The sequence below is a fragment of the Bacillus sp. RC251 genome (genome assembly GCF_044908765.1).
Classification (GTDB): Bacteria; Bacillota; Bacilli; order Bacillales; family Bacillaceae_G; genus Bacillus_A; species Bacillus_A wiedmannii.
This window is the reverse complement of the sequence record NZ_JBIYDP010000001.1, coordinates 1,672,257-1,729,927: the sequence shown is the minus strand read 5'-3', so window position 1 is coordinate 1,729,927 and position 57,671 is coordinate 1,672,257. Positions and strand designations below refer to the sequence as shown.

At 32.0% G+C, this 57,671-nt stretch carries 59 protein-coding genes and 3 pseudogenes (2 of these 62 cut by a window edge); 33 read left to right on the top strand and 29 right to left on the bottom strand.

The features are described from left to right. From ABH961_RS08690 to ABH961_RS08675, 4 genes and pseudogenes are all read left to right on the top strand, one after another. A protein-coding gene (locus ABH961_RS08690; RefSeq protein ID WP_404519237.1) for a M4 family metallopeptidase crosses the window boundary here: on the top strand, positions 1–1,313 show its 3' portion. 391 nt of this gene lie to the left of the window's left edge; only the last 1,313 of its 1,704 coding nucleotides appear in the window; its start codon lies beyond the left edge, outside the window; it ends in the stop codon at positions 1,311–1,313. 487 nt (positions 1,314–1,800) lie between these two features. Beyond that, entirely contained in the window at positions 1,801–4,359 is a 2,559-nt protein-coding gene (gene pulA, locus ABH961_RS08685) for a type I pullulanase (protein ID WP_098642429.1), read from the top strand. Positions 4,360–4,781: 422 nt separating this feature from the next. After that, positions 4,782–5,381, top strand: coding sequence for an undecaprenyl-diphosphatase (locus tag ABH961_RS08680; protein ID WP_098077468.1), 600 nt, complete (start codon positions 4,782–4,784; stop codon positions 5,379–5,381). Continuing rightward, positions 5,351–5,813 (top strand): annotated as a pseudogene (locus ABH961_RS08675) (MBL fold metallo-hydrolase); the annotation flags it as partial. The gene ABH961_RS08680 and the pseudogene ABH961_RS08675, both read left to right, overlap by 31 nt. Before the next feature lie 208 nt (positions 5,814–6,021). Here the strand turns inward: ABH961_RS08675 and ABH961_RS08670 are convergent. Both ABH961_RS08670 and ABH961_RS08665 read right to left on the bottom strand, forming a co-directional pair. Continuing rightward, the gene (locus tag ABH961_RS08670; RefSeq protein ID WP_098047671.1) at positions 6,022–7,023 is read right to left on the bottom strand and encodes an alpha/beta hydrolase; all 1,002 of its coding nucleotides are present in this window, start codon (positions 7,021–7,023) and stop codon (positions 6,022–6,024) included. A gap of 394 nt (positions 7,024–7,417) precedes the next feature. Continuing rightward, on the bottom strand, positions 7,418–7,879 hold the full coding sequence (locus ABH961_RS08665) for a GNAT family N-acetyltransferase (protein ID WP_098047670.1): 462 nt from the start codon (positions 7,877–7,879) through the stop codon (positions 7,418–7,420). A 513-nt stretch (positions 7,880–8,392) separates the two neighbouring features. Between ABH961_RS08665 and ABH961_RS08660 the strand changes: the two genes are divergently transcribed. The 5 genes from ABH961_RS08660 to gerXC all read left to right on the top strand — a co-directional run bounded on the left by ABH961_RS08660 (position 8,393) and on the right by gerXC (position 14,715). Continuing rightward, entirely contained in the window at positions 8,393–9,823 is a 1,431-nt protein-coding gene (locus ABH961_RS08660) for an ABC transporter permease (RefSeq protein ID WP_098077463.1), read from the top strand. A gap of 11 nt (positions 9,824–9,834) precedes the next feature. After that, the gene (locus tag ABH961_RS08655) at positions 9,835–10,512 is read left to right on the top strand and encodes an ABC transporter ATP-binding protein (RefSeq protein WP_098077460.1); all 678 of its coding nucleotides are present in this window, start codon (positions 9,835–9,837) and stop codon (positions 10,510–10,512) included. Positions 10,513–10,953: 441 nt separating this feature from the next. Continuing rightward, complete coding sequence (gene gerXB, locus ABH961_RS08650; protein ID WP_098642428.1) at positions 10,954–12,033, top strand: spore germination protein GerXB; 1,080 nt, start codon at positions 10,954–10,956, stop codon at positions 12,031–12,033. A gap of 56 nt (positions 12,034–12,089) precedes the next feature. Beyond that, positions 12,090–13,568 carry a spore germination protein GerXA gene (gene gerXA / locus ABH961_RS08645; RefSeq protein WP_098077454.1) on the top strand — a complete coding sequence of 493 codons (1,479 nt, stop codon included), beginning with the start codon at positions 12,090–12,092 and terminating at the stop codon, positions 13,566–13,568. Then, complete coding sequence (gerXC, locus tag ABH961_RS08640) at positions 13,555–14,715, top strand: spore germination protein GerXC (RefSeq protein ID WP_098077452.1); 1,161 nt, start codon at positions 13,555–13,557, stop codon at positions 14,713–14,715. Before gerXA ends, gerXC begins: the two co-directional genes overlap by 14 nt. A 239-nt stretch (positions 14,716–14,954) precedes the next feature. On the opposite strand, the gene bla is transcribed toward gerXC, so the two are convergent. From bla to ABH961_RS08625, 3 genes are all read right to left on the bottom strand, one after another. Further along, positions 14,955–15,887: a class A beta-lactamase gene (bla, locus tag ABH961_RS08635; RefSeq protein ID WP_098077449.1), complete on the bottom strand. Its 933-nt coding sequence runs from the start codon at positions 15,885–15,887 to the stop codon at positions 14,955–14,957. 343 nt (positions 15,888–16,230) lie between these two features. Further along, on the bottom strand, positions 16,231–17,703 hold the full coding sequence (locus ABH961_RS08630) for a sensor histidine kinase (RefSeq protein WP_098077579.1): 1,473 nt from the start codon (positions 17,701–17,703) through the stop codon (positions 16,231–16,233). Beyond that, a complete protein-coding gene (locus tag ABH961_RS08625; RefSeq protein ID WP_000800743.1) occupies positions 17,696–18,361 on the bottom strand; it encodes a response regulator transcription factor in 666 nt (221 codons plus the stop codon). Before ABH961_RS08625 ends, ABH961_RS08630 begins: the two co-directional genes overlap by 8 nt. Before the next feature lie 446 nt (positions 18,362–18,807). Between ABH961_RS08625 and ABH961_RS08620 the strand changes: the two genes are divergently transcribed. From ABH961_RS08620 to ABH961_RS08595, 6 genes are all read left to right on the top strand, one after another. Then, the gene (locus ABH961_RS08620; RefSeq protein WP_141519980.1) at positions 18,808–19,500 is read left to right on the top strand and encodes an HAD family hydrolase; all 693 of its coding nucleotides are present in this window, start codon (positions 18,808–18,810) and stop codon (positions 19,498–19,500) included. 202 nt (positions 19,501–19,702) lie between these two features. After that, positions 19,703–20,071, top strand: a complete 369-nt coding sequence (locus ABH961_RS08615; RefSeq protein ID WP_098077440.1) for a DUF4180 domain-containing protein — start codon at positions 19,703–19,705, stop codon at positions 20,069–20,071. A 108-nt stretch (positions 20,072–20,179) separates the two neighbouring features. Continuing rightward, entirely contained in the window at positions 20,180–20,683 is a 504-nt protein-coding gene (locus tag ABH961_RS08610) for a MepB family protein (protein WP_141545784.1), read from the top strand. A gap of 138 nt (positions 20,684–20,821) precedes the next feature. Then, positions 20,822–21,589, top strand: coding sequence for an arylamine N-acetyltransferase family protein (locus ABH961_RS08605; RefSeq protein ID WP_098642424.1), 768 nt, complete (start codon positions 20,822–20,824; stop codon positions 21,587–21,589). A gap of 152 nt (positions 21,590–21,741) precedes the next feature. Then, the gene (locus tag ABH961_RS08600; protein ID WP_098077432.1) at positions 21,742–22,395 is read left to right on the top strand and encodes a YdeI/OmpD-associated family protein; all 654 of its coding nucleotides are present in this window, start codon (positions 21,742–21,744) and stop codon (positions 22,393–22,395) included. 125 nt (positions 22,396–22,520) lie between these two features. Beyond that, positions 22,521–23,636 carry an NAD(P)/FAD-dependent oxidoreductase gene (locus ABH961_RS08595; RefSeq protein WP_098642423.1) on the top strand — a complete coding sequence of 372 codons (1,116 nt, stop codon included), beginning with the start codon at positions 22,521–22,523 and terminating at the stop codon, positions 23,634–23,636. A 42-nt stretch (positions 23,637–23,678) separates the two neighbouring features. On the opposite strand, the gene ABH961_RS08590 is transcribed toward ABH961_RS08595, so the two are convergent. Next, on the bottom strand, positions 23,679–24,128 hold the full coding sequence (locus tag ABH961_RS08590) for an NUDIX hydrolase (RefSeq protein WP_098077425.1): 450 nt from the start codon (positions 24,126–24,128) through the stop codon (positions 23,679–23,681). A gap of 48 nt (positions 24,129–24,176) precedes the next feature. Further along, positions 24,177–24,434: a hypothetical protein gene (locus ABH961_RS08585; RefSeq protein ID WP_087984460.1), complete on the bottom strand. Its 258-nt coding sequence runs from the start codon at positions 24,432–24,434 to the stop codon at positions 24,177–24,179. Positions 24,435–24,635: 201 nt separating this feature from the next. On the opposite strand from ABH961_RS08585, the gene ABH961_RS08580 reads away from it, so the two are divergent. The 4 genes from ABH961_RS08580 to ABH961_RS08565 all read left to right on the top strand — a co-directional run bounded on the left by ABH961_RS08580 (position 24,636) and on the right by ABH961_RS08565 (position 27,774). After that, complete coding sequence (locus ABH961_RS08580; RefSeq protein WP_098077422.1) at positions 24,636–26,066, top strand: PQQ-dependent sugar dehydrogenase; 1,431 nt, start codon at positions 24,636–24,638, stop codon at positions 26,064–26,066. A 74-nt stretch (positions 26,067–26,140) separates the two neighbouring features. Continuing rightward, a complete protein-coding gene (locus ABH961_RS08575) occupies positions 26,141–26,713 on the top strand; it encodes a YybS family protein (protein ID WP_098077420.1) in 573 nt (190 codons plus the stop codon). A gap of 39 nt (positions 26,714–26,752) precedes the next feature. Then, positions 26,753–27,316: a GNAT family N-acetyltransferase gene (locus ABH961_RS08570; RefSeq protein WP_098077418.1), complete on the top strand. Its 564-nt coding sequence runs from the start codon at positions 26,753–26,755 to the stop codon at positions 27,314–27,316. Between the two features lie 77 nt (positions 27,317–27,393). Then, positions 27,394–27,774 (top strand): nucleotide excision repair endonuclease, encoded by a 381-nt coding sequence (locus tag ABH961_RS08565; protein WP_001048941.1) that lies wholly within the window; start codon positions 27,394–27,396, stop codon positions 27,772–27,774. Between the two features lie 52 nt (positions 27,775–27,826). On the opposite strand, the gene ABH961_RS08560 is transcribed toward ABH961_RS08565, so the two are convergent. After that, positions 27,827–28,033, bottom strand: coding sequence for a hypothetical protein (locus ABH961_RS08560; RefSeq protein ID WP_000267713.1), 207 nt, complete (start codon positions 28,031–28,033; stop codon positions 27,827–27,829). A gap of 132 nt (positions 28,034–28,165) precedes the next feature. Between ABH961_RS08560 and ABH961_RS08555 the strand changes: the two genes are divergently transcribed. The 5 genes and pseudogenes from ABH961_RS08555 to ABH961_RS08535 form a co-directional block, all read left to right on the top strand. Next, positions 28,166–28,945, top strand: a complete 780-nt coding sequence (locus ABH961_RS08555) for an undecaprenyl-diphosphate phosphatase (protein ID WP_048547231.1) — start codon at positions 28,166–28,168, stop codon at positions 28,943–28,945. An 82-nt stretch (positions 28,946–29,027) separates the two neighbouring features. Beyond that, a complete protein-coding gene (locus ABH961_RS08550; RefSeq protein ID WP_098077415.1) occupies positions 29,028–30,350 on the top strand; it encodes an FAD-dependent oxidoreductase in 1,323 nt (440 codons plus the stop codon). A gap of 63 nt (positions 30,351–30,413) precedes the next feature. After that, on the top strand, positions 30,414–30,944 hold the full coding sequence (locus ABH961_RS08545) for a GNAT family N-acetyltransferase (protein WP_098642422.1): 531 nt from the start codon (positions 30,414–30,416) through the stop codon (positions 30,942–30,944). A 13-nt stretch (positions 30,945–30,957) separates the two neighbouring features. Continuing rightward, positions 30,958–31,479: a YfiT family bacillithiol transferase gene (locus tag ABH961_RS08540; protein ID WP_098077411.1), complete on the top strand. Its 522-nt coding sequence runs from the start codon at positions 30,958–30,960 to the stop codon at positions 31,477–31,479. A 1-nt stretch (position 31,480) separates the two neighbouring features. Beyond that, positions 31,481–31,954 (top strand): annotated as a pseudogene (locus tag ABH961_RS08535) (GNAT family N-acetyltransferase); the annotation flags it as partial. Positions 31,955–32,074: 120 nt separating this feature from the next. Here the strand turns inward: ABH961_RS08535 and ABH961_RS08530 are convergent. Further along, a complete protein-coding gene (locus ABH961_RS08530) occupies positions 32,075–32,452 on the bottom strand; it encodes a PH domain-containing protein (protein WP_000522465.1) in 378 nt (125 codons plus the stop codon). 179 nt (positions 32,453–32,631) lie between these two features. On the opposite strand from ABH961_RS08530, the gene ABH961_RS08525 reads away from it, so the two are divergent. From ABH961_RS08525 to ABH961_RS08500, 6 genes are all read left to right on the top strand, one after another. Beyond that, positions 32,632–33,483 (top strand): patatin-like phospholipase family protein, encoded by an 852-nt coding sequence (locus ABH961_RS08525; RefSeq protein ID WP_404519232.1) that lies wholly within the window; start codon positions 32,632–32,634, stop codon positions 33,481–33,483. 12 nt (positions 33,484–33,495) lie between these two features. Continuing rightward, positions 33,496–33,867, top strand: coding sequence for a YxiJ-like family protein (locus ABH961_RS08520; RefSeq protein WP_098633661.1), 372 nt, complete (start codon positions 33,496–33,498; stop codon positions 33,865–33,867). Positions 33,868–34,135: 268 nt separating this feature from the next. After that, entirely contained in the window at positions 34,136–34,501 is a 366-nt protein-coding gene (locus tag ABH961_RS08515; RefSeq protein ID WP_048547218.1) for a hypothetical protein, read from the top strand. Positions 34,502–34,595: 94 nt separating this feature from the next. Further along, complete coding sequence (locus ABH961_RS08510; RefSeq protein WP_404519230.1) at positions 34,596–35,792, top strand: alpha/beta hydrolase; 1,197 nt, start codon at positions 34,596–34,598, stop codon at positions 35,790–35,792. A 21-nt stretch (positions 35,793–35,813) separates the two neighbouring features. Next, entirely contained in the window at positions 35,814–36,221 is a 408-nt protein-coding gene (locus tag ABH961_RS08505) for a DnaJ family domain-containing protein (protein ID WP_048547215.1), read from the top strand. Positions 36,222–36,299: 78 nt separating this feature from the next. Beyond that, the gene (locus ABH961_RS08500) at positions 36,300–37,115 is read left to right on the top strand and encodes a YwqG family protein (RefSeq protein ID WP_098642420.1); all 816 of its coding nucleotides are present in this window, start codon (positions 36,300–36,302) and stop codon (positions 37,113–37,115) included. Between the two features lie 724 nt (positions 37,116–37,839). On the opposite strand, the gene ABH961_RS08495 is transcribed toward ABH961_RS08500, so the two are convergent. Beyond that, positions 37,840–38,235: a RidA family protein gene (locus ABH961_RS08495; RefSeq protein ID WP_404519228.1), complete on the bottom strand. Its 396-nt coding sequence runs from the start codon at positions 38,233–38,235 to the stop codon at positions 37,840–37,842. Between the two features lie 152 nt (positions 38,236–38,387). After that, positions 38,388–39,383: an LAGLIDADG family homing endonuclease gene (locus ABH961_RS08490; RefSeq protein WP_404519227.1), complete on the bottom strand. Its 996-nt coding sequence runs from the start codon at positions 39,381–39,383 to the stop codon at positions 38,388–38,390. A 296-nt stretch (positions 39,384–39,679) separates the two neighbouring features. Here ABH961_RS08490 and ABH961_RS08485 point away from each other — a divergent pair, with 296 nt between their 5' ends. After that, positions 39,680–40,642, top strand: a complete 963-nt coding sequence (locus ABH961_RS08485) for an MBL fold metallo-hydrolase (protein WP_098642418.1) — start codon at positions 39,680–39,682, stop codon at positions 40,640–40,642. A 122-nt stretch (positions 40,643–40,764) separates the two neighbouring features. Here the strand turns inward: ABH961_RS08485 and ABH961_RS08480 are convergent, their stop codons facing one another. From ABH961_RS08480 to ABH961_RS08410, 15 genes and pseudogenes are all read right to left on the bottom strand, one after another. Next, the gene (locus tag ABH961_RS08480) at positions 40,765–41,277 is read right to left on the bottom strand and encodes an NUDIX hydrolase (protein ID WP_098047648.1); all 513 of its coding nucleotides are present in this window, start codon (positions 41,275–41,277) and stop codon (positions 40,765–40,767) included. 22 nt (positions 41,278–41,299) lie between these two features. Next, positions 41,300–42,430 carry a DNA polymerase III subunit beta gene (gene dnaN, locus ABH961_RS08475; protein WP_404519225.1) on the bottom strand — a complete coding sequence of 377 codons (1,131 nt, stop codon included), beginning with the start codon at positions 42,428–42,430 and terminating at the stop codon, positions 41,300–41,302. Positions 42,431–42,460: 30 nt separating this feature from the next. Next, positions 42,461–42,904 carry an NUDIX hydrolase gene (locus tag ABH961_RS08470; RefSeq protein ID WP_000757634.1) on the bottom strand — a complete coding sequence of 148 codons (444 nt, stop codon included), beginning with the start codon at positions 42,902–42,904 and terminating at the stop codon, positions 42,461–42,463. Between the two features lie 281 nt (positions 42,905–43,185). Continuing rightward, positions 43,186–43,701 carry a DinB family protein gene (locus ABH961_RS08465; RefSeq protein ID WP_048547201.1) on the bottom strand — a complete coding sequence of 172 codons (516 nt, stop codon included), beginning with the start codon at positions 43,699–43,701 and terminating at the stop codon, positions 43,186–43,188. Between the two features lie 219 nt (positions 43,702–43,920). Further along, positions 43,921–44,337 carry a GNAT family N-acetyltransferase gene (locus ABH961_RS08460; RefSeq protein ID WP_048547199.1) on the bottom strand — a complete coding sequence of 139 codons (417 nt, stop codon included), beginning with the start codon at positions 44,335–44,337 and terminating at the stop codon, positions 43,921–43,923. A 131-nt stretch (positions 44,338–44,468) separates the two neighbouring features. Next, a pseudogene (locus ABH961_RS08455) lies at positions 44,469–44,870 on the bottom strand (cadmium resistance transporter); the annotation flags it as partial. Between the two features lie 288 nt (positions 44,871–45,158). After that, positions 45,159–46,367: an L-lactate MFS transporter gene (locus ABH961_RS08450; protein WP_404519224.1), complete on the bottom strand. Its 1,209-nt coding sequence runs from the start codon at positions 46,365–46,367 to the stop codon at positions 45,159–45,161. A gap of 465 nt (positions 46,368–46,832) precedes the next feature. Beyond that, complete coding sequence (locus tag ABH961_RS08445; protein WP_098067903.1) at positions 46,833–47,849, bottom strand: serine hydrolase domain-containing protein; 1,017 nt, start codon at positions 47,847–47,849, stop codon at positions 46,833–46,835. 101 nt (positions 47,850–47,950) lie between these two features. Continuing rightward, complete coding sequence (locus tag ABH961_RS08440) at positions 47,951–48,217, bottom strand: heterocycloanthracin/sonorensin family bacteriocin (protein ID WP_048547194.1); 267 nt, start codon at positions 48,215–48,217, stop codon at positions 47,951–47,953. Between the two features lie 199 nt (positions 48,218–48,416). Further along, positions 48,417–48,863, bottom strand: coding sequence for an NUDIX domain-containing protein (locus tag ABH961_RS08435; RefSeq protein WP_048547193.1), 447 nt, complete (start codon positions 48,861–48,863; stop codon positions 48,417–48,419). A gap of 25 nt (positions 48,864–48,888) precedes the next feature. Continuing rightward, positions 48,889–49,227, bottom strand: coding sequence for a divalent cation tolerance protein CutA (cutA, locus tag ABH961_RS08430; RefSeq protein ID WP_048547191.1), 339 nt, complete (start codon positions 49,225–49,227; stop codon positions 48,889–48,891). A 30-nt stretch (positions 49,228–49,257) separates the two neighbouring features. Beyond that, a complete protein-coding gene (locus ABH961_RS08425) occupies positions 49,258–49,716 on the bottom strand; it encodes a GNAT family N-acetyltransferase (protein ID WP_098047640.1) in 459 nt (152 codons plus the stop codon). Between the two features lie 76 nt (positions 49,717–49,792). Beyond that, entirely contained in the window at positions 49,793–50,716 is a 924-nt protein-coding gene (locus ABH961_RS08420) for a nucleoside hydrolase (RefSeq protein ID WP_098047639.1), read from the bottom strand. 161 nt (positions 50,717–50,877) lie between these two features. Beyond that, a complete protein-coding gene (locus ABH961_RS08415) occupies positions 50,878–52,239 on the bottom strand; it encodes a family 8 glycosyl hydrolase (RefSeq protein WP_098067900.1) in 1,362 nt (453 codons plus the stop codon). 122 nt (positions 52,240–52,361) lie between these two features. Continuing rightward, on the bottom strand, positions 52,362–53,276 hold the full coding sequence (locus ABH961_RS08410; protein WP_048547183.1) for a DMT family transporter: 915 nt from the start codon (positions 53,274–53,276) through the stop codon (positions 52,362–52,364). Positions 53,277–53,424: 148 nt separating this feature from the next. On the opposite strand from ABH961_RS08410, the gene pdxR reads away from it, so the two are divergent. Continuing rightward, positions 53,425–54,858: a MocR-like pyridoxine biosynthesis transcription factor PdxR gene (gene pdxR / locus ABH961_RS08405; RefSeq protein ID WP_098077388.1), complete on the top strand. Its 1,434-nt coding sequence runs from the start codon at positions 53,425–53,427 to the stop codon at positions 54,856–54,858. 45 nt (positions 54,859–54,903) lie between these two features. On the opposite strand, the gene ABH961_RS08400 is transcribed toward pdxR, so the two are convergent. Continuing rightward, positions 54,904–55,434, bottom strand: coding sequence for a DUF4269 domain-containing protein (locus ABH961_RS08400; RefSeq protein WP_098047636.1), 531 nt, complete (start codon positions 55,432–55,434; stop codon positions 54,904–54,906). 174 nt (positions 55,435–55,608) lie between these two features. On the opposite strand from ABH961_RS08400, the gene ABH961_RS08395 reads away from it, so the two are divergent. Next, positions 55,609–56,070 (top strand): DUF2306 domain-containing protein, encoded by a 462-nt coding sequence (locus ABH961_RS08395; RefSeq protein ID WP_048547178.1) that lies wholly within the window; start codon positions 55,609–55,611, stop codon positions 56,068–56,070. A 265-nt stretch (positions 56,071–56,335) separates the two neighbouring features. Here ABH961_RS08395 and ABH961_RS08390 read toward each other — a convergent pair whose 3' ends face one another. Together ABH961_RS08390 and ABH961_RS08385 are read right to left on the bottom strand one after the other, a co-directional pair. Then, a complete protein-coding gene (locus tag ABH961_RS08390; protein WP_404519222.1) occupies positions 56,336–57,199 on the bottom strand; it encodes a glycerophosphodiester phosphodiesterase in 864 nt (287 codons plus the stop codon). 45 nt (positions 57,200–57,244) lie between these two features. Continuing rightward, positions 57,245–57,671, bottom strand: the 3' portion of a protein-coding gene (locus ABH961_RS08385; protein WP_098721268.1) for a GNAT family N-acetyltransferase. It continues 374 nt past the right edge of the window; 427 of the gene's 801 nt are visible here — the last part of the coding sequence; its start codon lies beyond the right edge, outside the window; its stop codon occupies positions 57,245–57,247.

Sequence of the window (57,671 nt, the reverse complement as noted above, 5' to 3'; positions counted from 1 at the left end):
CAGGCGATAGTGCGCAAAATTTAAAACAAGAAGAATTGAAAAAAACTATTAATCTATCAAAAGATGAAGCAAAACAATATATTTATACGAAGTACGGGAACGATATCAATTTTATTTCTGAGCCAGAAGTTAAAGAAGTTATTTTTGTTGATGAAAATAATGGACAAGCTAGCAATGCATACCAGGTTACATTTGAAGCTGCAACACCAAAATATGTTTCCGGAACTTATTTAGTAAATGCACAAAATGGTGATATGTTAAAAAATATGGTACAAGAATCTAACTTAAAAGCAAGTGAAAAACTAGTTGGAGCATTAAAGAAAAGTAAAAAAAGCAATCTTACATCATTAACTGGAACAGGAAAAGATGATTTAGGTATATCACGTACATTTGGAATCTCTCAACAAAGTAATGGCAAATATGCTCTTGCTGATTATACAAGAGGGCAAGGAATCGAAACATATGATGTGAATTATAGAGACATTACTAAAGAAGAAAGCTATTATCCTGGTACATTAGCAACTAGTGCTTCGACAACATTTAACGATCCAAAAGCAGTAAGTGCTCATTACTTAGCAACAAAAGTATTTGATTTTTATAAAGATAAATACAAGCGTAATAGCTTTGATAATAAGGGACAAAAGGTAGTTTCAGTTGTACACGCTTGGGATTCCGGAGATACGAATGATCCGAAAAATTGGCAGAATGCTTTAAGTGCGAATAATGGAAGTATGCTTGTATATGGAGATCCTATCGTCAAAGCATATGACGTAGCTGGCCATGAATTTACACATGCTGTTACTTCTAGCGAATCTAATCTTGAATACTACGGTGAATCTGGTGCGATTAATGAGGCGCTATCTGATATTATGGGAACATCTATTGAGAAATACGTAAATAATGGAAGCTTTAACTGGACGATGGGAGAACAAACTGGATCTGTTTTCCGTGATATGGAAAACCCGGCTTCTGTTCCATCTTCACTTGGAGTACCTTATCCAGATGATTATAGTGAATTTAACGATTTTAATGGATGGGATCAAGGTGGCGTTCATTTTAATTCAAGTATTATTAATAAAGTTGCGTATCTCATTGCAAAAGGTGGAACTCATAACGGTGTAACTGTTAAAGGGATTGGTGAAGATAAAATGTTTGATATCTTTTATTATGCAAATACAGATGAGTTAAACATGACTTCTAATTTCAAAGAGTTGAGATCAGCATGTATTCGAGTTGCAACGAATAAATATGGAGCAAATACTGCTGAAGTTCAAGCAGTTCAAAAGGCATTTGATGCAGCAAAAATTAAGTAAGTTAGAAATATAGTTTTCATTCATATATTATTACATTATGAAAAATAGCTACTGTCATTTTAAAGATAGTAGCTGTTTTTTATACAGCAATGTATGATTGAAAATACACTTAATAAGCAATAATTAGGTTGTCCATCTTTATGAAGTTACGACACATATATAAGGATTAAAGTGTATAAAAACAGAAAATTAATAATATATTGACCTCTTAATAGAAAGTGCTATAAAATGAAAGCGATAACAAACGATTGCTTTAAAATGATTTCCTTGATCTTTTAGTATTTACAAACATATGCAGACATAAACAAATCTATTTTTTTGAACATTAATGCAAACGTTTTCGTAATAAAAGAAGATCATTGAAATCCATATGTGAAAATTGCCAATATGGGGGTGAAGTAAAAGAGATTTCTAGATTAATTTAAATAGTGTAATTTAGTACGAGCATAATAAATGGTACGTACTATTTAAAGAAAGGGTGTATGTGGTGCAAATGATAAAAAGATTAATTAACAAATCCGTTGTATTACTGACTATAATCGTTATGTTATCATCTGTTTTCTCTTTTCAAAGTGTAAAGGCAGTTTCAAATTCGAAAACAACTGAAGTTATCATTCATTACAAAGAGCAATCTGGAAATACAAAAGAATGGAACCTTTGGACATGGGGAGAAAATTCAAATGGTAAATCATATGAATTTACTGGTGAAGATGAATTTGGAAAGTACGCTAAGATTAATATAGATGGTGACTATAATCGTGTAGGATTTATCATTCGTACGAATGAGTGGGAAAAAGATGGTGGCGATCGTTGGGTTGAAAATATAAAGGATGGTCGTGCTGAAGTATGGATTCTTTCTGGTGATGATAAAGTATATAACTCTAAGCCATCTTCGGATCTATCAATTCAAAAAGCAACTATTGATAGTTTCAATGAAATTACTGTAACGACTAATGTCCCGTTTCATATTAAGGAACGGAATATTGAAATTGAAGGCATTAAAATTAAGGATATTAGTCCTTATGATATAAACAGTGGAAATGTTACTAATAAGGTTAAAATAATTACAGAGCAGAAAATTGATTTAAAACAATCATACAAAGTTAAAATCGAAAACGTAGCTGATATGTTTACCGAAATCGGTAAAGTCATTCGTAGTGAGGAATTTGATCATTCATTTTATTATGGTGGTAACGATTTAGGTAATATATATACGCCACAACACACTAAGTTCCGTGTATGGGCTCCTACTGCGAGTGAAGCGAAGTTAGTTACATATAAAAAATGGAACGATAAAATAGGTACTGAAATAAACATGCAACAAAGTGAAAAGGGCACTTGGAAAGCAGAACTTAAAGGGAACCAAAAAGGTCTCTTTTATACGTATAAGGTGAGAATTGGGGATAAGTGGACTGAGGCAGTTGATCCGTATGCGCGTGCTGCTTCTGTAAATGGAGATAAAGGTGCAGTTGTTGATTTAGAAGAAACAAATCCGAAAAAATGGAAGACAAACAAAAAGCCAAAATTTAAAAATCCGGAAGATGCTATTATTTATGAATTGCATGTACGTGATCTTTCTATTCAGCCCGAAAGCGGTATTAAACTGAAAGGAAAATATTTAGGGGTAACAGAAAAAGGAACAAGAGGTCCTGAAGGTGTGAAAACAGGACTTGATCATATGAAAGATCTTGGTGTTACGCACGTTCAGCTTTTACCGATATTTGATTATGCATCAGTAAATGAAGAGAATTTAAACGAACCACAATATAACTGGGGATATGATCCGAAAAACTTCAACGTTCCAGAGGGATCCTATTCTACAAATCCATATGAACCAACTGTTAGAATAACCGAATTAAAGCAAATGATTCAAACACTGCATGATAATAATCTTCGTGTTGTAATGGATGTAGTATATAACCATATGTATAACGCTGCTGAATCTAATTTTCATAAGTTAGTTCCAGGTTATTATTATCGTTATAATGAAGACGGAACATTTGCAAATGGAACCGGAGTAGGAAATGATACAGCTTCAGAGCGAAAAATGATGAGAAAATTTATGGTGGATTCGGTCACATACTGGGCAAAAGAATACAATTTAGACGGATTCCGTTTTGATTTAATGGGTATTCATGATTATGAAACGATGAATGAAATACGTAAAGCTGTTAATCAAATTGACCCTTCTATTATACTGCATGGGGAAGGTTGGGATTTAAATACACCTCTTGCTGCTGAATTGAAAGCAAATCAAAAAAATGCAAAGAAAATGAAAGGGATTGCTCATTTTAACGATAATATACGAGATGGATTGAAAGGTAGTGTATTTGAGGAGAAAGAAAATGGCTTTGTAAATGGGAAGGAAAACATGGAAGACCGTATTAAAAAAGGGATTACAGCAGGCATTGACTACGATACAAATTCGTCTACGTATAAAGATCCGGAGCAGGTGCTAACTTATGTGGAAGCGCATGATAATCATACATTATGGGACAAACTTGAGTTAACTAATCCAGGTGACAGTGAAGAAGTGCGAAAACAAATGCACAAATTGTCTTCTTCAATTTTATTAACATCACAAGGCATTCCATTCTTACATGCAGGACAAGAGTTTATGCGCACGAAATATGGTGATCATAACAGTTACAAATCTCCTGATTCAATTAACCAAATAGACTGGTTGCGCCGTGCAGCATTTAATAATGAGGTAGAATATATGAAGGGTTTAATAGATTTACGGAAGAAGTACGCAGCTTTTCGAATGACAACCGCAGAGCAAATAAAAACACATGTATTATTTATTGATGCCCCGAAAAATACTATAGCTTATACAATAGAGGGGAATAAAAACGAATACTTTACGGTGGTTCACAATGCAAATAGAGAAGCGGTTGAAATAACACTTCCATCGAAAGGTCCTTGGAAGGTACTAGTAGATGGGAAACAGTCGGGAAGTAAACCACTGTATGTTGTCCATGACAATAAAATTAAAGTTCCTGCGTTAAGTTCATTAGTTTTAAAAACAGAGACACCGATTAAATAACTTTAAAAGTGAAGTGAAAATTGTTTTCACTTCGCTTTTAAAGTTAAAGTAGTATAATTTCACGTACTGTAATTTTATTACAATTTAATAAACAAAAAGAGAAGAACTCACCAAGGTTCTTCTCTTTTTTATGTGTAATTAGCGTTTACATGATTGTAGATATAAGAGGTTTTGAAAATAGCTAAAGGCAAGACGATGAACCTATGTACAAAGTGACAAGAAAATGACAAAACTGTAAGAATGCATGAATGTTTGTAAGAAAGTTCGATGTTTTCCTTTTTCTTTTTTTATTAAAGTGAAAAAGAAGAAAGTGATTTCATGAGAGGTTGATATTTTTAGATGAGTACAATAACCAAAGCTATTTATGTAATGAAGGTGTATGGCAATCAGTAAAACACCTTACTAAAAAGGAGGGATTTGAAATGTCTTTTTCTCAATTCAATATTGATATTTTTCGAGCAATTAATGATTTAGGTAAACAATATTCATTCCTAAACTCAACCATGGTATTTTTGGCAGAATATATGGTATATATTTTTGCTTTAATTATTTTAGCTTATTGGTTTACCGGGTCCAGAAAAAGTAGAATGATGGTTATGCAAGCGATGGTTGCTTTTGTAATTGCTGAAATCATTGGAAAAATAGCAGGGAAATTTCATTTGAATTATCAACCGTTTGCAGTATTGCCGGATGTGAATAAACTTGTCGACCATACTGTAGATAATTCATTTCCTAGTGACCATACGATTCTCTTTTTTTCAATTTGTTTTTCGTTTTGGCTTGCTCGTAAAAAATCTGGATGGTTATGGCTTATACTTGCATTTAGTGTAACAATCTCTCGTATTTGGGTAGGGGTTCATTATCCTTTTGATGTTGCAATAGGGGCTTTAATAGGATGTATTGCAGCGTTATTTTCGTATTGGTTAGTACCGAAATTTTCTTTTATCAAGCAATTGCTTACTCTATATGAAAGAGTAGAGAAACATGTTTTACCATCCAAAAACAAATCAAAGGGATTTTGAGTATAGCCCTTTCTCATCCTTATTATTATTCTACACAAGTTGAATGGGTCGATACATTCAATGCACCTATTTACATCCACGAAGACGAAAAAGAATGGGTAGTACGTCCAAGTAACAAAATAATTTTTTGGTCGGGCGAGTCTTTTGAATTAACAAATGGCATTCTTTAAATCGTATTGGAGGTCATTTTAAAGGAGGAACTGTTTTACACTGGAAAGGTGGAAATCATAAAAAAGGTATTACAGTTATCCAAATCTGATTCTACTTCCTGCTAGTAAAGTAAGAGAGATGATGGATAAAGTAAAAGGGCTACCATTCAACCGTATTTATAATGCTTTTCATCGAGTCGTGTCAAAGCATGCGGACCTTGCTGTTCAGAAGTCAGCAGATCGATACATAAAAGCACTGCAGGAAACACTTTTTAATACATGAGATGTTTCAATATTACCTGTAGACATCTTTAAGAAATTAAAATAAATAGAGAAGTTTAGAGCATGTTATTATCATTTTTTAAAACATGCTCTTTGTATTTAAAGTAACACCAACATTACTGACACGTACAAGTTATCAACAATCTTTATGTTGAAAGAATCTTAGCGTACGAATGTTGGTACTACCCCCTACTTAGTAATCTCACAATTTAAGGCATATCATTGGGGAAGATTTGGGAGTTCAATCGATTCTGAATAAAATGGATAGTATCAGTTGCAATTTTTTTACGTTTAAGGACAATCCCGGCATGCCCACATGTATAAATATATCGCGTAGGTCTTTCCCAGGATTCCCACAAATAGTCCGTATCCTCAGAATGCACATAAAGATCATGCTTGCCCGAAATTAATAAAATATTTTCTTTTTTTACTTTTGGTAATGCTTGACTCGGTTCAGTGATTTTCCAATAAGCTATTAAATCATCATAAGTAACACCATGATGTTCCAAGTCTTCTCTAATAAATTTACCTGGATTTGTCTTCCAAATTGAATAAGAGAGTCGATTCGCGTAGAAAATGGATGCTAACACATCAATTTCTGGTTCAACAAGAGATGTTAAGTTAGTAATAACTCCACCTAAACTGATTCCTATTAAAATCAAGGGACCATTTTTATTTGCTTTAATCCATTTGATCAAAGTTCGTAAATCAGCTACCGCTTGTTTAGTTGCTTCTACAGTTCGTTCAACATTGGCACTTACCATGTACTCTCCACTGTATAGGGATTGGTTCGGTTTTCTGTCAAAATGATATGGTAAAGTGAAATAATACATATTCCACTTTAAGTTGGTCATATGATCGTGGAATATTTTTTTTACACGTTCGTTAGAATCCATTCTCCAACCGTGAACAAAGATGACATGAGGTGCATCTTCATTTTTATGTAAAAATAATTCTCCAGTGACAGAATCGTTGCGTGAATCACCAGATTGAACCGAGCTTTTATATTTGAATTGTCCAACCATGTAGTCCTTTTCCTGTTTTAAATGCTTAATGTTAAAATGAATATGAGATGGTTTTACTTTATAAAAAAATTCTATGTCCTTTATATATAGTGAGGTGTTAGAAAGAGAAGTATACTGAAACTTTACACTTCTTTTTTTGTGCAAATCATACAAGGCGTATCGATCAATGAGTTTTGAAAAAATCAAATTAACCTCCTCCAAAATACATATCGTCTAAAAGATGGACAAAATTTATGCTGTAAATTAATTGTAAAATATTCTCTTTTCCTAATAGTAGATGCTTGAATTATAAAACAGGTGGGAAATTTGTATATTATATTATAAAGCTATCAATAAAATAAAACTATAAATATCTTTTACAAAAACCTAAAAAGCAAGTTAATATTCTCATTCATAAAAGAGAACATTAACTTGCTTATTTTTGTATTAAAAGGTACACCTTTTGAAGTGACGTAATTTATATGAAAGACAATGTGTCAATTTGTATATTTAATACAGTGATAGTTATCATAATTTTCGAAGCCTATAGTTAATTAACCTTACAATATACGTCTTTTTGGTATATAAATAGCTATATTCATTAGAGAAAGAGTTTTAATCCTTCATGAGAATCTTTAAAACCTAATTTCTTATAAAAATGTAAAGCTTCTTGTCGTTCTTTATCTGTTGTTAACTGTACTAAATGACATCCCCGTAATTTAGCACGTTGAATAGCCCATTTAATAAGTTTACTTCCTATACCTTTACCACGTTTTGATGAGGCTGTCCGTACACCCTCAATTGTAGCTCTCCACCCCCCTTGACGTACAATGTAAGGCGTAAATGTAATTTGTTGAATACCGACAATCTCCGTCCCATCACACGCTACAATCAACTCGTTATTTGGATCACAATCAATAGCATAAAATGCTCTTATATAACTATCAGGGAGTGGTGTTTCATAGCGCTCTCTTTTATTTCCTAAAACATCATCAGCAAGCATTTTTACAATTTCATCTAAATCATCTGCCGTTGCAATCCTAAATGTTATAGTTTCTGTCACTATCAAAAAACCTCCTTAATGTATGCACTTGTTACTTTTATTTTACTTGTTTAAATACAATAGGTTAAATTATAAAATATTATGAGTCTCTATAACTTTTTCTTATAGATAGCATAAAAGCCTAACTTATAAAATTATAATTTAGGCTTTTTAACACAATATTATTATTAGAAAATCCGACCAACTTCAAAAAAACTCCATATTCTTTAATGAATTTTCATATTTAACAAGCACACATAGAACCATTCAAATAGGGTGGTTTTTATTTGTTGTATAGAAATTACGTAATAAGCATGGATTTGTATGCTCTCATTCAATGCTATCTAAAGCCATAACTTCCTTGCACATATTCAAAAACGATTACGTTTTTGAATATGTGTTCCGGTCTTTCTTGACCAGGTCAATGAATAACTACACATAAACTCCTTATATCTCTAGATAAACTACCGATTAGCTCCATATAGACTCTAGATAACCTATATAGAATACAAGTTATCAAGGAGGTAAGAAAAAATGAACTTTATGAAACGAGCAATTCTCAGTATGAAAAAAAGAGTAGGAACATCATTAATTTTGATGGCGGTTTTCCTAATTGTTACAAATTTGGTGTTGGCAGGATTCACAATCCAAAATGCATCAAAAAAAGCTGCTGATGCAGCAAGAAAAAAACTCGGTGCAGATGTTACTTTAAGTCTTGATTTTGACAAATTAGGTCAACAAGCTAGGGAAACTGGAGAGATGCCTAATCCACCGAAGCTTAATACAAAAGAAGCAGATCAATTAGCGAAGTCAAAGTATGTAAAAGACTATAATTACATAACAAGCACTTTCGGAATTTCTGACGGACTTAAACTAGTAGGAGCTTCAGAAGGAGAAGAAGAAGGAAAAGGTAAGGCGGGAATGGCAGCTGTACGAGGCGGTTCAGGCTCCGGTACAGAAATAGATATGAATTCTTCTTTTATGATTGAGGGAGTTCGCAAAACTGCATTACAAGAAAGCTTTAAGAATGGAAAAAGTAAAATCATTGATGGGAAACCAATTACAGAACAGATGAAAGATCAGAATGTAGCTTTAATGGAAAAACGATTAGCGGAATTAAACAACTTGAAAGTAGGAGACAAAGTTAAAGTGCAATCAGGGGATAAGAAGGAAACCCTGGAGGTTGAAATTATCGGTATTTACGAAACGAATGAGCAAGCAATGGGGCAACAAGCTCCTCCTATAATGGATCCAGCTAATAAACTATATATGCCGCATTCAACTATGAAAAAATTAGAAATAGATCAAGGTATAAGTAGCATTCAAGTCGTGTATTTCTTGAAAGATCCACAAAACATTGAAGCATTTAAAGAAGAAGCAAAAAAATCTGATATTGATTTTAATTATTATAAATTAGATGCACATGATTCGTTGTACAAACAAATGATTGGGCCTATCGAAAATATCTCATCTACTTCTCAAATGATTATTTATATTGTATCAATTGCAGGTGCGATTATTTTAGGGTTAATCATTATGTTATCGATTAAAGCACGTCGTAAGGAAATGGGGATTCTATTGTCCATTGGAGAGAAAAAGTGGAAACTGATGGCGCAGTTCGTAGTAGAAGTAGTATGTATCGCTATTTTAGCATTTGGATTATCTATAACAACAGGAGCAAAAATTTCTCAATTCATAGGGAATAATTTACTTTCGAGTGAAATTGCTACAGCAGGAGAAGAAACAAACACCTCACAAAATGGAACTGTAATGGTAGCTGGACCTGGTGGAACTGTACAAAATCAAAAAGAGGGTCCAATTGATAAAATTAATGTAAGTGTAACAGGTGAAGATGTAGGAAAAATGGGGGGGATTGGACTAGCTATTGCTATAATAGCAACGCTTCTTCCGGCATTATCTATTCTACGTTTAAATCCAAAACAAATTCTTTTAAAAGATGAATAAGGAGGCTTAATATGGAAACGATTTTACAATTTAAAAATTTGGATTATTATTATGAAAGTAATGGGAAAAATGTAGCAATACTAGACAATGTCAACTTTTCTTTTCAAAAAGGACATTTCTACACGATTCTAGGACCATCTGGATCTGGTAAAACTACAACTCTAAGCTTAGGTTGTGGACTGGATGTCCCTAAAAATGGTTATGTACTGTATAATGGCAAAGATATTCGAAAAATCGGTTTGGATAGATACCGTAATCAAAATGTATCTGTAATTTTCCAATCTTATAATTTGATTACTTATATGACGGCTCTTCAAAATGTCCTAACAGCGATGGAAATTACAGGTGTTAAAGTGCAAAATAAAACGGTAAGGGCGTTAGAATTATTAGAGAAAGTAGGACTTACAGAAGTAGAAGCGAAACGAAATGTTCTGCAACTAAGTGGCGGGCAACAGCAGCGTGTTGCAATCGCTCGAGCGTTATCTTGTAATGTTGATTTACTGATTGCGGATGAGCCGACAGGAAACCTCGACGAAGAAACGGCAATGGATATAATAGAACTGTTTCAAGAACTTGCACATAAAGAAAATAAATGTATTATTGTTGTGACGCACTCACAGGAAGTTGCTAAAAAATCAGACCGTGCAGTCTATTTAAGTAAGAAGAAGTTGGTAGTAAACGAAATTTAATATAAACACCCTAGTTTTTCAATTCACATAATTTTCGAAATTAGTTTCTTCAAATATTTATATTTGATATACAATATAACCAAGCCATAATTAAAATGGTCTCCCTGTATTGAATGTTAAGATAGTTTGTTATTCCCTTTTTAACAATTTTTGAAAAAGAACTTGTAGTATATTCTACAGGTTCTTTTTGTTATGATCGGTTTACTATATCATTGAAGAATTGCATATAAAAAACGGGACAGTATTTAGGTGTATGATCTAAATACTGTCCCGTTTAATTATTTATCTGTAAAAAGGAACTAGCTTACATCTCATGTGATAGATTTTATAAATAAGAGCGTTTAATTGGCCATGGATCTAAGCACTAACCATTTGGAATAAAGATGCAATGTATCAGTTATACTATGTAATATTTATTCATTACAAAATATGGTGGTATGTATGACTAAGCAAACAATTACTTTATTTCAAGTTTCTATGATACTCATTGGTAGTATTGGGATAATTAATCATGTCATTATGATTCCTATGTTATTAGATACCTCAGGTAGAGATTCGTGGATCTCTATCATATTAGTAAGCATTATATACTTGATTTGGATTTCATTAATATTCATCATATATAGAAACATAAAAAATGAACACTTGTTTTCGTGGTTAAAAAATAATTTTGGGAAACTCAGTGTATATCCAATCATATTCATAGTTGTGATTTATTTAATAACAATTGGTGTCGTTGCACTAAAAGAAACATTAACCTTTTTCTCTTTTTATTTACCAGAAACACCTCACTTTGTATTAGGAATACTTTTTTCAATGATTTGTCTCTATAATGCTACAAGAGGAATTCAATCTATTGCACTTACAACAGGTGTTTTGTTACCTATTGTATTCCTACTTGGTTTTTTTGTAATGTTTGCAAATGTTCCACATAAAGATTATTCTTTACTTCAGCCAATGATGGAAAATGGAATGAAGCCAGTATTTAAGGGAATGGTTTATCCTGCAGCAGGATTTTTAGAGTTAATTTTTATTCTTTTCTTACAGCATCACATTTGTTCAAAAGTCAAATTATATCAACTGATCGCTTTGGGAATGGTTATTATCGGTATCACAATAGGCCCAGTTATGGCAGCTATTATAGAATTTGGACCTTTCGTAGCAGCAAACCAACGATATCCAGCATTTGAAGAATGGAGACTTGTGTCAATAGGAAGGTATATTGAAAATTTAGACTTTCTCTCTGTGTATCAGTGGCTTGTAGGGATCTTTATTCGTCTATCACTTGTTGTTTTTCTTATACCGGATTTGTTATCAATTACAAATCGAAAAACGAGAAATAGGATTATGTTTGCAATACTTTCATGTATTTTATTAATAAGTATACTACCCATCAGTGACTCTAGTTTCTATTGGTTTGTATCTCAAATTATTTTACCAGTTTCAGCTTTAGGGCTATTTTTGTTTTCTATCTTACTAATAGTGTTTGTATGGGTTGCTAAATTTAAGAAAAGCTCTTAAAAGAGTATGGGGATATATTTTATATAAGGTTGCTGAGTTTGAAGGAGACAACGTAGATGAACAAACGAGTAGAAATAAATGAGAAGATAATACTAGAGTGGTTTGAAGGATGCAACGATGTAAAAGTAATAAAGCGTGAATTGGATGAGACAGAAAAAAGGAATTCAGTATTGTTTATGTATTGTCAAAACTTAATTGACAATACAAAATTAAAACAAGCCACATCATCCCATGTTTGCAAAGAGCTTTCAAGTAATTCAATAGAAGAGTTTAACCTCTCAACATTAATTCCCCAGTTATCAGTAAAGAAATTAGATATGGTAAATTCGAATGAAACTATCTCTCAGATTATATTTGAAGGTAACCTCCTTATTATTTTTGAAGAATCTAAACATGGATATATAGTTGATATTGCCCAAATACCTACCAGATCGGTTGAACAAACAAATACAGAGATGACCATTCGTGGTGGACGTGATGGATTTGTTGAAGAGTTAAACACAAATATAGGATTAATTAGAAAAAGACTAAAAACGAGTTCTCTTAGTTATGAAGAATTTATTATTGGAGAAAGAACACAAACTAAAGTAGCACTCCTGTATTTAAAAGATGTCGCATCCCAAGATATCATTAATCAAGTTCAATTAAAATTAAGACAAATTAAAATAGATGGGGTTGTTTCAAGTGCACAAATTGAAGAGTTAATCACAAACGATCAATTTAGTGTATTTCCTTTAGTTGAATATACAGGGCGCCCTGATTATGCTGTGAATTGTTTGCTATATGGGCGTTTTATTTTACTGGTTGAAGGGTCACCAACAGCGACAATTGCACCAGTTACATTTCCTTTTTTTGTGAATACATCTGAAGATCAAGATCTTTTCTACATATTCGGTAGTTTTGTACGACTTGTAAGTCTTTTGGGGATAGCAATTTCTATATTTCTTCCAGGAATTTGGATAGCACTAATTACATATCATCCAGATCAGATTCCCTATACGTTGCTAGCTACATTAAGCTTATCAAGAGAAGGGATTCCTTTTCCAGCTCCTTTAGAGGGGCTAATTATGATGACATTATTTGAAATTTTGAGACAAGCAGGATTGCGTGTTCCTGCCGTATTCGGTCAAACATTATCTGTTGTAGGGGGATTAATTATTGGACAAGCTGCTATTAGTGCAGGAATTGTTTCAGCATCTATGGTCATTATAATAGCAATCTCGGTTGTTTCGACATTTGCATTAACTAATCAGTCAGTAACAGGAATAATAAGTATATTGCGGTATGTAGTATTCTTAGTATCTTCTTTATTAGGCATAGTAGGATTTATCTTTTGTGTCCTTGTGATGGTGATACATGTAGTAAATATACGCTCTTTTGGAGTTCCATTCTTTACACCATATTCACCCCCTGTGTTTAAAAGTATGCTAGCAGCCACATTTAGACTTCCTTTCACGTATATGAAAAAAAGACCTAAAGAATTGCATACGCAAGATAATACAAGGAAAAGAGAGAGTACCGATGAAGAAAAATAAAAGAATAGTTATATTTCTTTTTATGATGTGTACGTTTCTAACAGGGTGTTGGGATCAAAGAGAGTTGCATCACGTTTTGTATATAAATAGTCTAGGTATCGATTTTAAAGATAATAACTATATCATCCGTCCGCAATTTATTAATTTTTCTAACATAGCTAAACAAGAAGGGAGCACTACCCGTAATTATAGCCAGGCCTATATCGGAAAGGGAAAAGGCCCCATTTTAGATGAGGCAGCATTTGATTTTTATAAGGGTGCTCAACAAGAAATCTCATGGGAGCATCTCAAAACAATTGTTGTAACAGAGAGATTTCTAAAACATGGTGACTTAAATCAATTTAATGATTTTTTTTCTCGGTTTTTTCAATTTCGAGATACTATGTGGATATTTGGAACTAAGGAGCCTTTAGAAAATATATTAGCGAACAATAATATATTAAATATTTCTCAATTATATACAATCATTAATTTACCAAAAGAGATAACCAAGCAATATACAATAATAGATCCTTTACCTTTATATAAATTCCAAAGAAATTATTATGAACCTGGGATGACAACTCGCATTCCATTCTTAGCTACGACTAAAACATATTGGAAAAAAGGACATACATCATTTCCAATGTTAAAATTTAGTGGTTATGGTTTTATAAACGATAAATCCTATATAAATCATTTAAACAGCCATGATATTGCTGGGGTTCGATGGACGGATGAAAATACCAAACGAGCTCCATTACTATTAAAATTTAACAAGAAAATCATTGGACATATAGTATTAAAAAATCCAAAGATAGATACAAAGCATTTTATTAAAAATGGAAAGTTACGTATGCTTATGAACATCCATTTCGATGCTGATATTTTTCAATTAATAAATTCTATGCCTGTAAATGATATTAAAAAAATTGCAGAGGACCAAGTTGAAAAAGAAATTAAAAAAACGTACCGCAAAGGAATCGAAAGAGGGATTGACACGTATCAGTTATCACATTCCTTATATCGACAGAATTCCGAATTATGGAAACGATATAAAAAAGAGGGGGAGATATCCCTTCAAAATAAAGAATTAGATTTAAATGTCTCGATTAATATAGCTACAAATGGAAAATCTAAAAATATGCGTAATATGATTGAACATTAGAATAGTTGAAGATGAAAGGAAACGTAAAATATTAACTCTAAATAGGAGATTCGAACTTGAAAGACCACTATGATGTGGCGTCGTCTTCTTTAGGAATGGGATGAGAGTTCGATTAGGAGAAGAAGGAGGCTTTTGCCTCCTTCTTTGCCTGAAAACACGCTTACATTTCTTAGCGTTTAGATAAGTACAAGTATTTAAAACTATATGTGCCGTAAAGTAGGAGCAGCTTAAATTCATTACTATAATTTATTTGTAACTTTTAAAGCGTCTAACACTATTTTAGTTGCATTTGCAATAAGTTTATCATCGTATTTCGCATCTTCTTTCGCATGATTAGAAAGTATCGCAAGAATAATTGGCTTTTTATTTGGTGGCCAAATGATTGCAATATCATTCCTTGTTCCATAAGACCCAGAGCCGGTCTTATCGGCTACTTCCCATTCTCCTGGAACTCCAGCACGGATTAAGTTGTCCCCCGTAGTATTTCTTTTCATCAAATCTATTAAAAAGTTCCGTTTCTCAATGGAAAGTATATCGCCTAGCGCGTATGCTTGAAGACTAGTAGCTAATGCCTTTGGGGTACTAGTATCACGAGTGTCTCCTGGCTGCACTTCGTTTACTTCTGGTTCAAAACGTTCAGGATTTGTGACAGTATCTCCTATTTCTCTCAGTGATTTTTTGAATTCACTTGGCCCACCTAATTGTTTAAGAATAAGATTTTGTGCAGTATTATCACTATATCGAATGGAAGCATCCGCAAGCTCTTTCAGAGTCATACCTGTATCTACATATTTTTCAGTAATTGGATTGTAATTCACAAGATCTTTGCTGGTATACTTAATTTTTTGATCTAAATCTTCTATTGATTTCTTTTGTAACAGTGCTCCAACAGCAAGGACTTTGTGGGTAGATGCGTATGCAAAGCGTTCATCTGAACGATAAGTAACAGTTTGATTCGTACCTGTGTCCAATGCATAAATACCAAGTTTAGCATCATATTCTTTTTCAAGCTTTACAAAAGAATGCCTACTTATATTTTCTTGTTTGGTTTGTTTCGATGGTTCGGATTGAATATTATTGGAACAGCTTATAAGCATTACACATGAAAGTAATACTACAGGTAGCATCTTTTTATATTGTGCAATGTGAAAAACCTTCTTTGAAACTATCATACATTTTCAACCTCTTTCAAGAATATATGGATTTTGTATAAGTATTTTACATACCTATACAATTAACAAATGCACTGGATAGCACTTCTCTTGTATTTCTTGCATTACAAAATGAGAGGACTACCAAGAATACCTTTTTTATACGTAATAGACAATCTAAGTAACACATTTGTTCCATTTATGATTAAGGTTTTTAACATATCTATTAACTTTGTTTTTAAGCATCGCAAACTCCACTTAATAAAGTTGGATGGTAGAAATAAAGAGCTTAAAAAACGAAAAGTCCCCCTTATTGATTCCTAATAAGATTATACTTGCTACAAAAACAAACAAACTCGTCCTACTAAGAGGGGAGTTTGTTTGTTTGTTGTTTAGATAAAGGAATGTTCATGCAAAATTGCACACTATGTTCCATATTTTTTATAGAATACTTTATATTTAGCGTTTCAAGAATTTGTTTAACAATATATAGCCCCAAACCACTTCCGCCAGTATTTCGATTCCTTGATTTTTCAATTCGATAAAATGGTTTGAAAATTTGTTGTATATCTTCATCTTTAATATTGATACCTGTATTTATAATTTGCATTTTAATTTGATCTTGTTTAGAATCCTTACTTAACTTTATATAGACTTTTTCATTATATGGTGAATACATAACTGCATTATGGATAATATTTTTACATGCTTTTTCAAAAAGTACACGATCTGTATAAACAGAAAGGTCAGAGTCAATTTCTTTTATTATTTGGATGCTTTTTTGAGAAGCGAAAAATTCGAGATCTTTTGTGATTGTACCTATTAACTTTGAAAGATTAACTTCTTCTATTTTTAGTTTAAATGTATGTTGTTCTAACTTTGACATACTTAAAATTTCACGAACTAATTGTTCCATACTTTCAATAATTTGATGATTTTTCTTTAAATATTGATCACGATTTTGATAAGGGCCAATATTGTATATCATCCCTTCTAAGTATCCTTTCATTACAGTAAGAGGGGACTTTAATTCATGTGCTACAATCGCAAAAAACTCTCTGCGTTTTGTTTCTATTTCTCTTTCTTTTTCAATATCATTTTTTAATTGTTCATTTGCTTTTTTTAAATCAAACATAGCTTGTTGTAAGTTAATAGACATGTCATTCAAACTATTAGATAATTCTCCTAACTCATCTGTAGAGCGAACCTCAATTTTTTCGGAGAAATCTAAATTTGCCATATTTTGTGCACCCTCGTTAATATAAATAAGTGGCTTTGTAATAAACCTGGAATAGAAATAAGCACTCCCTATACCAATTACGATCACAATGATACTAATATAGGGGAGAAAGCGCACTAATACTTGCGAAGCTTCATCAATCGGTTGAAATGTTGCGAACACTACAAGCGTTAAACTACCATCTTGGAATTGAATTGGCTCCGTAACATTATATGAATTGCTAATGGTACCTGCATTCTCAAATCTTGCTGCTTTAGTAACTACTGTTGTTTGTGTACCACTTTGAATAAAAGAAAATGAAGGCGAGTAAATAATTATTCCTTCTTTATTTTGAAGCGAAAGCATCGCGTTATTTTTTTTTGCGTATTCATCAAAAAGTGGTATCGCATCTTGAAACGTAAGATTTTTGGACTTATCAATTATTTCTTTTATCCCTGTTTGAAGTTGATCTGTTTTGTATTGCTCATAAAACGTAGGGAGAAAGAAATATAAAGTTAAATAAATTAACACTGCAAAGGATAACAAAATGAGAGATGTAGTCATAAAGAGTTTATAAGTAATTTGCTTCATCTTCATAACTTTTAAAATTTTATTCATCAATTTTATAACCAATCCCCTTTATTGTTTTAATATAGGGGATAGCTAGTTTTTTACGTAGGTTTTTAATATGTGTATCTATTATTCGTGTTTCTCCAAAATAATCGTATCCCCAAACCTTTTCTACGATATTTTCTCTTGTAAGTACTTTTCTCTCATTTTGAAATAGTAGTTGTAGAATTTCGAACTCTTTTGTCGTTAACAAAATTTCAACATCATTTACATATACTCTATATGCATCAACATCAATGCGCACTTCTTTAAATACCAAATAATTATTTACATTTTTATCATAACTTCTTCTAAGTACAGCTTCGACTCGTCTAATCAAAACATGAAACGAAAAGGGTTTTGTTATATAATCATCAATCCCAAGATCGAACCCTTTCATTTGATCTTCCTCTTCTTCTAACGCAGTTAGCATAATAATTGGTATGTTTGACTGACTTCGAATCATTTTAGCAACTTCAAATCCATTAAGATTGGGCATCATTACATCTAGAAGAACTAAATCAAAGGATTGCTTATTAAATTGTGTCATACCCTCTAGTCCATCTGAAGCAACTACCACTGTATACTGTTGTGTCATTAAAAATTGTTTAATTAATTCCTGAATTTCTTGATCGTCCTCAACCACGAGGATATGATAGTTTTTCATAATATCACCTCTGGTAGTCATTATAGCCGTACTATCTGTAGTTTATGTGGAGATACAGTAGGAAACTTCATAGGACGTTTAACGTATTAACTCCATTTTCAAGATTGTGTATTCTCCATAAAAAAGTATTATTACCCATATTCCTTTTTTATGGAGAAATATTTGTGTGCTTGAAAAAACTTATCATATAAAAAGCTGAACGATTAATATTTACAAAAAACTAATGTATAATAATGTAAAATGTATGTAGTTTTTTTAGCTGTTTGAAAATATACTTTCGATACTTTACTAGAAAGGGAAAGGGAGATGAATTTAAATATAAAAGAAGCCAGCGAAATTCTAGAGCGTATGCCACAAAATTTTTAGTTTTTTTGCTAATTTAGTAAAGGCCTAAGGTGCGAACAAGGGATTATTAAATCATGTGAGAAAGGTTGTGAAATTATTTGATGGGTTATAAAGCGATGCTGTTTGATTTAGATGATACGTTACTTGATAGGGATAAGGCAGTAGATAAATTGTTTTTATTAGTTTTAGAAAAGTGTTATGAGGATGTTAGTGATACGATCAAAAACAATATGTTATTGAAATTCAAAGAATACGATAAAAGAGAATACGGCAATAGTGATAAAACGATAGTTTTAGAATCATTATTTGATGAATTTGCACCGGAATATAGATTGCCACGCAATTATATCCAAGATTTTTGGAATGAAAATTTCCCTAAATGTTTTTCGATAGACCAAAACACTATCCATTTCTTAAATCACATAAAGAAGCACTTAAAAGTTGGAATTATAACAAATGGATCAACGCAGAGGCAAACGGCTAAAATAATTAACACAAATTTAAATAATTACTTTGAAACAATTATTATTTCTGAAGAAGTGGGGTTTAGTAAACCTGATAAGCGTATATTCGAACTAACATTAAACAAGCTTAATGTGCAACCAGATGATGTATTATTTATTGGGGATGACTTAGAAAAGGATATTGCTGGTCCTCAAAATGCAAATATAAAAGGCGTGTGGTTTAACCCTCAGAAAATCAAGAATACTACCAAAATACAACCATATGCCGAGATTAACACTTTGGATAGTTTGTTAAGTTATGTTACTCCACGATATTTTTATAACAAGTAAAAGTAATTTCATATATATATTCGAAAATATAAAAAAGAGAAACTATCATTAATTTCATTGACCGTATTAGTAATAAAAAAATATATTTACAATAAAAAAATAGAGGCGATTTTAATAGCTACGGCTAATTTAATCTATGATTAATACGAAGTTTTGTAAAACAATTTTATTCATACTGTGTAAATTATAAAGGGGTGAGACTATGGAAATAAAGAAAGTAGTAATCGATGGAATCAATATTGCAGTCATTAGAAATGATAAGGTATTAATATCCGATGTTCAATCTGCATTAGATACTATGGCAACTGTTCAATATGAGGTAGATGCGAAGCATATTATTATCCATAAATCTTTAATAAGTGAAGATTTCTTTGATCTAAAAACACGTCTTGCAGGCGATATTCTTCAAAAGTTTATAAATTACAGAGTAAAGATTGCTATTGTTGGAGATTTCTCTATGTATACTAGTAAAAGCTTAAAGGGTTTTATTTATGAATGTAATAAAGGTAAAGATATTTTTTACTTAGCAACTGAACAACAAGCAATTGAAAAACTAAGTACATTAAAGTAATAACAATACCCCAGTAAAATCCCCCTCTTTTTCACATCGCTTATTATTTATAACGTATAAGAACTGATGTTTGTGTTAAACTAAGAAATGAATAAAGGGGGAGTTTTCTTGAACAGTTATAATGATACGATACAAAACTTAAACAATATAATTTACAAACCTAACGAATTAATAATCACGAATCTAAAAGAAGAACAGCAAAACGCAGAATATGCGGGATATTTATTTCACTTAAATAACAAAACCATTCGTTTTAGAAAATCCAAAATTACTCCTAATAAAATTGGTCAATTTGTTTCTTTTTGGGAGAAAGATGACAATATGCAGAATCAAGCGTTTTCTTATGACGCTGCTCCTGACTTATTAGTTATCACTTGTATAGATGATAATAAACTAGGACAATTTATCTTCCCTAAAGAGATTCTTCTTAAGGAAAAAATCTTGAGAACACAAAAGCAAAAAGGCAAGATGGCTATGAGGATTTATCCGATTTGGGATACCCCTGTTAGCAACCAAGCTAAAAAGAGCCAAATGTGGCAACTTCAATATTTTGTTGATTTAAGCGATCATAATAATTTACCTATAGACAAACTATTAAATTTGTATTCGTAGCTTCTTATCTTAAGTAATCTTGTTGGTTAGACTTTTTGTACCGGTACAGTTAAACGAAATGTACATTGTTTCAGTACCCCTTTAAATTTACAATCAGCATATACTATTTTAACTTATACATTTTAAGGGGTGCTGACTATGACAAGTCTACAACATAAGCTTTTTACAAGATTGAATCTTGCAAAGCGTACTGAAGTGAAATTTGAGGAATTAAATACAATTCTCTTTGCATTTGCACACACTATACCATTTGAGAATTTAGATGTAATAGCACGTAATACGAATGCAATTACTATGGAAAATTTACAGGATAAAATTTTAACTAGATCCCGCGGTGGACTTTGTTATGAATTAAATACTCTTTTTTACTACTTTTTAAAAGATTGTGGTTATAATGTACAACTCGCATTAGGTACCGTATATAAAAATGATATAAACGCTTGGGCACTCGAGGATGGGCATATAACGATTATTCTAAATTATGATAACGTACGATACGTAATTGATGTAGGTATTGCTTCATTAGTACCTCTAGTCCCTGTACCTTTTACTGGTGAGTCTGTTTCTTCTAAAAATGGTACGTATCGAGTGAGACGAAAAGATACGAGTAAAGGGAATTACGTTCTAGAAAGAAAAGATACGAACGGTGAGTGGAAAGTATGTCATGCTTTTTATAATCGTATCATTGGTGAGGCAGTAGTGAATGATGTTCAAAAAAGAGTAGTAGAAGATGAGAAATCTATTTTCAATAAAGGACCAATTGCAGTCAAATTGACGGAATCTGGCCATGTCTCTTTAACCAATACTAGTTTCACTGAAATAGTTCATGGTGAAAAAACGAAACGTGAAATTACAGAAGATCAATATAGAGAGCTTTTATATACTTTATTTGCTATTGAGTTATGATAAAACAAATAGCCGGTTCTTGTTCAGAACCGGCTATTTTATTAATTTTAATTTAAAACAACTATTAAAGTTTGATTTTCTTAATAGATATAATACACTAGAACAGTATGAAAAAGTATAACAATGAATTTTGAATGTAAAGGAAGATCTTCATGTCAATTATCGATAAATTGAAACTTAATAAGTATACGAATATGGTTGTTATTAACGAGCCAAGTGATTACGAAGTTTTTACAGGAAAAGAAACTGTATTTTCAAAAGAACACGATGCCATTTTTATTTTTGTAGAAACATTGGATGAAATGGTGAAACAAACGAATTATATTATTAGTAATGAAGAATTATTAATTGAAAAAGGATACATATTCTTCGCATATCCGAAAAAAGGTAATTCTCGCTACAGTACGTTTATTCACCGTGATGAGATGTTTCCAGCATTAAACGTTGGAGAAGATGGATATGTGGGAGAAAGCGATATTAAATTTGCGCGAATGGTAAGTATGGATGACATCTTTACTGTTGTAGGTTTAAAGCGTGAGAAGAAAAAAGCGACGAAAACGCCTGCAATGAGCCAATGTGTAGCTGATTATGCAGATCGAATTCAAGATGTTGAAGCTTTATTGGCTAATTATCCAAATGAACTTAAGTTTTATCAAAGTTTAACACCTGGATACAAAAAAGATTGGGCACGTAATCTTTTTTCTGTAAAACAAGAAAAAACACGTGAAAAACGTCTTGAGAAAATGATTGAAATTCTTTCACAAGGATATAAAACAATTGATTTATTCCGCAAAAAGAAAAAATAAGATTAGGAAAGTCACAATGATGCAACAATTAATTGCGATGAGTACATTGAAAAAAGTATTCCTTCCATTATACTAAGGGATGTTCTTATATTTATATAATTAGTAAAAGAGAAAAGGTGTTTGAAATGAAATCGTATATTGTAGTTGGAGCGGGAATTTTAGGAGCGTCTACTGCTTACCATCTTGCTAAGGTTGGCGCGAACGTTACTATCGTGGATCGTCAACAAGTAGGTCAAGCAACGGATGCAGCAGCCGGTATTGTATGTCCATGGCTTTCACAGCGTCGTAATAAAGCGTGGTATAAAATCGCTAAATGCGGTGCACGTTACTATTCTTCGTTAATCCAACAATTAGAGGCAGACGGTGAAACGGATACAGGATACAAACGTGTAGGTGCAATTAGTTTACATACTGATGAGAAAAAGTTAGATAAAATGGAAGAGCGCGCTTATAAACGACGTGAAGATGCACCCGAGATTGGTGAAATTACGCGTTTATCAGCTGAAGAAACGAAAAAAATATTCCCAGCATTATCAGAAGAATATAGTTCTGTTCATATTAGTGGCGCTGCACGAGTAAACGGAAGATCATTACGTAACGCATTAATAAGTGCTGCAAAAAAACATGGCGCAACTTTTATAAAAGGAGACGCAGTATTAGTCCGTGAAGGTAATGATATTATTGGAGTTAAAGTAAATGACGAAACAATGGTAGCAGAAAAGGTAATTGTAACTGCAGGGGCATGGGCGAATGAAATCTTGAATCCATTAGGAATCAATTTCTTAGTTACGTTCCAAAAAGGACAAATTGTTCATTTGCAAACGGAAAATACAGCAACCGAAAATATGCCAGTTGTTATGCCGCCAAACGATCAATACATTTTAACGTTTGACAATGGTCATGTCGTAATTGGTGCTACTCATGAAAATGAAACTGGCTTCGATCATCGTGTTACGGCTGGTGGTTTACATGAAGTATTCCATAAAGCATTAGCAGTTGCACCTGGTTTAGAAGATGGTACTATGCTTGAAACGAGAGTTGGGTTTAGACCATTTACACCAGGATTCTTACCTGTTATCGGACCACTTCCTAACTTCGACGGTATTCTTGTTGCAAACGGATTAGGAGCTTCAGGTTTAACAGCTGGTCCATATTTAGGTTCAGAACTTGCTAAATTAGCACTCGGACAACCAATTGAATTAGATTTAAATGATTATGACGTTGCTGGTGCAATTGAATAATAAAAAAGATTAGGATTCGCTCCTAATCTTTTTTATTTATAGCTAATTCTTTAACTGCTTTGATAACCTTTTGTTTAATTCCCACAATGCTGTTTTGTTACTATCCCATTTCAAAAGCATTACTGCATCCTCAAAGCATAACCATTTATAATTGGAGTGTTCTTTAGATAATGAAATATTTTTTGTAGAAACTTTAACTCCAAAAGAAAATTCTTTTATTACATAAACATCTTCTCCCCAAAGAAATCCTCCGACTACATCCTCTACAGGTAGTGAAGAAACCGAATCTAATTTTATATAGGGACATTCTTTTATAATACCAGCCTCTTCAAACGCTTCTCGTTTTGCTGATTCAATAGGAGTTTCACCATCTTCTCCACCACCAGCTATTCCTTGCCAATAACCATAATCACTTCGGTTAAAAATAGCGTATTGAATAGAATCTCCAATTATTATATAAGGAAATATTAATACTTGATATGGTGCTCTCATTGCATAACCCCTTTCTGAAAATCAGCTTTAAATAAACATGAATAATTGTTAATTATTATATGGAGTAGGGGTTCTTTTGAATAAAAACACCACTGATAAAATAAAGATTACAGCCTTCAAACTCCCCCAATACGGATAAACAGTATGGTCTGTTAAACTAGCATATTGAAAAATATTTTCTAAACCGAAAATCCCAATAACGACTGCTAAGAGGAAAGCAGCTTTTCCAATAGTACTATTACGATAGAGGGTAAATAAGTATATTGCACATATAAGTGGTACGATGATTTGTAGTAAGATTGCCATGAATTATCCCCCTAATTTATATTTTATACTTATATTATATCAAAAATGTAATAAAAAGGAATGTAAGTTAATTGATGCTAAGTAGAAAACAGACTTGTACAAACAGGGATATCACACTTTTACGTCTATAGTTTTGATACTAATTTAACTACTCTCATCATATTCTTCTATTAAAAAGAATAACAAGGAGTGTAAAGTTAATTGACAAAAGTTAAGGTTCGTTTACGACCCATCGTTCATAAAGTAAATTTACCGACTGTATTGAAAACAGCTATACTTCCAGGTGAATCGATCGAAAGACTATTTATCGCAACTCAATTAGGAGAGGTTTTTTACATAGGAGACGGAGCTATAAAGACATTTTTAAATATTCGTCACCGAATTATTAAATTAGGTACATTTGAAGAAGGTGTTTCTAGTAGCGGTTATGATGAACGCGGTTTGCTGGGACTAGCGTTCCATCCACAATTTAATCATAACGGCTTATTTTACCTTCATTATTCAATGGCTGGAACTCAAGGACCAGGTTCGCTTTCAGAACAATTTAAACCGAATCCTTGTGACCCGAAAACTTTAAATTTAAAGTGGACAAATAGAGATACTCAATATGATCATATTGATACAGTTGAAGAATGGGTTTTACAATCAAATGGCCAACCTCAAAAGCGAAGAACATTACTTAATATAAAACGGCCATTTTTTAATCATAACGGCGTAAATAGCTTAAACTTTTCACCTGAGACTGGAAAACTTGTTTTTACTAATGGAGATGGTGGTTCTGGCTATGATCCGTTTAATTTGAGCCAGGATGATTTAGAAATAGCGGGTAAAATAATTGAAATCGATGTAAGTAGAGATACATTCATAACCAATCCTCCAGTAGTTACACGCTTTAATGAACTTCCTTTATCTATACAAGAAACACTTACAGTAATTGCAAAAGGCGTACGTAATATAACAGGTATTTCATTCCAAAGGTTGCATAATCAATATATCAAATATGCCGGTAACGTCGGACAAGATATTGTAGAGTCTATTTTTTCTTTTGTTCTATATAAATCAATACCAGTTACCGAAATCGTTCAAATCCATTTAATGAGAGATACTCCTGATCAATATGGATTTATTAATTTTGGGTGGAGAGGATGGGAAGGGGAATTACCTACTTCTTTTATAAGGCACTGTTCTGAGAATCCAACTTTAGATGAAAGGATAACGGCTTATTATAATGAAACAATAGTAACATCAGTAAATCGTATTCAACCTCTAATAAGTTATTATCATAAAGATTCCAGACCGGATAAATTTGACGGAACTTCACTTACTGGCGTTCAACCGTATATGGGAACTGCAATTCCTGGTCTGACTGGTAGTATTGTGTTTACTGATCTTGCTAAAAAAGAAAAATCGCAGTCTTCAGTAAAAGGTGCGTTAGCTTATTCTAGAGCTGGTACGCATGGTAAACATACTGACTTTCATGTTATTGAAACCCATTATGATTTCGGTGAGCAGGCAGCTTATTTTATGAGTTTAGGAACAAATTTGGATCAAACTAGATTATATTTAGGAGTTTACGGTTCTATGAAAGTAACTGATTTGAACAAAGGTACTATTTTTGAAATCGTTCCTTAATATGATAGACACTCTCGGAATTATTCATTATATAATCGTCCACTGTATAATTAGATATCTTTAGGGGGATTTTGATGAATCAATTTAGAAACTATTGGTATCAACCGATGATCGCGCATGATGCGAATTTTGTTCATAAAAGAAAGATGACGCCAGCAAAGAGGTTAGTCATTACAGCGTTACTCGGTTCACTTGCTGCTATTTTTCAATCTGCCGGGAACCTAATCCCTGGTATAGGCTTATTTATTAGTCCTTTTGCGACGCTGCCTATATTTTTCGCTATTTGTTATTCTACTCGCACGGGAATACTTTCTTACATTCTTACTATTCTCCTATTATTTATTATTGAGCCAAGCGAACTAATTGTCTTTCCTTTTACTACAGGTTTATTAGGTATAGCGTTAGGAGTATCCTTTATACAATTCAAGAGAAGGATTTGGATTGTTTCCTTTTCAGCAATATGTCTACTTCTAGGTATTATGATTGTACTTGATATCTTTCGATTTCCTGTATTAGGTCCTACTGTTCATACAACTTTGGATATAAAAATTATTCTATTAATATTTATTCTGAGCTTTCTATACTGCTGGATCTATGCAGGCATTTGTAAAATAATGTTGAATAGAGTATATAAAGCATGGTCTTAACAATTTCTCATATATTTTTAAAGATTGGAGATTCAAGTCGTGTATAACGTTAAAATTAGAAGACCAAATTCGGATGATGTAGATGAACTGAATATGTTTTTTCGTCTTGTTATTACTGATACATTTAAAAATGAAGGGTTATCACAATTATTAGATGACATAAAAAATGAAATTAACACGAAAAAACAATATTTGAAAAATGATTTGGAGAGTAATGGAGAAAGTCGTTACTTTTTATTAGCAATTGATATAAGTAACGATAAAATCATTGGAACAATTGAAATCGGCCCAGCGAGTACATTGATTAATAGTTGTACAGGTGGTGTGTTTAAAGATTTATATGAAATAGGAACTGTATTTGTACTACCTGAATATCAACGAAATGGCATAGGCAATTTATTGCTACATGCAATGTATATTACGTTACTTAGCAGAGGAATAACAGAATACTGTTTAGATAGTGGATACAAAAAAGCGCAAAGTATATGGACGAAGAAGTTTGGAGAACCTAGTTATGTACTGAAAGAGTATTGGGGAGAATCAAGCGATCATATGATTTGGAAGAAGAGTTTACATGATACTCCTATAATATTTGAATTATAAAATGAAATATGCCTCTGAACGTAGCTTTTCTTACATATGTATGCTATTATTTATCTTTATAATAAAAGAGGACGTGAATGAACTTGATTAAAATTAATATTCCTGAAGCTGATGTTTCAATTACTGAACGTAAACAAGTTATTAAAGGAGACGAGCCAATAATTACTCCAATTAATGGATTTATCGATTTCCACTTGTTTCCTAGAGATAAAGGCGGCATTTTTATGTTTTACAATATTAATGACGAACTTCTTTTCGTAGGTAAAGCTCGTAAAATTAGACAACGTATTAAGAAGCATTTTGAAGACAATGTTTCACCAATTAAAAATCACCGTGATGAAGTATACCGCATTGATGCATGTATCGTAGAAGATCCAACAGAAAGAGAAATTTACGAAACTTACATTATTAATGAATATAAAGCAAAATATAACGTTGATAAAGTATTCTATAAATAAGTAATAAAAAAACAATCCTAGCGCATATACTGGGATTGTTTTTTATTTAAATTTAGTCCTCATATTTTTCTCCTTTTTTTAAATGATTAGCAACAATAAAACAGCATACACCTATACATATAAGTACAATGCCAATTGATTTATGTTTTCCCTCAAAGAAAGGAATATCAGAAATAACATTTGTCATACATAACCCTATAAACACAAGGATAGGTCCTGCCCACAGTAATACATTACCGAATTTCGTATGTTGCCACATAGTAACCCTCCTTATCTCTTTTTACATATATATCTATAAAATAAAAGTAAATTCATAGAGAAATATAGTTTTTTTCATATCGAAAATTTAACCTTCATATATTGGTACAAGCAAACGAGAAAGGGGACCATCATGAATTGGTTAGAAGCTTTTATATTAGGGATCATACAAGGTTTAACAGAGTTTTTACCGATAAGTAGTACAGGTCATCTTTATTTAGGGAGGCATTTGTTTCAACTAGATGAAGCGGGATTATTTTTAGATACGATGCTCCATATTGGAACTTTACTTGCAGTGTTTATTTATTACAAAAAAGAATTTATATATTTAATTAAAAATCCATTTTCGAAACTAATGCTACTACTTATTGTCGGGACGATACCCGCAGTTGTAATCGGATTGTTATTTAAAGACTTTTTTGAGGATATTTCAAAAACAGGTATTACGATTGGATGGGAGTTTTTAGTGACAGGATTCTTTCTATATATGGCCGATAAACAAAAGAATGGTCGTAAAAAAATGGACGACATTACATATAAAGATGCATTTATCATTGGTTCATTTCAAGCGGCTGCTATTTTCCCAGCAATTTCTCGTTCTGGTATGACAATTGTTGCTGCATTATGGAGGAAGTTAGACCGCGAAACTGCTGCTTACTTTTCTTTTTTATTATCAACGCCAGCCATTGTCGGAGCTATCATTTTGCAATTAGCAGATGTTTATCAAGGGAAAGCAGAATCTATTTCTAGTACATCTTTAATCGTCGGCACATTATCAGCAGCGTTTTTCGGTTATATAGCCGTTTCATGGATGATTCAATATTTAAAACGTCACTCCTTAAAAGTATTCGCGTATTACGTATGGGGATTAGGCATTTTAATTTTAACGTTGCAATATACTCATGTATTTTAATTATAATGGTAAAGAAGTTAATTAGTTTAAGATCCTGTTTCATTCATAAAAGACAGGATCTCTTTTTATTAAGGGGGAAAATATGTTTAATAAAGCTATCGTTATTGGCGGCAGTATCGCAGGAAAACTCGTAGCAAAAGCATTATCAACTGCTTTTAAAGAAGTAATCATTATAGAAGCCGGTGAAAGATGGGATGGAATATCTTCAAGAAAAAGAGTTCCACAAAGTAATCATCCTCATGTGTTATTAAAAGGTGGAGAAAGAGCTATTGAAGAATTGTTTCCTACTATCACTAATGAACTAATTGAAGCAGGTAGTATCGTAAATAACTTTACTCGTGATTTAAAATGGCATCAATTTGGTTTATGGAAACAACCATTCACAGGAGAAGTACATATGATTCAACAAAGTAGATTTTTGCTTGAATGGCATATTCAAAAACGAATAAATCAGGTTTCTAATATTACTATTAAATATGAGACATTGATTGAAGGGTTATTAATAGATGGAAAACTTAACAAAGTATGTGGAGTAAAAGCAAAATGTTTAGAGACTGACACACAAGAAGAAATTCAAGCAGATATTGTGGTTGATGCAAGTGGATTCGGTTCAAAAAGTATAGCGTGGTTACGTGAATACAATATTGAAGTGCAAGAAGAGAAAGTGCGCATTGATTTGTTTTACGCAACTAGAATGTTTAAACTCAATGAAAATGAGAAATTAGACTGTTGTAATATGCTAATGTCTCCAAGTTTCCCTGACAATCCGTATGGTGTTCTTATTCAAACGATTGAGGATAATCGCTATTTTGTTACTTTCAGCGGATATGCAAATGAGAAAGCACCACAAACAGATGATGAGTTTTATGATTTTGCTGAAAACCTATCAATTTCTAATGTGACAGATTTTCTAAATAAAGCTGAGGCAATTTCACATATCAAAACTTACAAAATTCCTTATCAAGTACGTCGGCGATTTGATTTAGTTAATCATTTACCAGAAGGGTTGTTAGTAGTTGGGGATGCACATTGTCGTTTTGATCCTGTTTTTGGGCAAGGTGTTTCAGTTGCAGCTATGGAAGCTCACCAATTGCAGTTACTTTTGCAAAAGAGACAAAAGCTTGATAAAACATTTACACAGCGATTTTATAAAAAGACCGCTCATATCATACAAACTCCTTGGGAAATGACTACAACGGAAATATCACGTCATCCTCAGCTAACAAGAAAATTATCGATAAAGCAAAAATTTCAGCTATGGTATACGAAACAAATATATGAACTATCTGCAACTGACTCTGACGTTTATATTCGATTAGTAAGAGTGATGAATTTAATTCGTAGTCCATTGCACCTATTTCATCCCAAAGTGCTATTTGCTGTATTACTGAAGCGAAAGAAATAGAAGGAAATTAATTGATTGAAAAAGAATATATAACAGTTAGTAAATATAGAAGGAGTAATCGAAATGAAAATATACATAGAACAATTAAAGAAACACGATGCTAAAGATTTATTTACGTTTGAACTTATGAATAAATCTTTTTTTGAAAGAATGGTACCAAATCGTGGCTCGCAATATTTCGATTTTGAATATTTCCAAAAACTACTAGACGATTTATTAATAGAACAGGCGGATGGAGATTCTTATTTTTATTTAATTCGTAATGAAGAAAAAGAAATTGTAGGACGAATAAATTTAGTAGCTATTGATACAGAAACTCGAAGCAGTTCGCTAGGATATCGAGTCGGAGAAAAGTTTACTAAAAAAGGAGTTGCAACAACAGCTGTAAAATTAGTTTTAGACGTAGCGAAAAGTAATAAAATTAATGAGATTCATGCTAAAACGACTACTAATAATCTCGCATCACAAATCGTATTAGAAAAAAGCGGGTTTTCTTCTTATCAAGACGAAGCAGATACAAATTCTGTAGAATTAAATGGAGAACATGTGAATTTTGTACATTATATATGGAGAAATACTTCGCGCTTATATTAAGGGGGACTTATACATGAATGATTTACGTTATCCAATTGGGCAATTTACATACAAACGTCCTATAACTGAAGAAATGATTGATACATGGATTCAGGAAATTGAAGATTTACCTAATGAACTAGCAAAAGCAATTAAAGATTTAGATCAGAAGCAGTTAGACACACCATATCGAGTTGGTGGATGGACGGTTCGTCAAGTAGTTCATCACGTTGTTGATAGCCATATGAATAGCTACATACGCTTTAAATTAGCACTAACAGAAAAGAATCCTACTATTAAACCATATAAAGAAGAGAAGTGGGCAGAACTGCCTGATTCTAAATTACCAGTAGATGTTTCACTAGTAATGCTAGAATCGTTACATAAAAGATGGGTTAACCTTTTATATTCTCTAGAACTACAAGATCTAGAAAAGACATTTAACCATCCAGATACTGGTGAAACAAAACTTGCTGCTGCAATTGGACTATATGCATGGCATGGACGTCATCATACAGCGCATATAACTTCATTAAGAAATCGACTAAATTGGTAACATGGATATTACTTTAGAGAAGGCGACAGAAAATGATGCTGCAGCTGTATTTCAAATGCAAATAGACTCGTTTAACCCTTTATTAAATAAATATAAAGACTATGAAACAAATCCAGCAAATGAATCTATTGAAAAAACGATTTTAAGGATAAATAATCCCAGCAGTAACTATTATAAAATGATAATAGATTCTAACCTTGTTGGAGCGATATGCATTTCCAAAAAAGAAATACCATATAAATTTTGGATTAGTCCAATGTTCATTCATCCAAACTATCAAGGGAAAGGAATCGCTCAGAAGGTACTTAAATTAATTGAAGAGATGTTTTTAGAAGCACGGAGCTTTGAACTTGCTACAATTTTAGAAGAAGAAAGAAATTGTTTTCTATATGAAAAAATGGGGTATAAAAGAACAGAAGTAATAAAGAAATTAAATGATAAAACTACACTTATTTATTACAAAAAAGAAAGGTAAAGTATTTGAAATACGCTTTACCTTTTTCTGTTATTTGAGATTAAATATACAAAAATTATGCATGTTCTTCCAAAATACTCGGGTTAGTAATTTTATAACTGAATAAATATACAAAAAGAATTATTTCGTCGTATATGTTACTAACGCTTTTTGAATGCTTAAAACACTATCGTCACCTTTAAATTCTTTCGTAATTGGTGTACTCAAACTAGATACCCAAATTTTAAGCTCAGCGTCTAAATCAAAATGCCCAGCTGTTTCAATGCTAAATTGTGTAATGCTTTTATAAGGAATAGAATGATACTCTGTTTTTTTACCTGATATCCCTTGTTTATCTACTAAAATAAGACGACGATTTGTAAATACGATTAAATCACGAATTAATTTATAAGCATGTTCAACTTTCTCATCGTCTAACATAATCTTCTCTAAATCACGTTCTACACTTTCTGTACTCGCATTTGATGCATTTCCTAAAATACCGCTAAATAAACCCATAGGAAATTCCTCCTCCATTATTTGTGGAATGTGTTACTTATATTGTACCATGCAACTCGGTGTGAAGTTATGATATTACATTAGCAGTTTCTGGCTATTGTCGTAACCCTTTTATATAATCTCATCTTAATATCTTATGCTAATATATAAGTAAGAAAAAAGAAGCAGAGGGATATACTATGAAAAATATCGGTTTAGTATTAGAAGGTGGAGGAATGAAAGGTTTATATACTGCAGGCGTACTCGAATATTTTATGGAAAAGAACTTATACTTTCCTTATGTAGTTGGCGTATCCGCTGGTGCATGTATGGGCGTAACTTATTTATCACGTCAAAAAGGAAGGAATAAAAAAGTAAATACAGAGTTAGTATCAGATCACCGTTATATATCTTATCGAAATTTGATTCGAAAACGTGAGTTATTTGGAATGGATTTTCTATTTGATGAAGTACCGAATAAAATTGTACCATTTGATTTTCAAACTTTTTTAAACTCAAATGAACAGTTTGTTATAGGAACGACGGATTGTAATTTAGGAAAAGCAGTTTATTACAATAAAATAGAACATGGCAATGATATTTTAAAAATCATTCGTGCATCAAGCTCGGTCCCCTTTATAGCACCTGCTGTAGAATACGATAATCGAAAATTGCTAGATGGAGGGATTATAGATCCTATACCGGTTTTAAAAGCCCAAACTGATGGTTATCAAAAGAACGTCGTGATTATGACAAAGCCAGAAGGATATGAGAAACAGCGGAATAAATTTTCTGGTCTGGCTAAAATTTTATATAGTAAATATCCGAAAATCGCAGAACATTTAGTAGAACATTATCGTTATTATAATGAAACCGTAACTTATATGAATGGCAACGAACAGAAAGATAATTTTTATGTAATTCAGCCTAGCTCACAAATTCCTATAAACGGAATAGAAAGAAATAAAGAAAAGCTAGTTATTTTATATAATCTTGGCTATAAAGATGCTCAATATCATTATGAAAAATTATTAAGTTGGATAGAGAAATAAAGGGGAGGAAAGTTGCTATTAGGTAAAATGGTTATTTTTAATGAATTGCAGAAAATGCATAGTCTGCTGCATAAACCGTTTCCGTATCGTGCTACAGGAAAATTGCAACGAGACTTAAAAAGTAAATTTTCAGATGATGACTGTATAAACGCTGATTTTAATCATTATTGGATGCATACAGCAGGTACTTTAAGTTCTGTACTAAATGGAAACGAACAGAACATTACGTTTCAGCAAATAAAGTGGTTAAGGAAATCGTTTTTTGAACGGTTTACGCAATATCGTTCTATAGAAACAGAAATTGTGAAGTATCCCGTTTTGTATAGAGATTTCATTAATTATGAGAAAGCGCGAAAACTATTACTATATTATTTTACTGAATAAAAATTAAAACGGATAAGTTATGCTGCTTGTGCGTTTTTTGTTCATAAAAAAGACAATATTTATACCTTGCTTATATAGGAATTTTAATGTGCAGAAAGAAGTAGTTATAGAATGAAGTAAGAGAGGAGAGGCATTTAGCGATTGTTTTCCTATAATGGATTGTCCAACTCGAATATCGTTTGTTATTTATGATAAAATATTTCGAGTGAAATCAAGTACTTATTATATCCAGTATTAAATAAGTTAAGCCAGGAGGAACAACAGTAAAATGGAAAACGTATCAAATATAGGTAAATCAGAATCAATAACATCTTTACAATCGACTATTCGTAAACTTGAAAATGCACTATCACAAATGACTCAAAAAGGTGCAAATACTACATTAGTGAAAAAACGACTTAAAGCCGTTTGTGTAGGGTTAGCAGTACTAGAAAACGTTTGGAATCAAGAAAGTCACCAGTATAGTCAAGAAGAGTTAGCAGAAGCTCGTAATGTCCTTGCTGGTTTACTTCCATCAATTGAGAGGGCTTATGATAAGTCTAAAGTTGGTAGTCCGCAAAGAACACTTTTAACAAGACGGATAAAAGCATTGGAACTTTCTATTCAGGCAATTGATAAACTTTCTAATAAATAACTCATTAATAAATAACTGATCTAAATACATATCATCCTAATCCTAATTTTTATAAAAGCAATCTAGTGAAAAGAAATACAAAGGAGGAAGATGGGTGACTTCAGTAATTAGTCCTAAGTTAGAGGAGCTTAATAATCAATTAAAGAATGGAAATGAGACAGCTTTTTATACTTTTTTACATGAAATAAAGTCGAATAATACGCCACTAATAGAACAATGTCCTGTAGATAATAAGTATAAGCTTATAACGTATATATGGTTAGGAGACCAAAAAACTGAAAATGTTTATGTATTCGGTAGTTTTCCTGGTTGGGATCTGTCTGTAAATCAATTAAAAAGGTTGTTACAGACAGATATATGGTATGAAACGTTTAGGACGGATAAGAGTTTTATTTCAACTTACTATTTTTCAGTAAACGATTTTTTCGAAAATGATTGGATAAAGCGTAGTGAACAGTACGAACTAGACCGATTTAATGGAAATACATTTGGAGAAGGTGCTAATAAAGCATCAGTGTTAAGTATAGGGATGGAAGTGCAGTATAGCAGTCGTTTTCCTTCAGATCATTATCCATCCGGAAAAATTGAAACATATTCTTTTCATAGTACGATTTTAAATAACACACGTAAAATTCATATTTATACGCCTCATGACTATTCGCACACTTCACATCTTCAAGATCTTCTCATTGTGTTTGATGGAAATTCATTCATTAATAACCTTTCAATCGCAAAAACACTCAATTATTTAATTCACGCAAAAGAAATCTCATCTTGTATTGCTGTTGCTATAGATCCTGTTGATCGGCTAGAAGAGCTAACTTATAACGATAAAATGAATACATTTTTAACGGAGGAATTACTTTCGTGGATTCACGCTAAGTATCGTGTGCATCAAGAAGCGAAACATACAACAATTGCCGGTTTCAGTCTTGGTGGCTTAGCAGCTTTTTATGCAGCGCTTCAAAATCCACATGTTTTCGGAAACGTGTTGTCAATGTCTGGATCCGTGCATTGGAAAAAGGATGGTTATGAAAATCAAATTCCTTGGATTGAAAATCAAATTTCATCTATAGATCTAAATGTGACTCAACCTCATTTTTATATTGCAGCAGGAGAAATTGAAAACAAACCTCTTTTAACGGCCAATAGATGCCTGTATAAAGCTTTAAAAGAAAAGCGATACCAAATTACTTATGAAGAGTTTCAAGGCGGTCATGACAGTGTTTGGTGGCGAGAAAAGTTATTTGATGGGTTGAAAGCATTGAAATCTACAAAAACACTTCTATAAAATATAAAGGGGAGAGATTCTATGAATCAAGAAGAACTAGATAAAAAACTAAAAAAGCAAGAGATATTAGTAAAAGATGAGAAAGTTTGGTCTTATACGTATGAGGATCATATTAGTTCTATCGTGAAAGAAGCAGAAAAGAAAGGGTCTTTTGATAATTTACCCGGTAAAGGGAAGCCTCTTAATCTTGATAATGATCTTTCTTACAATCCTGAAAAGCAACTTTATAGAACGTTAAAGAATAATCATGTTTTACCTAGGTGGATTGAGCTTTCAAAGGAAATTGATGATTTAAAAGAAAAGCTAAAAGAAAATACAAATACTACAGAAGCAGCGGATTTAATTCGAACTATTAATAAAAAGGTTTTAGAACATAATCTACTTTGTCCACCAAGTGCGCAAAAAACGAGGGTGAAAACGGATTTTTAACAATTTTCAATGAAGCTATCTTTTGCTATATAATTAAGTACGGCATTTTCAATTCATTATTAAAGGGAGGCAAATGTAATGAAGAATACGTATCAGTTTCAAATTCCGAAAGAACTAGAGCAGTATCGTACTATTTTAGAAGAAAGTGTGAAGCCGTATATTAAAGTGTCTGGAGCGAAAGCAGAGACAACGCTTTTTGAGAGTAAGTTTGGTGGTTATCCGTATTTACCTATCGATCAAGAGCATCCTAAAGATTCAAATGGACAACCTATGATGTTACTTGCGCAGCTAAACTTTGAAGAAATGCCCCATGTTGAATATATGCCTCAAAAGGGTATGCTACAGTTTTTCGTAAGTGCTGAAGATGAACTTTACGGAGCAGATTTTGATCATCCAACAATCCAAAAAGACTTTCGAATTATGTATCATTCGACAATTATAGAAGATTTAAATAAGGTAATTACTGATTTTAGTTATTTAAACACTTCAGAATTAGAGGACTTTATCATTCCTGAAGCAGCGAAATTAAAGTTTGAATTAGGTTATCAACCAGTAACATCAAGGGATTATCGATTTGAAAAGATGTTTAGTGAGGAAATTGATTGGGAAGAAATTGTTGATGAAGAAAATCATACTGAATTAGGCGAACTGTATGGTGATTTATGTAAAGATCAAGGACATAAAATTGGTGGTTATCCATTTTTCACACAGACAGATCCAAGGGAATGGGAAGAAAAATACCAGCAACATGACATGTTATTGTTGCAAATTGATACAGATGATTCATTAAATATTATGTGGGGAGATTCTGGTGTTGCTAATTTCTTTATAAAGAAAGATGATTTAATAAATCTAGATTTTTCCAATGTTATTTACAATTGGGATTGTTATTAAAAATATATAAATGAAATTCTAGCAATCTAAAAAATCTTCCTAAAGGTGAGGGAGATTTTTTTATGTTAAAAATAAACGTTATGTTAACTAGAATAAAAAGCGATGAGTGTAATGAAAGTCAAGCGTAAATAACAGCAAATCATACAAAGTTATAAAACGCGTGCAAATAGCAATAAATTCATTAAGTAAAACATAAAATAAAATTACTAATTTATATTTTGTATAGAAATAATTTTTCTGTATAAAAATTTCTTGCCGATCAAAAACATTTTTGATTTGATAATTCTTAATGGATTATTGATTTGAATTTGCTGTGATGGATTTATAACAAAAAGAATGATAAAAACTGTAGAAATTCGTTTACATACGATTTTATGTAAATCTCATTAAAAATCTCCGTTTCGTCTCATTAAGTATAGTTTACTTGGTTTTTGATACCTGATATTACTTTGTTTCTATAACTGCCTATAATATATATTATGTTAACTAGTAAAAAGTAATAAACTTATTATAAGTTAGTTTTGGTGGTTAGCCTCCCCTTTTTCTTTTAAATCATTCTGTGTGATGAATTGTTTAGTTATTTGTTTTTTTGTTGTTTTATAAGTTGTTGATGATAATGTCTCCAGATAAAAATTATATTTAAGACAATAAAAAACGCAATTCGTTTTAATTGAACACATTAAACGAATTGCATGGATAAATTATTAATAATAAGTTTTTAAAATTAGTTTGCTACAGCAATTGCTTCGATTTCAATTAATAAGTTATCGTTAATTAACTTTCTAACTTCTACAGCTGAACTTGCTGGTGGATTTTTAGTATCAATGTATTCATCTCGTATATCTCTAACAATGGCCATTTGAGAAATATCTGTTAGGAAAAATGTTAATTTTACTACATCATTAAATTGTAATTCCAAAGTTTCTAATGCACTTTTAATGTTTTCGAATACTTGTCGCGTTTGTGTAGCTAAATCACTAACGCCAACTATTTGACCATCAGTGTTAATCGCTACTTGTCCAGATATGTAAATTGTTCGTTTTGCGTTACTAATTTCGACTACATGCGAGTATCCAAAAGTTGGTGGCATCGTTTCTGGATTGATAAATTTCTTTTGCATGGTGTCTCTCTCCTTTTTTAGTAAATTAATTGTAAAATCTATGTATTTATTATGTTCCATAAATAAAACTAAGAATCCTTTAATGATTTCAAATTAAAAACCTTAGTATAGCTATCTTCATACCTATACTAAGGTTTTCTAGAGTTTTATATTTAGTTATCGCTAGTGGAACTTGTCAAATTAATCTCTTCATACTCTCTTTTAAATTGATTATCATTTTTTAACCAACGTTTAAAAGTCGATTCGCTTATTTCTAAATTTGAACAAGTTTTAGCATTGCATTTATTTTTCACATATTCTTTAAGGAAATTTTGTTTTCTTTGTTTAACGGCAGTTTGAGTTTGTTTTAGTTTTCGATCTTGTACTTGGTCTAAACTTAGACTTTCTTTCTGAAACACTTCATATTTTCTATGCAAATAAATATCTTTGTCTTTATAAATCCAATTTGAAAATAGTTGTATTGATTTTCTTCCGGATAAAATGACTCGATAATGTTTGTTTTGATTTAGTAAATCGGCTCGTAAATCGTGATTTTGAAGAATTTGATGTAAAGAGTTCATAAAGTTATATGATCCACCTACGAAACTAACTGTATAAGTTTTATAATTGACGTAACCATCCCCATCAAAATACCCACGAACAAAGTGATGTAAATATTCTTCTGGTACAAAAGGAAATACAATGTTAAAAGATTTACATGGCTTAATTCCGTGAATGTTCATTAAATCGTCTTTTATTGTTTTGCTATTTATGTTTAGCATATATACGCCTGTTTTTTTGTTTTGATATAGTGGCTGGTTGGTGTTTAGTTCTTGTTTTATATCTTCTAAAATGGAATTTTCTTTTTGAGATATACTGACACATTGATTTTCTTTCTGTATAACACCATCTGCTGCTATAAACCCTAATATATAAGCCATGTTATTTGACCACGTTTTAAAATAATCTTCTGTTATGTCATACTTTCTCTTCCAACTCCCTATAGCACGCCTTGGAACGTTATTGTCTGTTAAAACCATACGAATATACCTAGCAGACACATTGGCAAGCGTAGCTATTTCTGAGGTACTCTTTCCTTCTGCATATAGCTGCGTTATTTCAGATTTTGATAGTTTACATTTTGATTTCTTTTTTCTCTCTATTTGCACTTACATCCTCTCCTTCCTACACTTAAATAGAGACTTACTTTCTTCTATAACATACAATGAAACATATGTTCTTTGTTGCATATAAAAATGAATTTACTAAATTAAAACAATTTACATTTACTTCATATTAGTTTCATCTGCTGCTGTTTAATTTACATTTTTTATATAAGAATAATGAATTTGACGAATTTATGAAATGTAATGCATTTAAGATGAAAGGTAATATAATTTCGTTTAAACTACAATTAGCTACAATAACAACATACGTATATTGTTAAACGTAAAAAGGAGAACGAATGAAAAAGAAATATATGAATCAAATTCATACTGATGTAAGTTTTAAACCGAAAGATATTATCGGTTTAATGACTGATTACTTTAAAATGAAAACAAAGCTGCGTCCTGTAAAAAATTTACCTATTGTTTTATCGAATAAAAATAATGAGTCTTTAGAGGGTGTGACATGGTTTGGGCACTCTGCTTCTCTTTTGAAAATTGAAGGTAAAAAATTGTTATTAGACCCGATGTTTGGAGATGCCTCTTCCCCATTTCCTCTGTTTAATAGTAAACGTTATAGTGGTGCTTTTTCTTTAGAACGTGAAGATTTTCAAGAAATTGATGCAATTATCATTTCTCATAATCACTATGACCATTTGAATTACAAGAGTATTATGCTGTTAAAAGATCGTGCAAAGCACTTTTATGTTCCAACTGGAGTTGCGCAATATTTAATGAAATGGGGTGTTTCACCTAGTAAAATTAGTGAGCATAATTGGTGGGACGAAATTGCGTTTGATAATATAAAGTTAGTTTGTGCACCTGCAAGGCATTTCTCTGGACGGAGTATGACAGATAGAGATTGTTCGTTATGGTGTTCATGGCTTATTCTTGGTCGAGATACTAAAGTTTTCTTTAGTGGTGATAGCGGGTATGCTCCTCACTTTAAGGAAATTGGAAATAAATACGGTCCGTTCGATCTTACTTTAATGGAATGCGGGCAATACGATACAAGATGGTCTGCTATTCATATGTTACCTGAAGAAACGGTTCAAGCTCATATTGACGTGAAAGGAGATCTACTTCTTCCGATTCATTGGGGTGCTTTTACATTGGCATTACATGAATGGAGTGATCCAATTGAACGAGTTACGAAAGAAGCAAAGCGTTTAGGAGTTAATATTGCAACTCCACAAATTGGTGAATCTATTACGTTAAAATCTACAGACTATCCTTCATCAGCATGGTGGCGAGAAATTTAATTTTAAATAAAAAAGAGCGAACCTTCTTATAAGTGATTCGCTCTTTTTTCGTATTTAAGTTTATCTCACTATGTTTGCCTTTTTGCTATCTGAAACTCTACTTTGAGGTGAATTCCTTCTTTTTACAATTGAATTACGTTATCTATAGAACTATTCTGCTTAATCAATTCTGCATTCCTATAATCTATTAATTTATGATTAGATAAAACAAAATTGTGCTCTAATATTAATTCATTGTGGAGTAAATCCGGTAAAAATTTAGGTATCATCTCTCCTACGCCGTAATTATAGTCACTTAGAATCCAAGAAATCTCTTTCCAATCTAAAATTCCTTCTGATACTTTTTTGGGAGTGTGATATGTAAATTCATTATGTAGCTCTACTAAATAAACATACATACCACCAGAGTAAGATGAGTCCTCCCACATAATAATGCCTTTAAACTGAATTTGTTCATGCGTAACTTCTATATTAGTCTCTTCTTTTATTTCACGAATCGCATTTTCTAAAGGTGTTTCTCCCTTTTCTATCTTTCCACCTACCCCGTTCCACAATCCTTTTACAGGGTCATATTCTCTATTTAACATAAGTATCTCTTCATTTCTCTTTATAAAACATAAAGTGTGCTTGTACATAATGTGATTCCTTCCCTTGTTATTAATAAGCTCTTACTGGAGATATAAGATGTACTGCAGCAGATGGTGTCCCTGCTTCAATTAATATCGGTCTCATAGAACCGCTGAAGCTTAACGTAACCGTTTCTTCTTTTATCGCCCTTAAAGCATCTATCATAAATCGTCCATCGAAAGATATATTTAATTGTTTTTCACCTTGAATCGCATCTATCTGTTGTGTCTCGGATATTTTTCCAATCTGAGAAGCGTTAGAAGAAATTTTAATTGTGGATTCGTTTATGATTTCTAAGTTGACATTGTTATTTGCCCATTCACTTGCTAATAAGTTTGATCGATCTACACCTTGTAAAATCTTTTTTCTATCTATGTTAATGACTGTTTGAAAATCATTTGGAATTAAACTAGAAATATTAGGATATTTCCCTTCAATTAGTCTTGAATATAATGTAGTAGTGCCGAATGTAAAAATAATGTGACTTTCTGAAAGATAGATATATACGAATTCCAAATTACTACTCATTAATTTTAGCAGTTCACTAATAGTTGCACTTGGTACAATACAACTTGCTTTCACATCTGTAGATATCATTGTTTCGCGTATAGCAAGTCTATGTGAATCAGTTGCTACGCAAATTAATTTATTATGATCTAACTCTAAATGAACACCGGTAAGAACAGGTCTAGATTCATTTTTAGCTACTGCAAAGGCTGTTTGTTTAAACACTTCAATCAATTGTTCTGTTTCCACTTGTATTTTGGTATGACCGTCTATAAGTGGTACATTCGGAAACTCATATGCTGGAAGTCCATTTAAGTTTAATGTAATTTCTTCTGACTGTATCGCAATGATTTGCTCATCCTTACTTTTTATTGATACATCACTTGGCATTTTCTTTATAATTTCAATAAAATATTTTGCAGGTGCAACTATAGTTCCTGCTTTTACTATAGTTGTAATTTGGTCGTCTTCGTTGGAACTAGGGATGAATTTTTCGATGAAAATATTTGAATTACTTGCGATTAAAGTAATTCCAGATTGATCTGCAGTTATTTTTATGCCAGATAATATAGGGATTATAGCTTTCGTAGATATAGCTTTACTTACTTCTGAAAGTGCTTGAGTGAACTGTTTATGATTAACGATAAACTCCATTTTTCCCCCGCCTTACATGAAATGATAATGTTATGAAGATTGATGAACGATTGTTCCGTTAAAAAAGTAAGGTACTGTTTCTTTCCTTTGTAATATATTTAATAAGTGTTCTGGTATACGTAAATGTGGTGCTGCTCTATGTAATTCCATCCAAGTAATCTCTTCAATTTCTTTTGGCCTTGTTATATTTGTCTCCCCGTCAATTATTTCACCTAAAAAATTAAAGAAAATTGCATGGTGTCCTCTCTCTTCGAAAAAAGCTTCGCTAATGTAACAAATGCCGTTTACAGTTATATGGAGTCCGGTTTCTTCTTTCACTTCCCGAATTACTGCCTCTTCTAACGTTTCTCCCAGTTTAACTGCGCCACCTGGTAGCGTGTAATATGAACCATTCTTCCCTTTGTTTTTTACCATTAAGATTTTTTCGTTTGTTTTATCGTATAAAAGTGCATATGTAACATTTACTTTTTTCATACGTACCTCCTCTGTTTTTAATAAAGGGAATTTTCTGTCTGTTTATCATTCTATCATTAACTCGGTTTAATAGTAAGTTCCCGAAGTATTAGAATAAAAATTGATTAAATTAATACTAAATGAAAATGCCAGAATAACTCCTCAATTAGTAAAAACCCCGCTCCTATTTTGAGACGAGGTTAAACTTATATAACAAACGGATTCCAAATTAACGTTTCTTTAGATCAATTTTAAAAGTATACATATGAGACCCGTATTTTTTGTTAATAGCCAAAGATTTTTTACTTCCCAATTTCACAAAGTAATTTTATCTCTTTGATTTGTTCTATATGACGCTGTTCATGCAAATAGATTAGTTCTATCCACTGATCAAGAAGTAATTCTCCAAGAGCTGGATGTATCACTGATTTTTTCGTTAATATAGATTCATCTTCTATTGTACTTAGGAAACGCATTAATTCTTTTCTCGATTTGTTTAACAAATCAACCATTTGCTGCACTTCAAATAGTTCTAAACTTGGTTCAATCATTTCTGGAGCTGCAAATTTTATCGCTCTATCTTGTAATATAGAGTGAATTTCTCGACGTTCTTTTAGGGTACTATCAATCTTTTTTAAGCCAGATGAAATAACCTTTATAACCACTTTATCCAATAAAACTAAGTGATGACATACTTGTGCTATACTCCATTTATTCTTATCTGGCTTATTGTTGAATTGCGCATCGTTCAACATCGTAATTTCCTCGAATAGATTTTTTCTTATTTCATAAAAATTGTCATTCACAAATGAATTCATAAGAATTTCCCCCTTTATTTGAATGTCCACATTTAGATTCCTATTTTAAATATATTCGCTATAAAAAATAGTTTCCCATCACTACTATTCTAATCCAATCCAATCTTTTTTGCTTTAGAAGTGCCTCTAAATATGAATTCACTCAAGATTCTCCTTTAAATGCATAATCCAAAAGGATAAATCTGTATTCCAAATACTAACGTTAATTCTATATACACTTTATAAACGTTTTTCTAAATAGTAATGATTATGTCCTTTCGGATGATCTTCACTTACTCCAATCACTTTATATCCATGCTTTTTATAAAACGCAGGTGCCTGAAAGCTAAAAGTATCTAAATTGATTAGCCTGCACTCTTGTTTAATTGCAAATTCTTCAATAAGCTTTAATAACTTGCTTCCGTAGCCTTCGTGTCTATACTCTTCAGAAACCCAAAGGAAATCGACATGTACGTGGTGCCAAAATGTAATTGCAGTTATTCCGCCTACAATTTCTTCCTTTTCATTTCTCACTATAAAACTAATTTTTTCTGAAGGCTTTTTCTCTTCATCCGAAATATGTTTTTGGTTATATTCAATTACTTTTTCTCTTATGTAATCACTATCTTCTTGGACCCATTGTTTTACTATTTTCATTTTAAGTAGCACACTCCTTTTAAAGTATCTATTCAATTTAATAATCGTAATATCCTGTCTAACTTAATAGTCGTAGAGCACTGTTTCATTTCACTAAAATAAAGAAAAGCCGTACTACATTTTATCTGTAGTACGGCTTTATTGTCAGCTCCATTAGCTAATGTAATCGAAGCTACTTTAAATATTGAACCAGAAACATTATCAATGACTTCATTCCTTTTATAAGAACGAAGTGACAATATTCCTTTCACTCCCATATAAATTGGTACGAATCCTAATAATCCGATCCACGAAACAGGAATGAAAAAAGAGCTTAAAGAACCGATGATACTTAGAAAAATAATTACACTAAACCCCAAATATTGTCCAATAACAATATAAAGTTCTTGCACCTTAGTTTTTTCCCGGACAGCTCTACCTTCTTTTTTAATTACTCCTGTCCTTACTTGTGAAAATAATACAAGAAGTATAAAAATGTCATCCATATTTGTTGAAATGAATGCCATAAAAGAAGAAATTATGGTTGTAACCAATATAATCCAACTACCTTTATAAGAAAATAATGGTATATAAATGAATTACATGTCTAATAACAAAGGTGGTTAATGTAGTTTTATAACATGATTTTAGTACCTTTATAAAACAATATGAATATTTTACTAATCTGCTACTTCGTTCGTTGAGAAATAAATCACTTTATTACTTTTCAAATCATTTCATTTTGAATTAAGTAACTCTTTTCTTCCTACACATTTATTAAAAAGGGAAAATCAAATATTTTGCAATATAAAAAGAGCCCTATATGAGGACTCTTTTTATAATTAAGCTATCTTCCGATACAAATGTTGTGTTTCTTTTTTCTTTTCTGCTTTTGGTGGACGGATTAAAATCGAAATAATGAAGGAAATAACGCTTAAAACACCGATTATAATAAAGGTTGGTTGAAACCCACCAAGTAGTGCTCCGATGAATGCTCCTGCAAGCGCACCAAATCCGAAACCTTGGTAAACAATTCCGTAATTTGTACTATGATTTTTTAAGCCGAAGAAATCTCCGACAATGGCCGGGAATATTGTAATGTTACCACCAAAGCAGAAGGCAACACTTGCTACGCAAGCGAAATAAATGCCGTAATTTAGAGGAATGAAACTTAAAGTAAAGACTGACAATCCAATTATTATAAACGTTGCAGAAACAATTTTCATTCGGCCAATTTTATCTGATAACGTTCCAAGAACTATTCTACCTACCGTATTAAAAATTGCAATCATTGCAACGGCGTTAGCAGCAGTAGCTGCACTAAGTCCAACGAGCTGTACTCCGATATCTTTTACCATACCGATTAAATATAGTCCACCCATACACGATGTAAATAACATGAAAAACAAGAGATATACTTGTTTCGTTCGCATCATTTCACGAGGAGTATAGTCATTGTGTAATGTCTCAGTTACAGTATTACTTACAATTGCTTCACGTAAGAAGAACGATCCGGTTAATACTAAAAGTAGGACGATAATCCCCCAATATAAAAATGCTTGTGATACACCAAGACTATCGATAAGACTTCCGTTTATATATCTGAAAATTAAGCTGCCCATTCCATATGCCGAAACAGATATGCCAGAAATAAGTCCTTTTCGATTTGGAAACCATTTAATTAAATTAGATAGTGATGTAATATAAGCAGTTCCATCTGCATAACCAACAACAACACCAGCTAATAAATATAGTAATGGTAAGGAAGAAACTTGTGAACTAAGTATTAAACCAAGTCCCAGAACAATCCCTGCAGTAGCGATGAGTTTACGAAGTCCTAATTTTTGCTGCAACTTTCCTGCAAATAAGGTTGAGAATGATAATGAAAAACTTGTTATGGAGAAAGTTATCGCTACTGAATTGAGGTTCCATCCAAACTTACTAACAAGGGGTTGATTAAATAAACTCCATGTATAAATTGTTCCAAGGCCAATTTGAACAATAATTGTACCTAGAACAATTAGTAACGGATTTATAGAAGTTTGTTTCATACTAACTGTCCCCTTCTTTTATCTTGACATGAATTTTCACAGTTAGTATAACCATCATAAAAAGCAAGATACTGTGTGGAAAATGGAAATTAAGTTCAAATACACAAAAAGACACTTCATTATGAAGTGTCTTTTTGCAGGTTATATTAGATTTACTTAAAGAAAGCTTTGTTAAGATAAGACATTTTCAAATGCTTATGTATATATGATATCAAAAGACTTCTGTCATGTGATGGGACTTAAGATGTATTTTTCATTCGTCATATAGTCGGATGGATAAAAATTAATATTCGATTTCATCAAAATCCTTCGGCTGCGGTACCGTTTGCATATTAGCAGCATCTTTAGGATCGCTATAAATTGCATTTTGTTCTGTATTCACATCTTTTATATTTTGTTTTTTGTTTTTTGTTTTTATTCATTTTATCTTTCATTTTTTTCACTCCTTTTTCATTATAGGAGTAATTATGCCCTATTACCGTTACGAAATGTATCAGCGACTAAATTGCTAAATTCACGTAAATAATATAAATAATTATCACCGCCGTAGTTATATCTTTTATTATACATTTTCGCAACAACTACATTATATTCAGGTATTACTAATATAGTCGGTCCGGTAATTCCTAATATTTGATACGATCCTTTTGGAACGCGTTCACCAAGCTCGCTTAAAAGCGCAGGTTCATTTTGAACGAACCAAAATACCCCGTTTTGTGGTAGTTCATTGTTTGTAAATGTTGGACTCTGTAAACTTGTCGCAATTTCTATCACTTTTTTTGGAACAATTTGTTTCCCGTTTAATACACCTTGATTTAAATGAAGATTTCCCCAATAAGCAAATTCTCTAGCTGAAACAAACAGATTTTTTTCCGTACCGTCATCTACTGTACCAATTGCGCTAATTGCATCTTCATTTGGATCATTAACAACTTCAACTAAATTTTCATCTTGCTGAATTCTCCAACCTGTTTCTTTAAAGTTAGCTAGATCAAATACACGCTCCTTTAACAATTCGGGAAAACTTTTGTTATATAGCTTATAAATCAGATGTGTCATCATTCTTACATTAATATCTCTATACGCCCAAGCTTGTCCCGGTTCAAATTCACGAAAAATTGTCCCGTCATTCGTTTCTTCTAATCCGTGCGAATGTGTTACTAAATGTCTTATCGTTGTTTTACCAAGCAATACAGGATCAAAGTCTCTAAAATATTTTATTGCTGCATCATCAATAGATTTTATTTTCCCTTCGTAAAGTGCATATGCTACCATTAAACCTAAATAACTTTTTCTCGCAGAAGCAACGTTGAATTGTGAAGATGCTGTTACTCTCTTGTTTGTAGATATATTTGAGTGATAACCACTATAATGCTCTAGTACGATTTTATTATCTTTTATAATACAAAGTGCTGCTGCAGAACTATGATTTTTTTCTTTTATATTCTCTACCCAAGAAATCAACTTATCATATGTATACAAATAACTCCCCCTTAATACACATCGAAATTACAGCATGAAAGAAAAGTGCAAAACAATTTTCACACCTTTCTTTCATGTAAAATAGTTTTGATTTTCTATACCTAAATAATCCACCAGTTCCAGCAATTAAAGCAACCGAAACATCCTGCACACCCTACACATCCGCCGCAACGACCTGCACAACCACCACATCTGCCGCCACATCCGCCACAGCGACCACCACAACCTCCGCATCCACCGCAACGACGTGCATCGTCTTGAATGTAATAGTATGGATATTGATTTTGTAGTTGATCCCAATAAACAACATTACCAGTTTGATAATCATTAAGGTTTAATGATTGTAGTTCTTGTTGAAACTGATTCATTATAAAACCCTCCATTTATTAATGTAAATTCCGTCCAAATATTAAAGTTAATAAATTTTTGTAATTAAAGTAGAAACAAGACTATAGACTAAATGCGTACATCAACAAAATATGAACTTACACTAGGTGATGTACCTTGTTTTTTAGCCTATTTTCTTTATATTCATTCGATGGACGTATTTACTATAAATAAAGTGATTTAAAAATTACTAATCCAACAATTTAGTAGTTCATCACTTAACTTTCTTTTTAGTAATTCCTTCACTAAAGGCATTGGCATGATTTCATAATGATTTAAGGCTTCTTTATTATAATGTATCCAGTGAAATGCTAAATGGGACTCACTAGATTTCGGTGTTAAGTCTGTATGTAAATTTTGTGACTCTACTTCAAAAATGTGGTTAATTTCATGATGAAGCACTTCTTTATCTTGCCATTGATTTTCTATGACTCCTAAAAATTGTTGTATACTACAGTTTACTCCAAGTTCTTCTCTTAACTCTCTTATTAATGCATTCTCTGCTGATTCTCCGATTTCAATATGGCCCCCTGGCAAGAAATAATGATGGCCAATATATTCAGCAACTAATAATTTTTCATCTTTTATCATGACTGCTCGTACAATATGATGAAATTTACTTTTCAATTGATATTCCTCCTAATTATTCAATTTATAGTTGCTCAAAATATTCATTTAGTATAGGTATAATATAAATCATAGGTGTTTCATACGGATGAATTTCATTAATAACTTCAAGTGCATCTTTTACAAGTTCTCGTTTACACTTTATTTCAACTTTACATTCTTGTCCTTCGCATATTTGACCAATTTCTCCATTAAAAGGAGATGCCTCGTCTAACGCTCTCCAATATCCTTTCACTGAACTATAAGAAAGACAATGGTCATATTCGCCCGTTTTACATGCTCCAATTTTATTTAATTCACCCCTTAATGTTTCAATATATTCTTCAGGAATAAACACTTCAATTTTCACTTCATTAAATTGCATATTTCATTTCACGCCTTTACTTCATAATAGTTAAACGAATAAACGATATACTTGCTCACCATCATACTCCTGTTCTAATGATTGGAAACCATATCGTTCATATAATTTCTTTGCAGAGATATTATCTTTATGTACGGTTAATCTAATTTCTTTACACGATTTAAAAGTATTTTTTATTATATCAATACTTTCTTGTAATGCTGCTTTTCCATAACCATTTCCTTGCTGCGATTGATCAATAATAAATCCGTTAATCCAATACATATCCGATGTCTCTCTTACAACAGCATGCATAATAAAGCCAACTATAAGTTCACCATCATATATAGCAAATGGTATGTATTCTACATTGTCACCATCCGGTTTTATATATACTTTAGCAAGTGAAACCGCTACAGATGGAACAAATTTCAATTGATTCCCTTTAACTTGTAGCTTTAATGCTTCTTCCCAATTTTCTCTCGTAACAACCTTTAACTGGACATTCAATATTGTAAGCTCCTTTATATAGAGGATGTATGTTTATATTCAACGTAGTGAAATAATTCCCTTTTTCGACAACAACTTATAACATAATTTTTATAAAATCTTGAATGAATTTTTGTTCATCTATTTCTAATGCTATACGGGCTCCTTCAGACATAGAGCTAAGGCGAAAATCAGCAAATGTTTGTCCTTTCGTTTCTCCGTATGTATCTACATGTACGGTACGATGCACAAATTCAAAAAAACTTGGATTTACTAATCCACTTATTGCAACCACATCATGTAGCAAAGGCCCTTCGATAGATGGATTAAGTTTTTGGTATGCAGATAAATAGTAATCATACATTGGTTTCATTATCATATGAAATGGATTCTTTGTATTAGCTTGAATATAGTTAAATACATTTGGTGTTAATACAGCTTTGTTTGTTACATTTAAAGGGAATATTAATAAATTCTTTGCTTGATGGAAAACAATTTTACTTGCTATTGGATCACCATACACGTTTGCCTCCGCTAATGGTGTTACATTTCCTACTTCTAAAAAGACGCCACCCATGAAATAGATACCTTTTATATTTAGCATCAGGTCACTCCATAAATTAAAAGCAATTGCTAACGAGGTAGATCTCCCTACATCGACAATCGTTAAATCTTTTCCGTACTTTATAAGAATGGAAGCGATACTACCAAAATTGTATATTGGAATAGATAATACGCTTTCTGGAACATGGATGGGTCCTAATCCTTCTGAACCGTGAATTTCAGGGTAGTACGTAGTAATTTCTTCTGTAAGTGGTTTTGTTGCACCACTAATGACAGGAATGTCTTGTCTATTTGCTAACTGTAAAATATACGCTGCATTATGTGCAGCATGTATATGCTCAACATTTCCGTATCCAGTTACAATACCGACGATTTCAATTTCGGGATGCAGTAAACCATACATAATGGCAAATGAGTCATCAATACCTGGGTCTCCGAAAAATAATACTTTTTCCAAGAAATACTCTCCCCTCAAAAAAATAGATTCATCAATAACTATGTATATGAAAAAAGCAAGTATATCTATGCAAAGTTTAAAATGGATAGTGTTTTACAAGTTATAAAAAAGGAACTAGCATATGCTAATTCCTTGTCCTAAGTAACTATTCTCAAATTTGATTATTTATCGTATCCTTCATACATTTCATCATTTATTATATTTTGTGTTTTTTTATCATCAGGTACAGGCTTCCACCAATTTCCTGTAATAAATAACATAGTTAATAAATTATAACTATCACTAAAATAGCTTTCTCTCTTATTCTTCATCCAATCCCAACCGCTATTTACCCACTTTTGATTATTACTACTTGTTATACTTGCTGCAATAAACGGTGAAACAAATACAGCAGTTGGATAACTACCAATATTGGATCCGTTTAATTGATAACCATCCACAATTTTAGAAGGATTTCCATTCGTTTTATTTTGAATCCATGAGGAGACTTTATCAGAAATGACTTTACTTCTTTTCTCGCCATACATCGCATAGTCCATTACAATTCTCAATGGTACCCGACTAGCATTGTAATAATATGCATTTGTATATTCTGACTCATCTAAGAAGTCTTTAGGTGCGGGTTGTGGTGGGTTTTTTACAACAAAATCTGAAATAAGTCCTGTATTTTGAGAGTACTTATTACTAAATTGCGTATAAACATCGTACAAATTATTAATAACAGTAAGCCAAGTTTTATCACCTGTAAATTCATAAAATGCTCTAAGGTGTGACATCATCCAATCAGATGGTCTCGTATCAAGTGAACTTTTAGAGTCCCAATCTCCTAAATTTAGTCGATTATTATTTGTAACATTACTAGCTTTAATACCTTTTGTAATCATGTCTTGTGCTTCTTTCAAATAATTAACCGTTCCATTTGATCCCCACTGCTTATGAGCAAGAAGAAGAGAATACGCAATATCTAAATCCCCATCAGTAGCAGAATCAAAATGGCCTTGTGCTTTTTTACTATCTGCGACAACCCATCCCATTAAATTAGGATTTTGAGAGCTTTTAAAAGTTCTTGCTGTTTTAAATAAACCGTCATAGATTTTTTGAGCATTCGAATCATAACCAGCCATTAATACTGTAATTATCATCCCATACCCTTGACCTTCTGAAGTTCCAAGTGGCTTAAACCCATCAGCATCACCCGTAATCTCTCCTTTTACGTAATAACCACCAGGTAAAGAAGATAAATCATTTTTCAAATATTTCTTTTTCCAATTATCGTAGTAACTTCTTACAGAAGCATTTAAACTTTCCTGTGTAACATGATTCGGTTTTATAACACCTGCATAATTAACTTGCTGGGGAAATGGTTTCATTTCTTTTACAGCAGCTACTTGTTGATTAACTATGGGAATAGAAGTTTGTACTGAATTGTCCGTTCCATTTGCTGCGAAACTAGAATTAGAAAAACTAGCTAGTCCGATTCCTATAATAGAAATACATGTGAAAATTTTTCTTTTTCCATTCATTATGTTGTCATCTCCTTTTAAAATGCTTACTACATAAAATGTAACATACAATATTTAACTGAAATACAAAATATTATATTTATCAACAAAAGAAAGTATAATAAAGTGGTTATGGAATGAGTTTATATTGATTTATTATTTACTAGAGTTGTATATTTTTCTTTTTTTGATAGTGCTATATGAGTAATTAAAACTCCAAGTATAGTAATTCCCCCGCCAATTATTGAAACAAAAGTCGGTACTTCACCTAACCATAACCAAGCAATAAAACATGCAGTTACTGGAGTTAAATATAGAGAACTTGTTGCCTCAGCAGCACCAGAATGAGATATGATATACGCCAATGCGATATATGGGAGTACTGTTGGAAATAAACCTAAATATATAACACTCATATTCACTTCAAGAGGAGCTGCTAGTATTTCTGTATACACTCCCGGCGAGAAAATAAGCATACATACAGTGCTAGATAAAATTGTATATATAGTAAATGGCAAGAAGCCATACTTTTTCAAGTAAGAAGTTTGGAAAACAAAAAATAAGCTTTCTGAAATCGCTGCTAATAAAATAAATAATCCTCCACTATTCAATTGAATAGCATCTCCTTGACTAAATGATATGAAAGCAATTCCTATAAAACTAATTACACCACCGATCCAACCATTTAATTTCATTTTTTCATTCAAAAAAACAGATGCAAAAATAGCCGTTACTATAGGTGTGACTGAAACAATTAAACTTGCAGATCCAGCATTTACTGTTTTTTCGCCGTAGTTTAATGCAATGTGATAAACAGTAAATCCTAAAGCACCAAATATAAAAATTGCTGGGATATCCTTTAAGTCCGGCAGTCGTAACTTGTATATAAAAGAAAACAACAGAAGAATAAATGAAGCAATTAATAAACGTAGTAAAGTAAGGTGCTCAGGTGTATAAGATTCGAGCCCCATGCGAATTGCTGGAAAGGCAGTCCCCCATATTAAAATCGTAAAAGCATGAGCATAAATAATCCGAAAGTCCCATTTTTTATAATTCATGTTTTTTCTCCCCCTTCAAACCAACCACTTTATAATTACCAATTATTTCTTTTCATCATATTTAATAGTTGTTACAATGTCTTCAACCAGTTATTTATCGTAAAAACCAACCACTTGGCATTTGTAAAGTGAACGAGGGAGTTTTTTTATGACAACTAATAAAAAACTGCCTAAGTATCGGCAGATAGTAAACTTTATGAAAGAAAAAATTGAAAATGGAGAATGGCCTATTGGAAGTAAGATTCCTAGTCAACGGCAGTTAGCCAAATTATTTCATGTAAATCGAAGTACTGTAATAACTGCGCTAGATGAACTTATGGCAGATGGATTGATTCAAGGGAAAATTGGAGCAGGAACAATTGTAACAAATAATACATGGTCATTATTAGCGACGAATCCCCCGCCTGATTGGAGTGACTATGTAAAAGCTGGTATTCACAAACCTAGCAAGTTAATGGTACGAGAAATCAATGAAGCAGAAGCAAATAAAGAACTTATCCATCTTAGTAAAGGTGAACTTGCGCCTCAAATTTTCCCGCTAGAAACTATGCAGTCTATTATGAAAAGCGTAAGTGACGAAATAGATTATTTTGGATACGAAGAACAAAAAGGTTTTTTGCCGTTACGTGAAGCAATTAGTAAATACGTCAAATCATTCGGAATACATACTTCAGCCAGTTCTATATTAATTGTCTCTGGTGCATTACAAGCACTCCAATTAATATCAATTGGTCTTTTACATCGAGAATCAACCGTTTTACTTGAACAACCTTCTTACTTATATTCACTTCATGTATTTCAATCAGCAAATATAAATCTATCTGGTATATGTATGGATAATCACGGTATTTTACCTAACGAATTATTAAAACGTATTAAATACAGTCAAAAGAAAAACATTTTATACTCTATCCCTAGTTTTCAAAACCCAACAGGGGCATTAATGTCTCAAGAACGAAGAAAAGAAATAATAAAAATATGTGAAAAGGAACAGTTACCTATAATTGAAGATGATATTTACCGCGAGTTATGGATTGATGAACCACCTCCACCTCCTTTAAAGTCGATAGATAAACATGGACATGTATTATATGTTGGTAGTCTTTCTAAAACACTTAGCCCAGGACTTAGAATTGGATGGATCATTGGACCCGAACCAGTTATTGATAGATTGTCAGATATAAAAATGCAAACAGACTATGGATCGAGCTCTTTATCTCAAAGAGTTGCTGCTGAATGGATAAAAAAAGGTTTTTATGAAGAACATGTAGCAAACGTAAGAATTCAATTAAAAGAACGAAGACAAATCATGATACAAGCTTTAAATAAGTATTGTTCAGATGTTGCGGCGTGGGATATTCCTACTGGTGGATTTTTTATATGGCTAAAGGTTGTACCTAACATTCCGATGAAGAAATTATTTTCAGAGGCGCTATCAAAAGGAATTCTTTTAAACCCAGGACGTATTTATGAAGAAGAATCAAATCAATACATTCGTTTATCATATGGATATGCTTCTCCAGAGCAAATGACTAGCGGGATTAAATTACTAAGTGAATTAATTCGTAAGCTCATGGCATAACAAAAACTCCTCTTTTATCTATAGAGGAGTTTTTGTGTATCTTATTTACCACAATCTCATTTCCTGCCCTAACAAAATAAGTTCCTCATAAGGATCTCCGTCAATATTTAATATTTGAGCAAAAGCAGGTTCTGTTTTTAAACCGTTCTCTTTTAAGCGAAGAATTTCTTCCCTTATATGGGGATGCTGCATTAATAGCATATGCTCTACTATCATATGTCTATATGCATTTTGATTACGCACTGGCTTAGGCTGAGCAAATAATTCAAATTCAAAACCTTCAAATTTAAAATTTACCTTTATCGATTCAATATTTTTCATTTTTTTCTTTTTTATTTTGAACCCTTCATAAGAACCATATAAAGATCTCATTTCTTGTTCAAAAACATCAAAGTTATGTACTTCCATTACTATATCTAAGTCAGATTGAAGAGTATCAATTCTTATAGGGATTGTCCCACAAAGAACGGGACTATACAAAGCTAAATCCTCCATAATATTTAGTTTGTTCAAAACATCATATACCTTTTGTTGCTTGTCATTCCCTGATTGTAAATATGTAATAGATGTAAACATGAAAGTCTCTCCTTCATTTCACGTAATACGTGTCTCACTAAATTCAAGAAAAATTTGTCCGATTAAACTTGTTCTAGAAGCATCTTTATTTCACTATATTAAGGCGAATAAACAATATGTTTCAACTTTTCTCCTATACTGCAATACTATAAAAATAAAAAAGGAGGAATTATTATGAGCATTTTCAACGTTCTTTTAACCATCCACATATTATTTGGAACAATATGTTTAATCACCGGTATTGTAGCGATGGTGGCTCAGAAGAAGAAAGGAAAACATACGGAATGGGGTGAAATATATCATGCATCCTATGTTGTAATCACCGTTACCGCAATTATATTATCCATTATAAACTGGGATAAAATCGCATATTTATTTTATGTAGCAATTTTCTCTTATTCATTTGCGATATATGGATACCTCGCACGAAAAAAACGTTGGAAAAATTGGCTCCATCACCATATTAGAGGTATGTTAGGTTCTTATATTGGTGCCGTTACCGCACTTTTAGTAAACGTTGGTATTCATATTCCCATAATTAATTTATTACCGCCTATATGGTTTTGGTTTTTACCTACATTAATCGGTATTCCTCTCGTAGTCAGTGTATCAAAAAAATATAAAAAGCGTAGTTAAAATTCATTACAATTTCGTTACTTTCTAATGGTAATTACAAAAAATCATACTCAATGTAATATTTTATTAACAAATTCAAATTACTTTAAGTTCGTCACTTGGAGCTAAATAAAAAGAATCCAATAAAAATATTGGATTCTTTTTCGGATTTCATTTCAATATCGACTCTATGTATTCAATGATGTTACCATTTGGACCACAAACTATCTTTGTATACTTGTGGGTACTTGTTGTATTGATTCAGTGATAATTACACCATTATAATTCAAGATTGTAATAACGAATGTAAACGATCCGGGTAATTCGTAAACATCCCGTCAACTCCCCATAGAAGTAACTTTTTCATATCTTTTTCATTATCTACAGTAAATGGATGAACTTCTAATCCGTGTTTCTTTATTCTCTTTACATAAGCTGAATCAATATATTTATAGTTCATCCCAATACCGATACAGTATGTTTTATACTTTTTTATCTCTAATTCAGTTAATTGAACTGCCTTTTTGTAAGGTAGTAATTGTACTAGAGGTATATGAACATCTAAACTATGAATTTTTTGCAAACTTACTTTACTAAATGATTGAATAATAACTTTATCACTTATTTCGTAGTGCTGTATAATTTCTAATAACTTTTCTTCCATACCGGGATATTCATCTGGCGATTTTGTTTCAATGTAATAATTAGTACTATTCCTGAACGTTTCAATAATTTCCTCTAGTGTTGGAACTGTAGCATCCTCAAATTCTTTCTTTTCTAAAGCTGGATGCTTTTCATTGAAAAAAGAACCTACATTTAGTTGCTTTATTTCTTCTAATGTATGTTCCTTAACTAGCCCCTTACCATTTGTAGTGCGGTTTACTGTTTCATCATGCATAGCTACTAAATGTCCATCTTTTGTCATTTGAAGATCAATTTCTATATAATCTCCTTTTAATTGTTGTCCTAGTTTATAAGCTTGTATTGTATGTTCCGGCGCATACGCAGAAGCTCCTCTATGTGCAATGTTTTTTATACGATTTGATTGATTAATAGCTTTTGTGTACTTAAGTTCATTTACTTTATGAAAAGAAAAAGTGACTATTACTATAAAGGTGAAAATGATTGTAACGATATATATTTTTTTCATAATGATGTATTAACTCCTACATGAAAGCAATTTAGATTGAATAATTTATTCAATTAAACGTCTATTTTCAAATACAGTCATTTGTCCAACAGATTGAAAACCAGCCTTTTTATAAATATTAATCCCATCAGGTGAAGCTTGTAATACGCATTGAGAAACGTTTAATTCCTTTGCTTCTTGTAGCAAGTAATTAAACATAGTAGAGCCAAATCCTTGCCCTCTCATTTCTTCTTTCGTTGCTATATCATAAATACCAATACTATCTTTTGTACATACTAATGAACCAACAGATACGACTTCATTTTTAAAAATCCCTAAATATAGTTTCATATTCTCACTATTCCATAAATCGAAAGAAGCAGTTTTATTGTAGAATGCTTGTACATGTGTACCTTCCTCTGAAGTACCAAATAGATTAGCTAACGTTTCTCCAAACTTTTTGATGTGTCCTGAAGAAGATGCTTTTTGTATC

Coding starts and splice junctions, on each gene's coding strand:
- ABH961_RS08680 (WP_098077468.1), top strand. CDS start 4,782: ATGTCTTTTTCTCAATTCAATATTGATATTTTTCGAGCAATTAATGAT.
- ABH961_RS08660 (WP_098077463.1), top strand. CDS start 8,393: ATGAACTTTATGAAACGAGCAATTCTCAGTATGAAAAAAAGAGTAGGA.
- ABH961_RS08655 (WP_098077460.1), top strand. CDS start 9,835: ATGGAAACGATTTTACAATTTAAAAATTTGGATTATTATTATGAAAGT.
- gerXB (WP_098642428.1), top strand. CDS start 10,954: ATGACTAAGCAAACAATTACTTTATTTCAAGTTTCTATGATACTCATT.
- gerXA (WP_098077454.1), top strand. CDS start 12,090: ATGAACAAACGAGTAGAAATAAATGAGAAGATAATACTAGAGTGGTTT.
- gerXC (WP_098077452.1), top strand. CDS start 13,555: ATGAAGAAAAATAAAAGAATAGTTATATTTCTTTTTATGATGTGTACG.
- bla (WP_098077449.1), bottom strand. CDS start 15,887: ATGATAGTTTCAAAGAAGGTTTTTCACATTGCACAATATAAAAAGATG.
- ABH961_RS08630 (WP_098077579.1), bottom strand. CDS start 17,703: ATGAATAAAATTTTAAAAGTTATGAAGATGAAGCAAATTACTTATAAA.
- ABH961_RS08625 (WP_000800743.1), bottom strand. CDS start 18,361: ATGAAAAACTATCATATCCTCGTGGTTGAGGACGATCAAGAAATTCAG.
- ABH961_RS08620 (WP_141519980.1), top strand. CDS start 18,808: ATGGGTTATAAAGCGATGCTGTTTGATTTAGATGATACGTTACTTGAT.
- ABH961_RS08615 (WP_098077440.1), top strand. CDS start 19,703: ATGGAAATAAAGAAAGTAGTAATCGATGGAATCAATATTGCAGTCATT.
- ABH961_RS08605 (WP_098642424.1), top strand. CDS start 20,822: ATGACAAGTCTACAACATAAGCTTTTTACAAGATTGAATCTTGCAAAG.
- ABH961_RS08600 (WP_098077432.1), top strand. CDS start 21,742: ATGTCAATTATCGATAAATTGAAACTTAATAAGTATACGAATATGGTT.
- ABH961_RS08595 (WP_098642423.1), top strand. CDS start 22,521: ATGAAATCGTATATTGTAGTTGGAGCGGGAATTTTAGGAGCGTCTACT.
- ABH961_RS08590 (WP_098077425.1), bottom strand. CDS start 24,128: ATGAGAGCACCATATCAAGTATTAATATTTCCTTATATAATAATTGGA.
- ABH961_RS08585 (WP_087984460.1), bottom strand. CDS start 24,434: ATGGCAATCTTACTACAAATCATCGTACCACTTATATGTGCAATATAC.
- ABH961_RS08575 (WP_098077420.1), top strand. CDS start 26,141: ATGAATCAATTTAGAAACTATTGGTATCAACCGATGATCGCGCATGAT.
- ABH961_RS08565 (WP_001048941.1), top strand. CDS start 27,394: ATGAACTTGATTAAAATTAATATTCCTGAAGCTGATGTTTCAATTACT.
- ABH961_RS08560 (WP_000267713.1), bottom strand. CDS start 28,033: ATGTGGCAACATACGAAATTCGGTAATGTATTACTGTGGGCAGGACCT.
- ABH961_RS08555 (WP_048547231.1), top strand. CDS start 28,166: ATGAATTGGTTAGAAGCTTTTATATTAGGGATCATACAAGGTTTAACA.
- ABH961_RS08550 (WP_098077415.1), top strand. CDS start 29,028: ATGTTTAATAAAGCTATCGTTATTGGCGGCAGTATCGCAGGAAAACTC.
- ABH961_RS08545 (WP_098642422.1), top strand. CDS start 30,414: ATGAAAATATACATAGAACAATTAAAGAAACACGATGCTAAAGATTTA.
- ABH961_RS08540 (WP_098077411.1), top strand. CDS start 30,958: ATGAATGATTTACGTTATCCAATTGGGCAATTTACATACAAACGTCCT.
- ABH961_RS08530 (WP_000522465.1), bottom strand. CDS start 32,452: ATGGGTTTATTTAGCGGTATTTTAGGAAATGCATCAAATGCGAGTACA.
- ABH961_RS08525 (WP_404519232.1), top strand. CDS start 32,632: ATGAAAAATATCGGTTTAGTATTAGAAGGTGGAGGAATGAAAGGTTTA.
- ABH961_RS08515 (WP_048547218.1), top strand. CDS start 34,136: ATGGAAAACGTATCAAATATAGGTAAATCAGAATCAATAACATCTTTA.
- ABH961_RS08505 (WP_048547215.1), top strand. CDS start 35,814: ATGAATCAAGAAGAACTAGATAAAAAACTAAAAAAGCAAGAGATATTA.
- ABH961_RS08500 (WP_098642420.1), top strand. CDS start 36,300: ATGAAGAATACGTATCAGTTTCAAATTCCGAAAGAACTAGAGCAGTAT.
- ABH961_RS08495 (WP_404519228.1), bottom strand. CDS start 38,235: ATGCAAAAGAAATTTATCAATCCAGAAACGATGCCACCAACTTTTGGA.
- ABH961_RS08485 (WP_098642418.1), top strand. CDS start 39,680: ATGAAAAAGAAATATATGAATCAAATTCATACTGATGTAAGTTTTAAA.
- ABH961_RS08480 (WP_098047648.1), bottom strand. CDS start 41,277: ATGTACAAGCACACTTTATGTTTTATAAAGAGAAATGAAGAGATACTT.
- dnaN (WP_404519225.1), bottom strand. CDS start 42,430: ATGGAGTTTATCGTTAATCATAAACAGTTCACTCAAGCACTTTCAGAA.
- ABH961_RS08470 (WP_000757634.1), bottom strand. CDS start 42,904: ATGAAAAAAGTAAATGTTACATATGCACTTTTATACGATAAAACAAAC.
- ABH961_RS08465 (WP_048547201.1), bottom strand. CDS start 43,701: ATGAATTCATTTGTGAATGACAATTTTTATGAAATAAGAAAAAATCTA.
- ABH961_RS08460 (WP_048547199.1), bottom strand. CDS start 44,337: ATGAAAATAGTAAAACAATGGGTCCAAGAAGATAGTGATTACATAAGA.
- ABH961_RS08450 (WP_404519224.1), bottom strand. CDS start 46,367: ATGAAACAAACTTCTATAAATCCGTTACTAATTGTTCTAGGTACAATT.
- ABH961_RS08440 (WP_048547194.1), bottom strand. CDS start 48,217: ATGAATCAGTTTCAACAAGAACTACAATCATTAAACCTTAATGATTAT.
- cutA (WP_048547191.1), bottom strand. CDS start 49,227: ATGCAATTTAATGAAGTGAAAATTGAAGTGTTTATTCCTGAAGAATAT.
- ABH961_RS08415 (WP_098067900.1), bottom strand. CDS start 52,239: ATGAATGGAAAAAGAAAAATTTTCACATGTATTTCTATTATAGGAATC.
- ABH961_RS08410 (WP_048547183.1), bottom strand. CDS start 53,276: ATGAATTATAAAAAATGGGACTTTCGGATTATTTATGCTCATGCTTTT.
- pdxR (WP_098077388.1), top strand. CDS start 53,425: ATGACAACTAATAAAAAACTGCCTAAGTATCGGCAGATAGTAAACTTT.
- ABH961_RS08400 (WP_098047636.1), bottom strand. CDS start 55,434: ATGTTTACATCTATTACATATTTACAATCAGGGAATGACAAGCAACAA.
- ABH961_RS08395 (WP_048547178.1), top strand. CDS start 55,609: ATGAGCATTTTCAACGTTCTTTTAACCATCCACATATTATTTGGAACA.
- ABH961_RS08390 (WP_404519222.1), bottom strand. CDS start 57,199: ATGAAAAAAATATATATCGTTACAATCATTTTCACCTTTATAGTAATA.